The sequence below is a fragment of the Burkholderia sp. JKS000303 genome (assembly GCF_002563755.1).
Classification (GTDB): domain Bacteria; phylum Pseudomonadota; class Gammaproteobacteria; order Burkholderiales; family Burkholderiaceae; genus Burkholderia; species Burkholderia anthina_B.
On record NZ_PDBZ01000004.1, the window covers coordinates 287,528 to 344,637 of the forward strand.

The 57,110-nt window shown below is 62.2% G+C and carries 53 protein-coding genes and 4 pseudogenes (2 of these 57 running past the window's edge); 28 read left to right on the plus strand and 29 right to left on the minus strand.

Annotated features, from left to right (window positions below; all coding sequences use genetic code 11):
* Together BX604_RS34550 and BX604_RS40090 are read left to right on the plus strand one after the other, a co-directional pair.
* Positions 1-384, plus strand: the 3' portion of a protein-coding gene (locus tag BX604_RS34550) for a helix-turn-helix domain-containing protein (RefSeq protein WP_079499827.1). Its footprint begins 33 nt before the window's first position; 384 of the gene's 417 nt are visible here — the last part of the coding sequence; the start codon falls outside the window, past its left edge; it ends in the stop codon at positions 382-384.
* Between the two features lie 7 nt (positions 385-391).
* Positions 392-538 (plus strand): annotated as a pseudogene (locus tag BX604_RS40090) (DNA-binding protein); the annotation flags it as partial.
* Positions 539-557: 19 nt separating this feature from the next.
* Here the strand turns inward: BX604_RS40090 and BX604_RS34560 are convergent.
* Positions 558-944 carry a helix-turn-helix transcriptional regulator gene (locus BX604_RS34560; protein WP_098555833.1) on the minus strand — a complete coding sequence of 129 codons (387 nt, stop codon included), beginning with the start codon at positions 942-944 and terminating at the stop codon, positions 558-560.
* Between the two features lie 174 nt (positions 945-1,118).
* On the opposite strand from BX604_RS34560, the gene BX604_RS34565 reads away from it, so the two are divergent.
* Positions 1,119-2,822: an ATP-dependent nuclease gene (locus tag BX604_RS34565; protein ID WP_098555836.1), complete on the plus strand. Its 1,704-nt coding sequence runs from the start codon at positions 1,119-1,121 to the stop codon at positions 2,820-2,822.
* Positions 2,815-4,245, plus strand: a complete 1,431-nt coding sequence (locus tag BX604_RS34570) for a UvrD-helicase domain-containing protein (protein WP_098555839.1) — start codon at positions 2,815-2,817, stop codon at positions 4,243-4,245. The genes BX604_RS34565 and BX604_RS34570 overlap by 8 nt, the downstream gene beginning before the upstream one ends.
* Before the next feature lie 56 nt (positions 4,246-4,301).
* Here BX604_RS34570 and BX604_RS39250 read toward each other — a convergent pair whose 3' ends face one another.
* The 8 genes from BX604_RS39250 to BX604_RS34615 form a co-directional block, all read right to left on the minus strand.
* Entirely contained in the window at positions 4,302-6,269 is a 1,968-nt protein-coding gene (locus tag BX604_RS39250; RefSeq protein WP_179894942.1) for a hypothetical protein, read from the minus strand.
* 5 nt (positions 6,270-6,274) lie between these two features.
* A complete protein-coding gene (locus tag BX604_RS34585) occupies positions 6,275-8,242 on the minus strand; it encodes a large ATP-binding protein (protein WP_098555842.1) in 1,968 nt (655 codons plus the stop codon).
* Positions 8,243-8,257: 15 nt separating this feature from the next.
* Positions 8,258-8,929 (minus strand): hypothetical protein, encoded by a 672-nt coding sequence (locus tag BX604_RS34590; protein ID WP_218926896.1) that lies wholly within the window; start codon positions 8,927-8,929, stop codon positions 8,258-8,260.
* Positions 8,884-9,972 (minus strand): methyltransferase, encoded by a 1,089-nt coding sequence (locus tag BX604_RS34595; RefSeq protein WP_218926897.1) that lies wholly within the window; start codon positions 9,970-9,972, stop codon positions 8,884-8,886. Before BX604_RS34595 ends, BX604_RS34590 begins: the two co-directional genes overlap by 46 nt.
* 19 nt (positions 9,973-9,991) lie before the next feature.
* Positions 9,992-10,312, minus strand: a complete 321-nt coding sequence (locus BX604_RS34600; protein WP_098555847.1) for a helix-turn-helix domain-containing transcriptional regulator — start codon at positions 10,310-10,312, stop codon at positions 9,992-9,994.
* Positions 10,313-10,592: 280 nt separating this feature from the next.
* The gene (locus BX604_RS34605; RefSeq protein ID WP_098555850.1) at positions 10,593-11,255 is read right to left on the minus strand and encodes a hypothetical protein; all 663 of its coding nucleotides are present in this window, start codon (positions 11,253-11,255) and stop codon (positions 10,593-10,595) included.
* 91 nt (positions 11,256-11,346) lie between these two features.
* Positions 11,347-12,249, minus strand: coding sequence for a bacteriophage abortive infection AbiH family protein (locus tag BX604_RS34610; protein ID WP_098555853.1), 903 nt, complete (start codon positions 12,247-12,249; stop codon positions 11,347-11,349).
* A gap of 7 nt (positions 12,250-12,256) precedes the next feature.
* Complete coding sequence (locus BX604_RS34615; protein ID WP_179894943.1) at positions 12,257-13,177, minus strand: hypothetical protein; 921 nt, start codon at positions 13,175-13,177, stop codon at positions 12,257-12,259.
* A gap of 611 nt (positions 13,178-13,788) precedes the next feature.
* On the opposite strand from BX604_RS34615, the gene BX604_RS34625 reads away from it, so the two are divergent.
* From BX604_RS34625 to BX604_RS34650, 5 genes and pseudogenes are all read left to right on the plus strand, one after another.
* Positions 13,789-14,613 (plus strand): DUF932 domain-containing protein, encoded by an 825-nt coding sequence (locus BX604_RS34625; protein WP_098555859.1) that lies wholly within the window; start codon positions 13,789-13,791, stop codon positions 14,611-14,613.
* 78 nt (positions 14,614-14,691) lie between these two features.
* A pseudogene (locus BX604_RS34630) lies at positions 14,692-15,444 on the plus strand (ParB/RepB/Spo0J family partition protein); the annotation flags it as partial.
* A 226-nt stretch (positions 15,445-15,670) separates the two neighbouring features.
* Positions 15,671-16,378: a conjugal transfer protein TrbF gene (gene trbF, locus BX604_RS34640; protein WP_098555862.1), complete on the plus strand. Its 708-nt coding sequence runs from the start codon at positions 15,671-15,673 to the stop codon at positions 16,376-16,378.
* Positions 16,375-17,382, plus strand: a complete 1,008-nt coding sequence (gene trbG / locus BX604_RS34645; RefSeq protein ID WP_098555864.1) for a P-type conjugative transfer protein TrbG — start codon at positions 16,375-16,377, stop codon at positions 17,380-17,382. Before trbF ends, trbG begins: the two co-directional genes overlap by 4 nt.
* Positions 17,369-18,190, plus strand: a pseudogene (locus BX604_RS34650) (TrbI/VirB10 family protein); the annotation flags it as partial. The gene trbG and the pseudogene BX604_RS34650, both read left to right, overlap by 14 nt.
* Here the strand turns inward: BX604_RS34650 and BX604_RS39380 are convergent.
* The 6 genes from BX604_RS39380 to BX604_RS34675 all read right to left on the minus strand — a co-directional run bounded on the left by BX604_RS39380 (position 18,153) and on the right by BX604_RS34675 (position 23,179).
* Entirely contained in the window at positions 18,153-19,388 is a 1,236-nt protein-coding gene (locus BX604_RS39380; RefSeq protein ID WP_218926899.1) for a VPA1262 family N-terminal domain-containing protein, read from the minus strand. The pseudogene BX604_RS34650 and the gene BX604_RS39380 overlap by 38 nt on opposite strands.
* Positions 19,389-19,867: 479 nt before the next feature.
* On the minus strand, positions 19,868-21,082 hold the full coding sequence (locus BX604_RS34660) for a caspase family protein (protein ID WP_143748167.1): 1,215 nt from the start codon (positions 21,080-21,082) through the stop codon (positions 19,868-19,870).
* Between the two features lie 83 nt (positions 21,083-21,165).
* Entirely contained in the window at positions 21,166-21,597 is a 432-nt protein-coding gene (locus BX604_RS38760) for a hypothetical protein (RefSeq protein ID WP_106351816.1), read from the minus strand.
* Between the two features lie 2 nt (positions 21,598-21,599).
* Positions 21,600-22,076: a hypothetical protein gene (locus BX604_RS34665; RefSeq protein ID WP_143748168.1), complete on the minus strand. Its 477-nt coding sequence runs from the start codon at positions 22,074-22,076 to the stop codon at positions 21,600-21,602.
* Positions 22,077-22,175: 99 nt separating this feature from the next.
* A complete protein-coding gene (locus BX604_RS34670; protein ID WP_098555875.1) occupies positions 22,176-22,418 on the minus strand; it encodes a helix-turn-helix transcriptional regulator in 243 nt (80 codons plus the stop codon).
* Positions 22,419-22,618: 200 nt separating this feature from the next.
* Positions 22,619-23,179 (minus strand): hypothetical protein, encoded by a 561-nt coding sequence (locus tag BX604_RS34675; protein ID WP_106351818.1) that lies wholly within the window; start codon positions 23,177-23,179, stop codon positions 22,619-22,621.
* Positions 23,180-23,380: 201 nt separating this feature from the next.
* Here BX604_RS34675 and BX604_RS34680 point away from each other — a divergent pair, with 201 nt between their 5' ends.
* Positions 23,381-27,151, plus strand: coding sequence for a hypothetical protein (locus BX604_RS34680; protein ID WP_143748169.1), 3,771 nt, complete (start codon positions 23,381-23,383; stop codon positions 27,149-27,151).
* Positions 27,152-27,223: 72 nt separating this feature from the next.
* Here the strand turns inward: BX604_RS34680 and BX604_RS34685 are convergent, their stop codons facing one another.
* Entirely contained in the window at positions 27,224-28,432 is a 1,209-nt protein-coding gene (locus tag BX604_RS34685; protein WP_098555884.1) for a hypothetical protein, read from the minus strand.
* 56 nt (positions 28,433-28,488) lie between these two features.
* Here BX604_RS34685 and BX604_RS39255 point away from each other — a divergent pair, with 56 nt between their 5' ends.
* Positions 28,489-28,641 carry a hypothetical protein gene (locus BX604_RS39255; RefSeq protein WP_179894944.1) on the plus strand — a complete coding sequence of 51 codons (153 nt, stop codon included), beginning with the start codon at positions 28,489-28,491 and terminating at the stop codon, positions 28,639-28,641.
* Between the two features lie 708 nt (positions 28,642-29,349).
* Here BX604_RS39255 and BX604_RS34695 read toward each other — a convergent pair.
* Positions 29,350-30,402: a beta family protein gene (locus tag BX604_RS34695; RefSeq protein WP_098555890.1), complete on the minus strand. Its 1,053-nt coding sequence runs from the start codon at positions 30,400-30,402 to the stop codon at positions 29,350-29,352.
* A 13-nt stretch (positions 30,403-30,415) separates the two neighbouring features.
* Positions 30,416-31,702: a helix-turn-helix domain-containing protein gene (locus BX604_RS34700; protein WP_098555893.1), complete on the minus strand. Its 1,287-nt coding sequence runs from the start codon at positions 31,700-31,702 to the stop codon at positions 30,416-30,418.
* A gap of 372 nt (positions 31,703-32,074) precedes the next feature.
* On the opposite strand from BX604_RS34700, the gene BX604_RS34705 reads away from it, so the two are divergent.
* The 3 genes from BX604_RS34705 (at position 32,075) to BX604_RS34715 (ending at position 34,005) form a co-directional block, all read left to right on the plus strand.
* Positions 32,075-32,341: a hypothetical protein gene (locus BX604_RS34705; RefSeq protein ID WP_098555896.1), complete on the plus strand. Its 267-nt coding sequence runs from the start codon at positions 32,075-32,077 to the stop codon at positions 32,339-32,341.
* 262 nt (positions 32,342-32,603) lie between these two features.
* The gene (gene thpR / locus BX604_RS34710) at positions 32,604-33,191 is read left to right on the plus strand and encodes an RNA 2',3'-cyclic phosphodiesterase (protein WP_098555898.1); all 588 of its coding nucleotides are present in this window, start codon (positions 32,604-32,606) and stop codon (positions 33,189-33,191) included.
* Between the two features lie 76 nt (positions 33,192-33,267).
* Positions 33,268-34,005 carry a hypothetical protein gene (locus BX604_RS34715; protein ID WP_179894945.1) on the plus strand — a complete coding sequence of 246 codons (738 nt, stop codon included), beginning with the start codon at positions 33,268-33,270 and terminating at the stop codon, positions 34,003-34,005.
* A 175-nt stretch (positions 34,006-34,180) separates the two neighbouring features.
* Here BX604_RS34715 and BX604_RS34720 read toward each other — a convergent pair.
* The 8 genes and pseudogenes from BX604_RS34720 to BX604_RS34755 all read right to left on the minus strand — a co-directional run.
* Positions 34,181-34,453 (minus strand): annotated as a pseudogene (locus BX604_RS34720) (gamma-butyrobetaine hydroxylase-like domain-containing protein); the annotation flags it as partial.
* A complete protein-coding gene (locus BX604_RS34725; protein ID WP_098555903.1) occupies positions 34,450-35,445 on the minus strand; it encodes a HEAT repeat domain-containing protein in 996 nt (331 codons plus the stop codon). The gene BX604_RS34725 and the pseudogene BX604_RS34720, both read right to left, overlap by 4 nt.
* Positions 35,446-35,477: 32 nt before the next feature.
* Entirely contained in the window at positions 35,478-36,266 is a 789-nt protein-coding gene (locus tag BX604_RS34730) for an ABC transporter ATP-binding protein (RefSeq protein WP_098555906.1), read from the minus strand.
* The gene (locus tag BX604_RS34735) at positions 36,263-37,126 is read right to left on the minus strand and encodes an ABC transporter permease (RefSeq protein WP_098555909.1); all 864 of its coding nucleotides are present in this window, start codon (positions 37,124-37,126) and stop codon (positions 36,263-36,265) included. The genes BX604_RS34730 and BX604_RS34735 overlap by 4 nt, the downstream gene beginning before the upstream one ends.
* A gap of 37 nt (positions 37,127-37,163) precedes the next feature.
* Positions 37,164-38,588, minus strand: coding sequence for an ABC transporter substrate-binding protein (locus tag BX604_RS34740; protein WP_098555913.1), 1,425 nt, complete (start codon positions 38,586-38,588; stop codon positions 37,164-37,166).
* Between the two features lie 38 nt (positions 38,589-38,626).
* Positions 38,627-38,872 carry a 4Fe-4S dicluster domain-containing protein gene (locus BX604_RS34745; protein WP_006755644.1) on the minus strand — a complete coding sequence of 82 codons (246 nt, stop codon included), beginning with the start codon at positions 38,870-38,872 and terminating at the stop codon, positions 38,627-38,629.
* 17 nt (positions 38,873-38,889) lie between these two features.
* Complete coding sequence (locus tag BX604_RS34750) at positions 38,890-40,629, minus strand: fumarate reductase/succinate dehydrogenase flavoprotein subunit (RefSeq protein ID WP_098555916.1); 1,740 nt, start codon at positions 40,627-40,629, stop codon at positions 38,890-38,892.
* Positions 40,626-41,396, minus strand: a complete 771-nt coding sequence (locus BX604_RS34755; protein ID WP_098555919.1) for a GntR family transcriptional regulator — start codon at positions 41,394-41,396, stop codon at positions 40,626-40,628. Before BX604_RS34755 ends, BX604_RS34750 begins: the two co-directional genes overlap by 4 nt.
* 344 nt (positions 41,397-41,740) lie before the next feature.
* Here BX604_RS34755 and BX604_RS34760 point away from each other — a divergent pair, with 344 nt between their 5' ends.
* From BX604_RS34760 to BX604_RS34810, 11 genes are all read left to right on the plus strand, one after another.
* Positions 41,741-42,952, plus strand: coding sequence for an MFS transporter (locus BX604_RS34760; RefSeq protein WP_098555922.1), 1,212 nt, complete (start codon positions 41,741-41,743; stop codon positions 42,950-42,952).
* Between the two features lie 274 nt (positions 42,953-43,226).
* Complete coding sequence (locus tag BX604_RS34765) at positions 43,227-43,628, plus strand: DnaJ family domain-containing protein (protein WP_096503237.1); 402 nt, start codon at positions 43,227-43,229, stop codon at positions 43,626-43,628.
* A complete protein-coding gene (gene tadA / locus BX604_RS34770; protein WP_098555925.1) occupies positions 43,625-44,200 on the plus strand; it encodes a tRNA adenosine(34) deaminase TadA in 576 nt (191 codons plus the stop codon). The genes BX604_RS34765 and tadA overlap by 4 nt, the downstream gene beginning before the upstream one ends.
* Before the next feature lie 113 nt (positions 44,201-44,313).
* The gene (gene ldcA, locus BX604_RS34775) at positions 44,314-45,252 is read left to right on the plus strand and encodes a muramoyltetrapeptide carboxypeptidase (protein WP_098555929.1); all 939 of its coding nucleotides are present in this window, start codon (positions 44,314-44,316) and stop codon (positions 45,250-45,252) included.
* A gap of 308 nt (positions 45,253-45,560) precedes the next feature.
* Positions 45,561-46,265 carry a GntR family transcriptional regulator gene (locus BX604_RS34780; protein WP_098555930.1) on the plus strand — a complete coding sequence of 235 codons (705 nt, stop codon included), beginning with the start codon at positions 45,561-45,563 and terminating at the stop codon, positions 46,263-46,265.
* A gap of 149 nt (positions 46,266-46,414) precedes the next feature.
* A complete protein-coding gene (locus tag BX604_RS34785) occupies positions 46,415-47,899 on the plus strand; it encodes an NCS1 family nucleobase:cation symporter-1 (protein WP_098555933.1) in 1,485 nt (494 codons plus the stop codon).
* Between the two features lie 10 nt (positions 47,900-47,909).
* Positions 47,910-48,746, plus strand: coding sequence for an aspartate/glutamate racemase family protein (locus BX604_RS34790; RefSeq protein WP_098555936.1), 837 nt, complete (start codon positions 47,910-47,912; stop codon positions 48,744-48,746).
* Between the two features lie 150 nt (positions 48,747-48,896).
* A complete protein-coding gene (puuE, locus tag BX604_RS34795; RefSeq protein WP_098555938.1) occupies positions 48,897-49,850 on the plus strand; it encodes an allantoinase PuuE in 954 nt (317 codons plus the stop codon).
* Positions 49,847-50,368: a 2-oxo-4-hydroxy-4-carboxy-5-ureidoimidazoline decarboxylase gene (uraD, locus tag BX604_RS34800; protein WP_098555941.1), complete on the plus strand. Its 522-nt coding sequence runs from the start codon at positions 49,847-49,849 to the stop codon at positions 50,366-50,368. Before puuE ends, uraD begins: the two co-directional genes overlap by 4 nt.
* Positions 50,369-50,431: 63 nt before the next feature.
* On the plus strand, positions 50,432-51,445 hold the full coding sequence (gene alc / locus BX604_RS34805; RefSeq protein ID WP_098555944.1) for an allantoicase: 1,014 nt from the start codon (positions 50,432-50,434) through the stop codon (positions 51,443-51,445).
* Complete coding sequence (locus BX604_RS34810; RefSeq protein WP_098555947.1) at positions 51,442-51,954, plus strand: ureidoglycolate lyase; 513 nt, start codon at positions 51,442-51,444, stop codon at positions 51,952-51,954. Before alc ends, BX604_RS34810 begins: the two co-directional genes overlap by 4 nt.
* A gap of 75 nt (positions 51,955-52,029) precedes the next feature.
* Here the strand turns inward: BX604_RS34810 and BX604_RS34815 are convergent, their stop codons facing one another.
* On the minus strand, positions 52,030-52,845 hold the full coding sequence (locus BX604_RS34815) for an aminotransferase class IV family protein (protein ID WP_098555949.1): 816 nt from the start codon (positions 52,843-52,845) through the stop codon (positions 52,030-52,032).
* 133 nt (positions 52,846-52,978) lie between these two features.
* Here BX604_RS34815 and BX604_RS34820 point away from each other — a divergent pair, with 133 nt between their 5' ends.
* Both BX604_RS34820 and BX604_RS34825 read left to right on the plus strand, forming a co-directional pair.
* On the plus strand, positions 52,979-53,899 hold the full coding sequence (locus BX604_RS34820; protein WP_098555951.1) for a LysR substrate-binding domain-containing protein: 921 nt from the start codon (positions 52,979-52,981) through the stop codon (positions 53,897-53,899).
* 85 nt (positions 53,900-53,984) lie between these two features.
* Positions 53,985-54,395, plus strand: coding sequence for an ACT domain-containing protein (locus BX604_RS34825; protein WP_098555954.1), 411 nt, complete (start codon positions 53,985-53,987; stop codon positions 54,393-54,395).
* 98 nt (positions 54,396-54,493) lie between these two features.
* Here the strand turns inward: BX604_RS34825 and BX604_RS34830 are convergent, their stop codons facing one another.
* Positions 54,494-55,687: a urate hydroxylase PuuD gene (locus BX604_RS34830; RefSeq protein ID WP_098555957.1), complete on the minus strand. Its 1,194-nt coding sequence runs from the start codon at positions 55,685-55,687 to the stop codon at positions 54,494-54,496.
* A 54-nt stretch (positions 55,688-55,741) separates the two neighbouring features.
* Positions 55,742-56,095 (minus strand): hydroxyisourate hydrolase, encoded by a 354-nt coding sequence (uraH, locus tag BX604_RS34835; RefSeq protein ID WP_098555959.1) that lies wholly within the window; start codon positions 56,093-56,095, stop codon positions 55,742-55,744.
* 510 nt (positions 56,096-56,605) lie between these two features.
* Here uraH and BX604_RS34845 point away from each other — a divergent pair.
* Positions 56,606-57,110, plus strand: partial view of an 8-oxoguanine deaminase gene (locus tag BX604_RS34845; protein ID WP_098555962.1) — the 5' portion only. The gene runs 908 nt beyond the window's last position; only the first 505 of its 1,413 coding nucleotides appear in the window; its start codon is at positions 56,606-56,608; its stop codon lies off the right edge, out of view.

Below are 57,110 nucleotides of genomic sequence, written 5' to 3' on the forward strand. Positions count from 1 at the left end.
GCCTTGTTCGACGAGGCGGGTTTCATTGGCCATATCGCCAATGCGGACGACTACGCCCAGGCGCTGGCGTTGATGGATGAACTGGTCGAGGACTACGAGGCCAACCGCCCGCTGATCGAGATCCTGGCCCGTTCCATTGAGAGCTGGGAAAACGAATCCGACGAGTTTGCGGCATTCAACGCGCGCGTGGCGAAGTTGGGCGGCGTCGACGTGCTCCGGTTGCTGATGGAGCAGCATGGGTTGGGCGTGGCCGACCTACCGGAGATTGGGAGCAAGTCGCTGGTGTCGAAGATTCTCAATGGCCGAGGCCGCAACCTGACTCGCGATCACATCGCGGCATTGAGCAAGCGGTTCTCAGTCAGCCCGGCTGTTTTCTTCGGTTAAGTTGATTCCTGCGCTGGTGCATGAGGGCAGCACGTCGATCTGGCACCTGGCGGACGTGTTGGAGGTGGCGCGAGTGGCTTTACAGGTCAACATGACGATGGAAGGCTGGCGGTTGCCGTGCTCGGCGTCCAAGGAGCTGGAAGCCTTGTTTGGATACGAGTCGCTGCCCAGCATCATTCCTTACTCGAACTCGCCCGAACAGGGCGGGTTTTTCGTAGGTGGACATCCGGCTTCGAGACACCGCCGCGAGGGGCTTGTTTGCGCTGCTCGATCCACGCTTCCACTTCGGCCAAGTCCCACACGACGCAGCGCGGCGTCAAGTTAAAGCGACGTGGAAACTCGCCACGGCGTTCCATTTCGTAAATCGTCGTTTCGGCCAAAGGGACGATCTGCCGCAGTTCATGGCGGCGGATGGTGCGGCGAAAGGGCAAAACACCACTTCTTGGAAACTGTGGGAAATCGTCATAGGCGTCTGAACCGGGCAGGGGGACGGATGTAGGTCGCGGCGGCTTATCAGCACTGTCTTCTCGGCTGACTTGCTGTAACGGGTTATTCTCCATACTGGGCTCCGAGAGTGTTCGGCGCGCAAGGTTTGCTGCCGCACGAAGCAATGGTGGCTTTCATTGGCTATCGTGGAAACTCGCTGAGGCGTAGAAGGGCGTATTGAAGAAAAGGTGCGTGCGTTAGGCTGGAGGGAGCCGACGCGGTAATGGTGCGGCACGCATGGGGATGCGATGAAGATCAGAAAGCTTAAGATCCAGAACTTCAGGGGAATCAAGCAACTCGAATGGGATCTTCCCGACGAGAAGACCTTCTGCCTGATCGGCAGGGGCGATTCTACGAAGACGACGGTGCTGGAAGCGATCCGCTGCGCCTTTAGTCCGCAGTGGAATCACGCGTTCTACGATTCCGACTTCTACCAGTGCAACACCGACGATTCGATCCAGATTGAGGTCGCGATCGGAGATTTGTTACCCGAGTTCTGCGCGGAGCAGAAGTACGGGGCGCATCTGCGCGGCTGGAACAAGGCGGCGTTCAAGTTGAACGATGAGCCTGATGACGATGATGAGCACGTTCTCAGTATCCGGCTCTCTATCGCAAAGGATCTGGAGCCGAAGTGGAAGGTCATTACCGATCGTAATCCCGACGGTGTCGACTTCAAGGCGACCGATCGCGCCAAGGTCGGCGCTGGCTTGATCGGCACATACAGCGAGAAACAGCTGAGTTGGGCTGCAGGAACGGCGCTCGCGAAGATCACCGAATCTGAAAATCTGAACGAATCGCTCGTTGAGGCGACGCGTGCGGCAAGAAGCTCGCTCGACGGCCAACGGGCACTCGTCCTTAAGAAGTTCGATGCCGCGGCGGCCAAGTCGGAGCAGGTGGCGAGGGGGCTCGGTGTTCCGGTCGGACACGAATACAAGGCACAACTCGATCTTAACGCGATCAGCATCCGGATCGGCGGTTTGACTTTGCACGATGGTGACATTCCCCTGCGGCAGTTGGGTCTCGGCTCGAAACGCATGCTGCTGTGTGGTATCCAGCAGGAAGGCTTGGAGGACCAGCACATCACGTTGTTCGATGAAGTCGAGTACGGGCTGGAGCCGCACCGGGTCGCACGCCTGATCAAGCACATCCGCGACGACCGGAAGGGGCAGTATTTCCTCACGACACATTCTCCCACCGTGCTGCGCGAGTTGACGGTGGAACAGTTGTATGTGCTGCGCAAGGAAAACGCTGGCGTGCGCGTGGTTGCGGCCGCAGGCAACGCACTGGAAGGACTGAATATCCAAGGTCATATCCGCTCCAGCGCGGAAGCGTTCCTGTCCCGTAAGGTGGTCGTCTGCGAAGGAGCGACCGAAGTGGGGTTCCTGCGCGGTATGGACGATCTTTGGGCGGCTGCAGGGAAGCTACCGTTCTCGTACCTGGGGGTGGCACCACTCGATGCGCACGGCGCGAGCAAGGTCAAGGGTCTCGCGACGGGGTTCAAGGCCCTGCACTACGACGTCATGGTCCTTGCCGATGGCGACGCTCAGGACCAGTTCTCCGATAAGGATGCCGCCGACCTGAACGGGAAGGAGGTACCGGTCGTGATGTGGGCCGATAGGCTGTCGATCGAGCAGCGGGCAATGGTGGACTTGCCTTGGGAACAGGTGCTGGCGAGCGCGAAGCTTGCGAAGGAGTTTGGGTTTCCGGTCCACGAACAGGTCAGGTCGAAATTGAACATCCAGTTCGACGACGACATTGGTAAATGGCAGGACACGGCCGAGCTGCGCAAAGCGATCGGCGCTGCCGCGAAATCGTCCAATTGGTTCAAGAACGTCGCGTATGGAGAGCAATGGGCGCAGGCCATTTTTCCCGCGTTCGCTGATGCCGCGTTCCTGCAGAAGGAGTTCGCGACGAAGCTGGGGCAGTTCCGCACATGGGTGGACAATGGATGACGATCTGCCCAAAGTCTTGGCGGACTTTAACGGCAAGGGATACGTAATCGCCCCGGCCGGCTACGGAAAAACTCATCTGATCGCGAGGGCCGTGCAGGCGGCTGCCCGTCGCCAGTTGGTACTGACCCATACCTATGCTGGCGTGAACGCGATCAGGCGGAAGATGCAACTGCTGCGGATTCCGCCGGCGCAGTACCAGATCGACACCATCGCGAGCTGGGCGCTGCGTACCTGCCTTTACTTCCCGAAGACGTCGAAGTGGAAAAAGGACCACCCTACGGGAAAGGACTGGGGGAAACTCTACGGGGCCTGCGCCGCGCTGCTGAATAGACCGTTTGTGCAGCACATGATCAAGTGCTCATATGGCGGAGTCTACGTCGACGAATATCAAGATTGCTCAGACCAGCAACATGAACTGGTGGAGTCGCTGGCAAAGTTGCTCCCGTGCCGGCTGCTCGGCGATCCCATGCAGGCTATCTTCGACTTCGGTGAGCAGCCGATCGATTGGAGTATAGCCGTCTATCCCAACTACCAGTTGCTCGGCGAACTAAAGACGCCTTGGCGGTGGAAACTGGCGGGGGCCGATGAACTCGGGCAATGGCTGAACCAGGCCAGGACGCTTCTGGTGGAGGGTAAGAAGATCCCACTCACCGGCCAATTGCCCAATGGGGTTCGTCGTTGCTCTGTGGATTTGAACGACTTTGGCAATAAAAAACGGTTGAGCGTGTTCTACGATCACCTGAAGAACCAGGCGTCTGTCATTGCCATCCACTCAGGTGATCAGAAATCGAAAAACAAGACGCATAAGCTGGCACAAAGCATGGCCGGCAAGTTTTCCAGCCTGGAGGAGGTCGAAGGCAAGGATCTCCACCGTTTCATAAAAAAGATCGATAGCGCCAGGTCCGCGGGCGAGCGGCTCCGGTCTGTGATCGATTTTTGCAAGACCTGTTGCAACGCGGTCGATGGCGTGCTCACCGCGGCAACCAAAAAAGGTCAGGAGGGGAAGGCGACAAAGGCGACGAAATGCCCCGAGATTCTGAAGGTGGCGAATCGTTACTTGGCGACGGGATCGTGCAAGGACATGGCCATCTTGCTTGATCTTGTCCATGCCCGCCCCGAAGTCACTACCTACCGCCGTGATCTCTTTGGCCGGATGATGGGAGTGTTGCGCGTGCACGAGGCCAACCCAGGCCTCTCGCTTATAGAAGCGGCGATGCGATACCAGCGCGAGTTCCGCCATTCAGGCCGGCCGATCCGTCACAACAAGCTCATCGGGACGACGCTGCTAGTCAAAGGGCTTGAGTACGACCATGCCATCATTCTGGAAGCAGAGTCGATGTCATCGAAACATTTGTATGTGGCGTTGACCCGTGGCGCGAAGTCGATCACCGTTGTCACGACGGATAATGCTGTTCCGCGGTAGTGGTCGTTCCTCGATTGTGGCGTCGAACTCGGCTGCCGGGATGCGCCCCTCGCTGTCTAAGGTCGTTTGGCTTTAGCAACCTTCGTGAGGTCGCTCGGCCTCTTTCGCCGGCCTGGAACCTTGACGATCAGGATCAGCCGTGACTGGGATTCGCCACAGCGGTGGACGTGTCGCATCTCAAACAAGCTGGTTAGATGCGGAGTACCTTCGCGGTTAGGTGTCGCCAGGTCGAGCACCAACAGTACGCCCAACCGGATGCTGACGTTCTGGTAGTCCGTCGTTTGTGCCGAATACGATTTGAAGAGCGCATCGAAGGAGCAGTCCGTTTCCTCGCGCTTCACCTCGACAACGAGACGTTCGGGGCCAGATTTCAGGCGTATGTCGGCTCTGCCGCTCGCAATATTTGTCGGTTCAAGGTCGCTCCCCGCGGCATACGTTGCCACCCAGCGAAAAAAATCCTGCTGTAGTTCGTCCTCGTGAGGCAGTGAACTATCATCGCGCTCGAAGAGGTAAGCGCCGGTTGGGTCATCGCCCTTAGTTAATTCCAGGCGATTGAAAATAAAACGGACCAACCAGAGAAGCACGGTGTCGAATAGGCGCCCCCCGTTCGTGTTCACGCTGTAGTCGGCATGTCCCCGCGCCTCCTTGCAACAGCGCTCGATGACATCGGCTTCGGCGCCTGTCAGGTTGGCAAGTTGCAAAGACACGGCGTTCGCGACTACACCGAAGAGGACGGTCCTCTGTTCTTCCGGGATGTTGGACCTCGCGATGATGGCGGCGAGCGAGGTCCATTCGTTCGCCGCCTCAGGAGGGTTTTCCGGGCTGCCTGACTGTTCAATGAAAGCATCAATCTGTGCAATCAGATCACGCGTTTCCGCAGCCCATTCGTGGGTTGCGTTTTGTCGGAGCCACGTGCGAACCTGATGCGCCTGTCCGGCCTGCGTTGCCAGACTCGCGCGTATTCGAGGTCTGACCATTGCTTCGACGCCGCCGTGCTGATCTCGGCGCAGGATTGATCGGCCTGCGCTGTACACAGATAGAAGCCCCACTTCAATGACAGCTGCCGGTTCCCACCAGCTAGGTTCGTCAAGTGAGTTGGCCAGTCCCGCAACGGCACTGGCCAACGCGCTCCAACACGTAGCTTCGGCCTGTCTTGCCCCCAGCCACGGAGGGCCGGAGCCTCCGGACCAGGCGTGCAGTTCGAATGCGTGCTGCTGCACGCGGGTGCTCACGGTACCGAACGATGTGCTTGCGGCACCGCTGTGGAAGCTAAGGAGCAAGTCAAGGCCATCGAGGTACAAGCTGGCTTCCGGACGGTGCTCAGAGGTTCCGGCGGACTCACCAAACCAGTCTCTGGCTTCCCGGAAAGCGGGGGCGGCCGTACTGCTGTCCGCTCTGTCCATAGCTTCAGCAAGAGCCGCCATCCCCAACTCGAACGCTGCTTCCGGTCGGACCGCTTCGAGTTGGGCGAGTTTACGCAGAACCTCGACCAGTTCTTTGTCGCGCCAGTGCGAAAAAGCGACGCCGACAATCTTGGCGGCCCGTCGCAGAAACTCCGTATCGTCACCTGGCGCCAGACCGAGGAAGAAGTCCAGTAAGCGAAGCTGCCAGCGCCTATTGTCGCCGGCCCAGCGAAACGCGCCATCAAGTGCTGCGCTACGCGCCAGGCCAGACAGCGAATGGTCGTCGGTTGCTGCCTTTGCCAGGAAGAGCATGAAGCAAAGCTCATCTCCGTCGTCCGGCAGCGGCCGATGATGTTCGAGGATATCGACCGTCTCAAGGAGTACGAAATCAGTTGTCGCTTCCTCCAATAGATCATGCAGGACGCTCTTGTGTGCGTCTCGATCAACCGTGTTGGCATCGCTCCATCCCAACACAAGCGGGTGGAGCAATTCGGGCATCATGGGTGTGCGGCCGAGCGATCGTGCTGCCGGCGCGAGCTTCGTGATCCCGCCAAGATCTTCCAACCGCCAGTTTCGCCCGCTCTTTACGACCTCTATGAGTTCAGCTTCGATCGGATGCATGACAGTCACCATAGGAAGGCGTTGCCGGCAACCTCACGGCGATTCGCTTCCGGTATGTGATCGGTTATCGCCTTAGATGAGATACCGGCAACAAACACTTGAAAATGCGGTAGCTTGGTGAAAACTGCTTGAAGCCCTGCAACAAGGTGGTCCACGTCGACGGGCGACACCTCTTGGGCAGCAGGCGAATCGATCATGAGCAATCCCGGGTGCCGGCCAATACCCCGCGCTTCGGCAATTTCGATCATCGCGAGCACGGTAGCTACCTTCAAACGCAACTTCTCGCCCTCAGTTACCTTGCCGTAGCTTGTGGGTACTCCGCCTTTGACGATCGACAGCGTTGCGTTTCCCTTCAGCGATGCTTCCGACAAATTCTCCATTCCGAAGGCCTTGGCGTACTCGACCAAGCGTGCAGAAACATCGGTGAGCAATCCGTCACGCACCGCTTTAACCCGAGCCTCCGTTTCTGCTACGACAGCAGACAGAATCTTCAGTTCGCCGGTTCGGTCGTCAGCTTGCGAAGCTGGGCTTACCGAGGCTTCTTCCAGACGGCCTTCCAGGACTGCCACGGCCACTGCGGCCTCCTGCCGCCGTACTGCGGAACCTAGCTCCTTGGAAGCCGACTCAAGGCGGCCTTGTAGGAGATCAATCTTCCCCCTGAGGGCGGTCAATTCATTCTCCGCCTCTTCCTTCTTGGCCGAAGCACGTGTTACCGCAGCTTCGGATGCCGCAACACGTTCCTGCAGCTCAACCTTGATCGTCTCGCCGTCTTCGGAGTTCGTAATCGACTCACCGCAAACAGAGCATGAGTGCGTGGAACTCTCAAGCGCCTTCTTCGCCTTGGAAATCGTGTGGTCGCAGCGAGGGCAGCACTTCGGTTCCAGGCGACGGAACACTGCCGTCGCGGACATGGCGTCCATGTGCGTCTGGAGGTCTCGCCGTTCTTCCTGGTAGACAGCGGTTAGCTCTCGGAGTGCAGCAACGGCGCGTTCCGCATGTTCGGCCATGCCTCGCTCTTGGCGACGAACATCAGCGAGTTCTGTCGCATCGGCATTAATGGCGTTGCGCACAGCCTCATCGCTTGGAATCTTCGCTAGCTCAGCACGCTTTTCTGCCAGTTGGGCGCTAATGTTTGCAATGCGTGCGTTGATTGCCTCTTGTCCCTGTTCATTTTTTCGAGCAGAAACTTGAACAGCTTGCTCAACGAGCTGGTGCGCGGTCTTCGCGGCAGCGAGTGTTGAAACCCATGGGACGCCGAGGTACATCTGCATTAGACGCGATGTGAGGCCAGTGGCGACGGGCATGTCGCCAAGAAGTACGTCGTAGTTGGTGCCGATGAACATGGCGCCCGAGAAGGCCACCCAACTGTGTGTTACCGACTGCCCCCCGTCTTCTTTCCCCTGTCGCCAGCTCGATATTGGGTCCATCGCGAACGTGCGCATGAAGAAATCTGCCATGACTGCTTCGAACTCGCCATCGGTGGCAAAGTCGGCAAGAACGGTTCTCTCGGGCTCGCCTCCGATAGCACCGGGTGCGCGGATACGGCACAGGCTACCGATAGGCTCTCCCTGAGTCTTGGCAACGATCTCGTATTCGTCTGAATCAAGGAGGAAACCCAGCCGCACGGCATGGACCCATCGCCGCACATCGTCTTGCAGGTTGTTTGACGGTCTTCCTCTTATCATCCATCGAACAATCTCGATGATAGTTGATTTGCCCCGCAGGTTGTGCTCGGAGAGCATGGCCCACAGGCCGTGGTCAAGGGCCGTCCATGAAAACGCGAAAGCGCCAGCGTTCGCGACGTTGTCCTTCTCGCCAGAAAACTCGATCTCTTGCAGGACAAGCCTGCGCGGCTGGGCGAGTACGGGCGATGGTTGAATTCGGTGGGCGGAAAGGACTGCCTCAACTGCAGAAATCTCCGCTTCTGACCTCGTGGCTATCGCTTGTAGCCATTCTTCTTTGGGTTGCGCCATCTTTTCTCCCCGTGGCTAGTCGGATTGCAGCTGCGTTAGGCGAACTCGAACATCTTCGGTGATGGCAGGAATGATCCCGCCCAACTTGGTCTCCGCGTAGCTCGCGCGCTGATATTGTTTTTGCTTCAAAGCGGTCCCGCCCATGCTGCCGGCAACCTTCGCTACCAACTCGGCCCTGTCCGCGTACCACTGAAGGATTGGTTCTTGCGATACCGCGGTTGAGCAAGTGTCATAGCCGGTCTTCGTGAGAACGAAGTCTGTCTCCAGGACCTTGTTGTTAGCCCCCTTGATGCCAGTGATGCGGATGAGATCGCGGGACCTCAGAAGCGACAAAGCATCGTCCAGGCGCTCGTAGGCGCCAAAGAAGTACCGCACCATCGGAACGCGGCGAAGGTCAGGTTCCTCGTCGTCCAATATCGCGTGCGCTGCGTCGTAGTAGCTCTTGTCCTTTGTCTCTGCGAACAAATCAAGCAACTCAGCGGCAAGATAGTCTGGATTTCGCATCCAGAAGTCGAACGCTTGTAGGCGTGCTTCTCCTTTGAAGACGAGAGCATGCTCAGCCGTCGGCGGTTCGACAGGACTACCTCCTGCCTTCAAGACAAACAGAATGCGTAGGGCGTCGCGATGGGGTGACCGAACCGTCATGCCGTCTTGCCTTTTCTCGAAATCGGTGTTGTCGCTGGCCAAAGCCCATGAGCCCGCAGCAGGCGCGCTGTCGTGATGCCATCCATGAAAACGATCTGGCAGGGGGCGACAAAACTGCGTGCGAGCGCAAACGCCTCTGCCTGCTTGCGGACGGCAGCGCCAATAGCATGGCAATGCTGCACGACGTAGATATGAGCGGGAATGTTGAACAGGCGATAGAGTTGGTCGCCGTTTTTTCCGAGATCGGTTGGCTTCATGGGATGAAAGCGCGACGGTCCCTTGAGCAAGAATGCCCCTGTGTGACGGCGGCCATCAACAATCAAGTTGGCCGATAGCACATCGCTTTCCTCTCCACCCCAATCACTGGGCACCGAATGCTCGCCAAGCAGGCTGCATATCAGTTCCTTGACAGCCAGTTCTGAGACCGAAGCCATGCGCTTGAATTCGGCTTCGGAGGGAAACCAGGTCTCGTCCATTCCGGCGAACTGCTTGATTTCTTCAGCGCGCAATTCGAGTGTCGGCACGAATGGCGAGGGCATCGCGTGGCTGCTTGCAACCAGATCCCCCACGACGTAAGGCACGGCGCGGATGGTGGTTTCGTCGATCCCCGCGATGTAGCCAAACGCGAACAGGCGTGTTGAGCCGGACATGCGGGTGTACGCAGTGTCATTCACCAGCCCGTTTTTGGAAAACTCGAACACTAGCTTCCTGCCGGCAAGCGGTTCATCGAGCTTTTCTGTGAGACTCAAAGCAGGGGTCTTGTTGGCAGCCGCAAAGCCCTTGCCGGTGACATGACCGTTATAGATGAACGAAACGCCTTCCTTCAGTTTGCCTTCGAAGGCCAACTGCGGCAACGTCGTTACCCTACCTGCAGTGATCGTTTGTAGCAGGTAGGAGCCGACAACATTGGAGAGGATTGCTGCCGACATCTGAATGTCGTGGCCCTGAAGCGCCGCCATTACGTGCGCGGGAAGATGCTGGGGGTTCAGTAGCCCCAGCACGCGGTCACGACTTAGGTAGAACGCCATTAGCTTTGCAGCAGTGGGTATCGTCTCCATGCCTTCTTGCGCCGCAATGTTGTTCATTTCTGGCGGGCCTTTGGTCCTATTGCGTGCGGGCAGTTACATGAAGGATGAGCCCCGCATGGCGCTGCAAATGGCTGATGACGGTGAACAGGTTGCGCGCCTGCGGGTTACCGGTCGGGCCGAACATGCGGATCAAGCTCTTGGGCGACGCCCCGGTCTCCGCGCCAAGCCGTTCGAAGCCGACCGTCGCCTTGATGTAGTCGCGCAAAATCGCCTTGCCGCTATCTACGTCGCCGGCCAGCATCGTCTCGATGCCTTCCTTGAGCAGTGCATCCCTGAACTTCGGATCGGCCTGAACACGCGCCAGAATCGTTTCCTTAAAATATCGCGTCAGTGCCATAGTGCTCCCGACCAGATTTGCATCAGAAATGTATTGCTATAGTAGGTAGCGTTTATGTTACCACCATGCAGATGAGGAATGGCTCAAGTTGGCGACCCAGTGCAACTTTTGATTCCCATCGCTGCCGTCAGCGCTGCGACGGCGCTTGGAATTTCTGAACTTTCCGGGGGCTGTCACCCAGTTGGTCCTTATTCTGGCGTTTGACACAATAGATGGTGGAGGCACAAGCCAAGGCGCTCTCAGAGAGGGGAAATGAGCGCAGCATCCGGTGTATCAAGATTCATCCATGCTCAATTTCTAGCAGATATGACCGGTACGCATACTCGATCAAATCACGTATCAGTTCGAGCAGGCCACTCCATGGCAGTCCATCGAAGGGATCGCCATGCGCAATTGAATTGCGAATTCCAGCCAGTGTGATGGCTTTGGGCATGCCGTTCTTCTTTGCCGCGTTGCGCGAGGCTTCGCTTTCATAAAGCAGAGAAACAACGGAACCGCCATATAACTTCGTGAAGGCAAGCGACTCGTCCGTGAGTCCATCCTTTTCGACCATATGTTCGAGCAATCGAGCAAGCGATGGGGCACGTTCGGTGTGGTTTCGCCTAGTTGGTTTCCGCACGTCTTGCTGGATGAAGAACCCTCCATAGCGATCCTTTAGCGCCAACTCCAGCGCCGTCAGGGCAACCAGTTCCCCCGCTTTTACGAGGCCGAAGTCGATCCATGCGAGGAGATAAAGTTTTTGGGCACGACGAAATTTACTCTCTACGATTTCCGGTATCGCGGGATGTAGTCGACACGCTTCGAGAAATGTCTGCCATTCGTCAAAATGGCAGAAAGGGAGGAGGGCACCGGGGTTGCCCGGTACCGGCCATGGCATGAGAAAAGTGTTATCTCGCTGTTCGGTGTCGAACAGTGAGATGTTGAGCGCGTCTGATCTATTCATCGAAGTGGTGCAGCCTGACGGTTTTGGTTAGCACGTCGTTTCCTCGAAGATCTATCCTTGAGAATGTCCAACGGGTGTATCGCTGGCCTCGTTAGAGATCGCTCCATAAAACCGTCAAAGCTCGCGGAGCATCCACGCCTAACGCGATGAGTCGATCATGTTTCGTGAGCCGCTCTCTCTCTGAAAGGCATGCGACATGCCAACGGGCGGCAGTAATGCTGGGAACATTAAGTAGTGTCTGGATGTAGGGGCGATCCACGTCGGACAAGGAGTGCCCCAGCACATGCACGGTTTCGATCGCATTGAGCTGATCGAAAAAAGCTTGATGCTCGCAGATCAATTTCTCGGAAGGCTTGAACGTTCGCGAGAAATACTCGTCCAGGGTGTCATGCGCCTCCATCAGCCGTGTGTCGATGTCCTCGATGTCGGGCCGATCATTAAGGGATCGGCGTTGCGCAGGATTCCACGCGTGCCCGAGGATCAACTCACTGTCCGACAGCTTGGCTTGGCCATGAATGTGCAAGACATGAACGTCAGGCACAGCGTAGAGATCTTGAAGCGTTGATGTGTAGTTGAAGTTCAGGAAAGCCGCATTTACGTCGATGCCTTTCAGGCGTTTTGACGCTGTGCCGGGAGTTGGAATCATCAAGGTGCGTATCCACTCGCCGAACCGCGTTCTAAGCTCGGTCGAAAGACGTTGCACGACCTGATCGACCTCGTACTGGAAATCGTGGTGGCCGGAGTCACTCCAGTCCTCGTCGCCATAGGACGACATGAAATGGCCGAGATCGGCGATGATGCTGTCAACATCGACGTCGGCCAATGCGGACTCAAGATCGCTCCAGTCCTCATCGGCCGGAAGATAGTTGTCGACGGCATCGAAAATATCTCGGTCGCGGCACCTCACGTACTCCTTGAAATGCGAGTAGCTTGAAGGAATCCCGTGCCATAGGTCGAAGCCGTTACCAATGATGTAGAGCTTAGTCGGGCGCATAAGTGGCTCACTTTTTTTTCTTCTTGGCGAGTCGCTGGAACTGGATGGTGGCATACGCCGCGGAAACCCTCAGCGAATCGTCGTATTCCGGGTAGGTGGAAACCATGTCGCAGAAATAGTTGTGGTACGCGGTGAGCCACGAGAACTTGGAAAAAACCACGGGGACTGCGACATAGGATTTCAGTGCTGACTCAATCTGCTGTTTGTGCAGGCGAAGGGAATCGGCATTGAGATACTCCCGATCATCACCCTCAATAATGCACTCCGTCAGATAGTTCAGGAAATAGCGGCCGTCGGGGCCTTTCAACACATCCCGGACTTGCGGCGCAACCTCCCCGGCGTAGTAGCCGATGTGCATATCCACCAGCTTCATGGTGTTGTCGCACAGTACGACAATGGGATTGACGGCAACTTTGCTTTCCAGCCGATATGCCTCCAGCAACGCCGCGCCATACACGCTGTTTTCATCCATGAACAACTGGTCAACTGCCAATCCACCTCGGATGAAGAAGCCTTTCAGCGCCATCTGGAACTGGTATTCGTTGATGGACCAAAGGATGAATCCGAACTCGGATTCCATATCGTCGCTGAACCGAGGATGGGCCAGCACCACGTTGTCGGTGAACGACTTGAAATAGAGCATCGACTCGTCGGTGCTTTCCCTGATCTGCGCAATGCTCTTGGCGAGGATTTGGTGAAAGGTCTCCAATAGCGTGTCCGCGCCGCCGTCCGTGTAGCTGTCTCGAATCCGCTCTGAGAATCCCAGGACATCCAGAAAAGCACAGTAGGACAATCGGTGTACCGGTTTGCCCGCCGAGAAGTAGTCGGACTTCTTTGTCTGCTTATAAGCGGCTTTCGTCATCGCGAGAAAGAGTCCCTGTGAAGTTTGCGGATCGCTGCGAATAACCGATTTTCCGAAGGTCGCCACGGGCGTCCTCGGGTAACACCCATAGCAGCCCGTATTTTACAAATATCGCGCGCGAGATATGGGCGAAATCCCGGGTCACGACCAGTTGCCCGTGGAGTGCGCCCTGCGCCTTTCGTCTACTCAACGTCAAAATTTTGGCGTCCCCGGCTAGATAGTCGGTCGCGCTCTCGTGCTTCGCATCGAACCTCGCTACGCGAGTTTCGCCCCATTCGGGCTTCCATTGCTGACGCCTACGGCCCGGATTCCTCGATCCGGGCCTGCGCGCTTCGCTTGCGTGCGGTCGGCACACAGAGATGGCCGTTGCCTGTCCAGCCGTCTCCCCTGACTTCATCCCCTTGTCCGCGACTGTAGCCCGCGTTCGTGTGCCGTCAAGGCGCGCAGGGCCGTGTCCTCGGCTGCGCCTGCGGGCCGCACCAACCCTGCGCTTTTCTCCTTGACGGCCCCCGTCCGCGCGCTCCTGACCGTCGCGGGCGATGAACTCAGGAAAGACGGTGGCAACGAGGCTAACCGGGTTCTTCGTGCCGACCGCACCGAACAGCCGAAAGGCGGGCTCCGAATCTTGGAATCCGGTTGCGGTGAACAGCAAACCCTTTCTTGTCAGGAGAAATGCCATGCAACTCGCTTCCCGTTTCGCTTCCCGTTCGCCGGTGCTGCGTTCCGACTATCCGCTGTCGGATGACCAGATTCGCGCCGTCGCGCCTTCCATCTTCGCGGACGCCCCGCACGAAAGCCGTTCCGAGCGGTACAGCTACATCCCCACCGGGACCGTGCTGCAAGAACTGCGCGGCGAAGGCTTCGAGCCTTTCATGGTGTGCCAAACCCGCGTGCGTGCCGACGACCGCCGCGACTACACCAAGCACATGATCCGGTTGCGCCATGCCAGCCAAATCAATGGCCGCGAGGCCAACGAAATCATCCTGCTGAACTCGCATGACGGCACGAGCAGCTATCAGATGCTGGCCGGCATGTTCCGCTTCGTGTGCCAGAACGGCCTCGTTTGCGGCGACACCGTGGCGGACGTGCGCGTACCCCACAAGGGCGACGTGGCCGGGCACGTCATCGAAGGCGCTTACGAAGTCCTGCAAGGTTTCGACCGGGCGCAGGCATCCCGCGATGCCATGCAGGCAATCACGCTGGACGCCGGGGAATCGGAAGTGTTCGCCCGCGCCGCGCTGGCGTTGAAGTACGACGAAGCCACGCCCGCACCCATCACGGAATCGCAAATCCTGATGCCGCGCCGTCACGACGACAGCCGCCGCGACCTGTGGAGCGTGTTCAACCGCACGCAGGAAAACCTCATCAAAGGCGGCCTGTCCGCCCGCGCCGCGAACGGTCGCCGCCAGACCACACGCCCGGTACAGGGCATCGACAACGGCATTCGCCTCAATCGCGCGCTGTGGCTGCTGGCCGATGGCCTGCGCCAGTTGAAAGCCTGAACCCCACAGCGGCAGGGGCAGGCAGCAACCCTTGCCGCGTCTCTCGCTGCTGCATCCCAACCGCTAGGAGTTATCACCATGAACGCCGTTCTGAAAACCGAAATCCATGCCATCGAAACCGCCGTGCCGCTGGAAGTGGCCGATCCGACCAAGAACCTGATTCTGGTTCCGCTGTCGCAACTGTTGCCGCGCCGCTCGAAGCGCAACGTCCGCACGACCCCGCGCCAGTCCATCCCCGAACTGGCCGCAAGCATCGCCCGCGTCGGCCTGCTGCAAAACCTCATCGTTATTCTATCCGTCGATGGTGAACAGTACGAAGTCGTTGCCGGCGACCGCCGCCTGACCGCGTTGAAGTTGTTGGCGAAGAAGAAGCGCATTGCCGCTGACTATGAAGTGCCGTGCCTGCTGGTGGCCGATGCGTCCGCGCGTACCGTGAGCCTTGCCGAGAACGTGCAGCGCGAGGCCATGCACCCCGCCGACCAGTTCGCGGCCTTCGCCGCGCTGGTCAAGGAAGGCCGTCCCATCGAGGACATTGCCGCCGATTTCGGCGTGTCCCCGCTGGTGGTGCAGCGCCGCTTGAAACTCGCCAACGTATCGCCGCGCCTGATGGCGGATTACCGCGCCGGTGGCGTGACGCTGGAACAGTTGATGGCCTTGACCATCACCGACGACCACGCCGCGCAGGAGGCCGCGTTTTACGGTGCGCCGGAATGGCAGCGCAGCGCGTCCGCGTTGCGCGAACGCCTGACCGAGCGCGAAACCACCGCCACGCACCCGCTGGTGCGCTTCGTCGGGCTGGACACCTACACGAAGGCAGGCGGCGGCATCCGCCTCGCGCGAAGCCGCGAGCGAAGCATCCACGTCGTCGGCGAGCGCCGATAACGCATCGCCGGCATCCGCCGACAAACCACCCGATTGGGCGCAACGCCTGCAACGCCGCCAACGCGCCGCGCATGGCGCAACGACCGCCGCGCATGTCGTGCGCTCGGCCGACCACGGCGGCGGCGGAGCCGCGCCGGACCTCAACGATTCCTCGAACGAGTAAGGGAGGCGAGCCATGCGCTTCATACGACCCGGCGTGCGCTACAGCGAATCACCTGCGCCCGCCACGCCTTATCAGGCCGCCGCACAGGTATGGGATGAACGCCTCGGCAGCGCGCGCGTGCAAGCGAAGAACTGGCGGTTGATGGCCTTCGGCTGCCTGGGCCTTGCGCTGCTGATGGCCGCGGGCCTCGTCTGGCAATCCGGCCAGTCGCGCGTCACGCCCTATGTGGTCGAGGTTGATCACGCCGGGCAGGTTCGCGCGATCGGCGCGGCGGCTACGCCATACCGGCCGACCGATGCGCAGATCGCGTACTACCTGGCGCGCTTCATTACAGACGTGCGTTCGCTGTCGATCGACCCGGTAGTGGTGCGCCAGAACTGGCTCGAAGCCTATGGCTATACCACTGACCGGGGCGCGGCGACGCTGAACGACTACGCGCGTGCCCACGATCCGTTCGCCCATGTCGGGCAGGACTCAACTTCGGTTGACGTTACGAGCGTGGTGCGCGTCAGCGATACCTCGTTCCAGGTGCGCTGGACCGAACAGCACTTCAACGACGGCACGCCGACCGGCACCGAGCAATGGACGGCAATGCTCACCCTCGTCATGCAGACGCCGCGCACCGAGCAGCAGGTGCGCCGTAATCCCCTCGGTATCTATATCAACGGGCTGTCCTGGAGTCGTGACCTGGACGCGCCGGAAGGAGCGAAGAAGCCATGAAACCGTCGATCACCGCCATTGCCTTCCTCGTCTTGCTGGGCGGCCTTGCTGGCTGCGCCACGCAAGGCAAACCGCCGCCGGCGATCTCGCTGGACGAATCGGTCAAGGCGCAGCCATTGCCTGAGCCGCCCAAGCCGGTTGCGGTCGTGGAAGTGCCGAAGCTTTTGCCATTGCCGGACCAGATGAAGCCGCTGCCCAGCAATACAGATGCGAAGCCCGCACCGGAGCCGACGGACGCGAAGGCGCGTGTCGAGCAGGCCAATGCCGACGCGAGCGTGGTCCCAACGCGCGACGGCTACATCAACGCGATCCAGGTCTGGCCGTTCTCCGATGGTGCGTTGTATCAGGTCTATACCAGCCCCGGCCGCGTGACCGTCATCAGCTTGCAGCCTGGCGAGGAGCTGCTGACCGTCGCTGCCGGCGATACCGTGCAATGGATCGTAGGCGATACCGCGAGCGGCAGCGGCACGGGCCGGCGCGTGGCCGTGATGGTCAAGCCGGTGCGTGCGGGAATCATGACGAACCTCGTCATCACCACGAACCGGCGCACCTATCTGCTCGAACTTACGTCCACCGCGAAGGCGTGGATGGCGTCAGTGTCGTGGGAATACCCGAAGGACCAGATGCTGGCCTTGCAGGCCCAGGCGCAGGCCGCCGATGCAGTGGCGCCTGCTGCCGATGGCCTGTCGCTCGACCAGTTGCATTTCCGCTATGCGATCACGGGCGACAGCCCGCCGTGGAAGCCGATACGTGCCTTCGATGACGGACAGCATGTCTATATCCAGTTTCCCGTCGGCATCGCGCAGGGCGAATTGCCACCGCTGTTTGTGGTCGGGCCGGATGGCAAGGGCGAACTGGTGAACTACCGTTTCCATGCCCCTTACGACATCGTGGATCGCCTGTTCGGGGCGGCCGAGCTGCGCCTGGGTGGTGACAAGGCCGCCGTGGTACGCATCGAGCGCACCGACGGCGTGGCCGCAGGAGCCAGTCATGGGCACGACTGACCGCGAAGCCCAGCCCGCGCCGAAGGTCGCCCCGGAGGGCGTTGCGTTGCGTGCGGCACCGCGTGCGGTAACGCGGCTCAACCGTCGCACGCTGACCGTCTCCGCCACGCTGCTCGCGGTAGCCGTGGCCGGCGCGTCGATGTGGGCGCTGCAATCGAAGGGCCGGCGCGGCTCGGGCGATCAGACCAACCTCTACAACGTCGATCGGGTCGCTAAAGCCGACGACCTCGACCAGTTGCCATCCGACTACTCGAAGCTGCCGGAGAAACCCGCCCCGGCGGCGCCGGCTAGCGTGCCGCAGCTCGGGCCACCGCTTCCCGGCGACTGGGGCGCGGCGTCGGCGATGCCGCCGCTGCCGGGTGGCAATGTCAATCCGGGGCCATCGGCCGAGAACATCGACCGGCAGCGCCAGGCCGATGAGATTGCCCGCTCTGCGGTGTTCTTCCACACTGGCAGCGATACCGGCAAGCCCGATACGGTTTCCGCGTCTGCGAGCACCACGCCGACGGCCAATGCGGCAGCAGGCGCGTTCAATCCGATGGGGGCCGGCCCGGCGTCTACGGCCGCGCAGCCCAACGACCCGACAGCGATCCAGAACCGGCAGGACCAGAAGGAAGCATTCATGGCCAAGGGTGGCGATGCTGCGACCAGTAACACGGGAAGCTTGCAGGCACCGGCTTCGCCGTACACGGTGATGGCCGGCACGATCATTCCGGCCGCGCTGGTGACAGGCATCAATTCCGATCTGCCGGGAGAGATCATCGCCGAGGTCACGCAGCCCGTGTACGACACCGCAACCGGCCACTACCAACCGCTCTTTGTCCAACGAGGACCGATGCAATGAGTACGACGCGCAAGTTGCGGCTGGGGCCGCTAGTGAACTGCCCATACTGCACAAAATCCTTGCGTTCCTGTAGCTGCCGCGAGGACAGCTTGAAGATGCGCTCTGAACGCCATGGCTCGCGTGGCCGCTCAGGGGCACTGCCAACATAGTGCGGCTTGTCAACGCGCTTGAGCGCTATCTCTTTCGATTGCGCCGCTGCGTCTTTGATCGGAATTGAGAACTTTCTTTGTGGCTCCCCTGGGTCGTCGATGCTTTTCGCGTGCATCGAGATGCCGGCCATGAGGAGAAACGTCTGAATCGGGCTGGCACTAAGCAGGACTTGGTTCGCGTCGTCCCATACGTAGGTTCGAGCGCCCCCCCCGGGAGAGCGAAGTTTAAAGATGGAATCTTCCGCTTTAACAGGAGGCACTCCGACCGTTTTGGAGTCGAAGGCATCGACCGTGGAGTCGCTATATATTTCGCAAGAGACGCGCAGTGGCCGCGGCGTCGCTTTCTCGTGCCAAGCTATGCGGATGCTCTGGTCGCCGATAGGCGAGCCACGCACCCCTGTAGAGATGACGGTGACGGGTAGCTGGAAAACAATATTACCAAGCCGATCAGAGAGTCCGTCGATGTCCATGGGCACAAAGGCGTGGACCTTTTGCGAGAGCTCGGCCAGCAGGCGCGAGTCCCGCAACAGGAACCGCTCCGCGTCCTTGGATGTATCGAACAATTCCAGGACGTGCGAACCCTCGTAGAAGTTGTTCTTCAGTACACTGTTCCAGGGGTGAGGGTCGTTAAAGTCAGGGTGCACGAATTGCGGGACTACTGGCACCAGGTTGCCAACCTTCAGTGGCTTCGGCCCGGTCTGCCAGATGCCAGTCTTGGCGAATTGTTCCAGGACTCCCACAAGAAACTGAATGGAGACGCGGAACCGAAAGACCCCGAACTTGTAGTCACTGCCCTTGATCTCGATTCGATCCGGGTTCAGGCACGCTGGCTTGACTGAACCTTCTGGCGGCAAACCAGGCTCAGCCACGATTAGGCTGAAGAAGGTGGTGGGAGTGCCGTCTTCCTGAAAACCTAGAATCTCCGTGATTTCGAAGCTCTCGTAAAAGCCGATGACGCCGGGCTTCAGTAAGCGTTTCAGCTCTTCTAAGAACTGTTCTGTTGTCCATTTCACTTTCTATTCCCTCAGATCAGCTTGGAGCAGCCGCCGCGCTGCCGTAGGTTGTCATAGTTGGTGCAAAACGCCACATGAGCTGCAGCAGTTCCACGCGAGCAGCGTTCGCACTCTGCATCGCATGCCCGGGAAAAGCTGCGCAACCTGGCGCAGTTGAAGAAGACCAACACGAAGAAATTTTCCGAGCAAGCCGACTTGCTCGCTACGCGGCTCGCTGCGTTATCCTACGCTCTGATTGATGATAAGCCGGTGCCTCGCAAACCCGCGCCAGAAAAGGGCTTGCGTTTCTGACGGTAAAAGCGACGGTAAAGGCCTATTTCGATCACAGCCAAACTCTTTAACCATGCGGGTTTGGGCGATCCGTTGATGATCGAGTGGGAGTGATCCAGCATAGCCTCACACTGGCTCACGCGATATCAAAATTCTCATAAAAACAAAGATATACCGAGATTTTTGTAGTCGCTCGGTCTCACTCGATATCACTGAATCTCAAGAGATTTGCTGGCACGTGTGATGGCATGTTTTGAGGGTATGTACTCCGTTCGGCGCGGTACCATTGAGGTACCATGATGGTATCTAGCCGCGAATCGAACGGAGGATACTGTGCTGACAGATATATCTTCCTTGACCTGATCGTACAGATCCTGCGTTTGCTCGTGAATCGTGTCTGCAAGAAGCTGTCTGATAAAAGATGTCGTGGCGTCGTTATCGGGTCGCTCGGGTATGAAGTGTATGCGCTTGATAAAGCCGGGGAGATCCTTGATCTTGCCTTCCTCAATGCCCTCGAAGAATTCTTTCGACGGGGTGATGCGCACATCGCGAAGATCGCCGGCTTCTCTCACCGGAACCACCGGTAGTGGAACCTCCCGAATAGCAAAGCTGCCGCTCGCCGTAATGACTGCCTGCGGTGTCTGGACGCCTTTGTGCGTCGTCTCCTTTGTCATGTACTGCCGCACAGCACTACGCAGGTAATCCTTCAGGCCTTGATCGGACAGGTAACGCTCCGGCCCAAGTGATTCCTCAGCTTCGCCACGAAGCGCTTTCAACAGGAAGTGAGTCCAGATGCCATGCTGCAGTTTATCGCTCGGATAGGATTTCTCGCCCGGTGAGCACGAAAGGTACATGGCAAAGTACTGCGTTGCTGTCAGATATTCCTTGAGTTCCGTGGGGTTGAAATCCGAAATCACGTCTCGCGACTTTATGAAAGGCGTAAAGTTGGCTGCGCAGGCATCGACAAAAACCAGCGCTCTGCGGCACGCGGAAGCATGGAGCGGGTCGAGCAGGATTTCCCGAAGAAGGAGGGTGGTGTCTTCGATGTGCTCGGGGTGTGTCTCCCATGCGGTAATCCGGTTGCCGCCATTCCCATAAAACCCATGTCCGGCATAGTAAAAAACGAACAGATCGTCCGCTTCCAATGATCGAATGAACCCTTGGAGCCGATATTGGATGGTCCCGAGTGTGGCGTTATTGTCGACAACCATCTCTCCGTCCAGCCTGTCGCCGTACATCGCCTGAAGAGCGTCCATGAAGCCCTCGGCATCTTGGCGAGCATAGTCCACCTTGGGCAAGGAATGAGCTGCTCTGTGCTGATAATCCTCGATGCCGATCACGAAGGCTTTCACCGTCGCATTGGCGGGAAGCATTGATAACCCAGGAGCCTGGGTTGCCAGGCTCGCCTGCACTTTTTTGGGCAAAATCGTGCTCCTTTGAGGCTACTGGGTAGAGATGATTCGCCGGTGGATGAGGGCATCGGCGGAGACGTGGCATCGCTAAACACCTACACCGCAGCGGCCAGGTTCGCTTTGGCAGGACGGCCGCCTTTGGCACCATTGCGGCGTGCGGCTTCTGCCTTGCTCGCGGTACGGACGCTTCCACGCGCAGCGGCGACGGCCCGTCTGGCAATATCCACGGGAATGAGGCGCGCGACCAGGCCAGGGATGCTGACCGCAGCGATTTCGCTTTCACCGAACACGAGCCCATCACCACCTGGGGTCACGTAAGCCTGAGCCAGGGCGCTACGCGGCAAATCTTTCAGGGCAGACACCTCTTTCGGATGGATACGCAGTGTCAATCCGTTGCTGTACACCAGCTCCAAGACCCGAGCGCTGGCAATGTACCGGGCGGATACCGCATGAGGTTCCGCCAGCGCCTGACGTCCACGTGCTAGCGCTTGCGTGTAGTCATCCCGCGAAATTTTCTTGGATGCCATGATCAGACCTCCTTCAGCCATTCAGTGGTGACGGTTGTTCCCCAGTTCACGCGTGCCTGCACGCCTTGTCCAGGGACATAGATGCCGCTGCTTTTGACCACGGTGCCAGTTCCCACGCTGCCGGCAGGTAGTAGCAACACCTTCTTCGTGCTGCGTTGCTTCTGCACGGGAGCGTGATCCAGACAGACTGTTTGTTGAATCTGCCACCAGGATGCTCGGCACGTCAGGCGATTGCTGTGAATCTGCTTCGCCAGGCGGTTCAGTATGGTCAGTGTCGGCGCGTTGCGCAGGGGTTTGACGTCCCACAGTGAGACATCATCCGTCACCATGGAGAACTCAAAGCGTGCCGTCCATGCATCAGCCCGGCACACCGCCGTCACATGTGGCGGGCAGTGATCCAGCGGCCAGATACGCAGTTCGATATTACCGCTTTTCCATAGCATAAAGAAACCTATGTTGTTGGGTTTATTGTAGCGCAATCAGGCTTTGGCCGCAGAGCCTGTCGCAAACGGCTGGGATTGTGCGACGCCAGGCGCCTGGCGCCACAGTCAGATCATGGCGTCACGGCGCTTACGGGTTCAGCGTTGCATGTGTAAATTCGCCGACAGGATTGCTCGAAGTTCCGCAACGTTCCACCGGGTGGATGCCCCGATCTTCCTGGGGGCGGGCAACTTGCCCGATCGGGCGTGCCGCCACACCGTCGGGACGGAGATCCCGAACAGGCCGGCAACGGTACGCACGTCCACATGAGCTGCATCGGGCAACTGGTCGAACTGCTGGAGTGCGCGGGGAAGGGATGCGTGCTGGGAAGAGAAGGTCATGGGCCGCTCCTGGAAGATCAGGGCGCGTCAGACGGCAGGATGCCGTTGCATCGCGATGCAACCAGATTCGGCGAAATCGGGCGGTACCAGGTGCTATAGCAGGTGAAATAGCGAAAAATCCCCTATTTCATCAGGAGCGCCCGCGTGTCGCGCTGCCTGGGGAGGTGCGGCGACGTGATGAACCAGCTCTTTGAGATATCTTAGCGGCTGATGTCTTTCCGCCGCTCGATGGCATCGTCGATGCGGGCGAGATGCTTGTTGATGGTTCGGCGAGATAGGGTAACTCCGAGCGCGTTAGACGCGCGTTCGATGGCGACGGGATCGAGTTTTCCTGCACGAGCTGCAGCGGCGACGAGGACGAGCAGCGTTGTCTGTTCGCGGGGGTCCAGCGTATCGGGATCCCCCTCGCTATCTTTCTGGTCAGGAATGGGCACGGGAGGCGGATCATCTGCACCGTCCGGCGACGCGTCGCCTTCGCCAGGGTGGTGGGGTACTTTCCACGGTGTACCAGCTGCTTCGCACCAGCGCCGTAAGTCGGCCTGACGTACATACCGCATACCGTGGTGTTCCGTCGTGGAAATGACGCCACGCGCGATGGCATCCGTGACGAGCGAGAGCCAATGGTCCTGATCGGCCCGGAAATGCATGCTGCGCGGCGCACCTGATCTCGGAGAGCCTCCGGCCAGGATGGTGCCGGCATCGTCCAGCCGTATCCAGGGTTTGCCGACTAAAGCCTTGTTCCATGAACTGAAAATACTCATGTGCGCTCCTGTCAGACCTCTCGAGTGCGCGGGTGGTACACCTCATGAAAATATAGTGCAGTACAGCGTGCAGGTCGATAAAGTTTCTGCCGGACAAGGCGCAGCGAGATGCGAGCACGCAACGACCCGGAACTATGCAGAGGTTAATGGCTGACGGCATCACGGTCTAAAATGAGCAACCTCATACGCGCGTACCCCTCCATGTTTGACGTCGAACCCGATGATATCCAGAAGCTTAACGACACGGATCTTCGTGAGTTAATCGGACGTCTATGCGAAGCTGAGCTTGCATCGCGAGGGCTGTCTCCTGCTGCGGTAACGTGGGGTGGAAGCCAGACAGCGAAAGACGGTGGTCTGGATGTGCGAGTCAATCTCCCGCCTGACATCGAAATTGCGGGATTTATCCCACGGGCGGCGACGGGGTTTCAGGTCAAAAAGCCGGACATGGCCCGGACCGCCATTACAAGCGAAATGCGGCCGGGCGGGAGCATACGTCCCGTCATTTCTGAATTGGCTAGTTCGTCCGGTGCGTATGTGATCGTTAGCGCCAATGGCTCGACCGCGGAGACGGGCTTGCGTAGCCGTCGGTCTGCGATGCGCGACGCATTGGCTGAGGTGACAGGTGCGGACCAGCTGCATACGGATTTTTATGACCGGACCCGAATCGCAACCTGGATACGGTCGCATCCCGGTGTTGCGACATGGATGAGAGAGCGTATCGGTAGGCCGCTGGTCGGATGGCGAGCGTACGGCGCATGGAGTTCGCCGACCGAAGACGTCCAGTCCGAATATCTGCTGGACGACGCGCTGCGTCTGCATCTCGGGCAATCCACGCTTGCGGTTCATGAAGGTATCGACGCACTGCGAGATGCGCTGGCCCAGCCTGGAAAGGTCGTTCGCCTGGTCGGTCTATCTGGAGTGGGGAAAACGCGCTTTGTCCAGACACTCTTCGATGCGCGTATCGGAACGCGGGCGTTGCCCCCTTCGCTCGCCATCTATACAAGCCTTCCAGATTCGATCAATCCGGCGGCGATCGGACTCGCTTCCCAACTGGTCGCGACGCGAACGCGGGCGATCATGGTGATAGATAACTGCCCACCGAGCCTGCATCAGCAGCTTGCTGAGCTGTGTCGGGTACCCGGGAGCCAGCTTGGCGTGATCACAGTCGAGTATGACGTCCGCGAAGATCAGCCAGAAGGTACGCAGGTTGTCGCCCTCGAGACATCATCGATTGGGTTGATCGAAAAATTACTGCTCCGGCGGTATAAGACGTTGTCTCAGGTTAACGCCCGCACGATTGCTGAAGCATCGAGTGGCAATGCCCGCATTGCGATCGCGCTGGCTGAGACTGTCGAAGTGACGGAATCGATCTCTGGCCTGACCAACGAAGAGCTGTTTCTCCGGCTGTTCCGTCAACGCCATGACCCGGACGAGGGCTTGCTGGCCGCGGCAAAAGCCTGCTCCCTCATCTATTCGTTCTGGGGCGAGGGGATCAGCCAGGATGAGTCTGAATTGCCGCACCTGGCGAACCTGGCTGACCAGACGCCCCGCACCGTATTCCGGCATGTAAGCGAGTTACGTCGACGTGATCTCGTGCAGGCGCGCGGACCGTGGCGGGCAGTACTGCCTCACGCTATCGCGAATCGCCTCGCTCGCCATGCTTTGGATGATATGCCATTCGAGATCATCGATCAGCATCTGCTGGCGGGTGGTAACGCGCGACTTGCCCGTTCGTTTTCCCGGCGCCTGTCGTTTTTGCATGATCATCCGGTCGCAGTGGAGATTGCACAGAACTGGCTGATGCCGGGCGGTTTGTTGAGCGATTTCCGTACGTTGGACGATGACAGGCAGGCTATGTTCACGAACATAGCGCCTGTTGTGCCGGACGCTGTTCTTTCCGTTCTCGAACGGGAGTGTGGCGGTACGGTGGCATGGTCAACTGCTGTCCGACGCCTTGCGATTTCCCTGTCGCGTTCGCTGGCATACGACGCGCAGTTTTTTGAACGCTGCATTCGGGTGCTGGTTCGATTGAGACTTGAGCCAGAGAAAAAAGGGGATCTTTCCTCTGCGTCAGAAACCTTGCTTTCGCTATTTCCGATATGTCTTTCGGGCACCCATGCGACGATTGAACAACGGCTGGAGGCGATCGAATGGCTTGTTCAAGCTGACCGGCCGTTGGGTATCGAGGCGCTAAAGAGGGTGGTGCAGACGGGCTTTTTCAGTTCGCACCATTCGTTCGGGTTTGGCTCACAATCGCGGGATTATGGGTACGAAGCACGGACCCGTAACGATGTCCGTCACTGGTACGTGAGCGGATTACAACTGATCGAGCGCTTGGCGCAGTGCGACGCCAGTCTGGAATCCAGCCTGATGTCGCTAGTGGCGGACAACTTGCGCGCACTGTGGTCTGTTTCGGGGGCACACGAGGAGTTGGCGAGGTTGATTCGCCTGTTCTCCAGGGGCAGATTCTGGCGCGAGGCGTGGGCGGCTTGCCGGGAGGCACTCCTCTATGATGGCGGCTCGATGCCGTCTGATATTAAGGCGCAGCTTTCCGCGATCGAGATCGAGTTGAGGCCGTCGAGTCTGGCCGATCAGGTTCGCGCATCCGCATTGGGTAGAACATGGGGCGACCCGGCCGAACTTGAAGGCCTGGATCCTGTGCGGGATATCGGCGTCATTCTGCAGCGCTTGGATCAGCTCGCGTATGACCTGGGCCAGGCCGTTGCCGTCGCTCCTCTGGTTCTCGATGAACTGTTGCCCGACTTGATGGAAGGTGGCCTACGTGCCTGGCGATTTGGGCAGGGGCTTGCGAGCGGAGCAACTGATCCGTTTGCGCTGTGGACGACGCTGGCTACTTCGATCCCCGTAGAAGCTCAAACCATCGATATCTCGGTTCATCGTGGTTTTGTACACTGGCTATGGGAGCACAATCGGGACATGGCGCATTGGGTTCTGGATTCTGCGCTTGAAAATGCATCGTTTACCCGGCTGTTCCCGATGTTGCAATCAGCGGTCGATCTGGATGATCGGGCAGTGAGCCGACTGAGGCGCGCGCTTCATCAGGGACGAAGTCCGATTCATACGTACCGTGCGTTGTGTTCCGCGTCAGGCGCCGATCCATTGGCCGGCGAGGATTTTCGGGAGCTGGTCGAGCTGGTCGCCGGTCAGGAACACGGGCTTGATGTCGCGCTCGAAATTCTCGAAATGCGGCTTTACTCAGACAGCTCGGCCAAACGAAGTCTTGATCCACAGGTATTAGAGGTGGGACGAGAGCTGCTTGAGCGAGTGGAGTTTGAGCGGCACGCCGCTGGGCAGGATCATCGTCTCGCAGAAATCGTCAAGTTGTGCTGTGTATCTTTGGACGGGGAGGCGGTGGCGACGGGTGTTGCGGAACGCCTCGGTGCGGCGGTTGCGGAATACCGGACCCACTGGACCAATCACGATGAGTTGACGTGTGCACTGCTGCAACTGCATCCCGTTCCGGTTCTGAACGCATTATTTCCAGTGGGTTTGGAAGAATTGGACCGACGGGTGTTTGCGTTTCGAGAGGCGCGCTCACACTTTAGACGTACGGCCGATGTGATTTCGAATGACGCATTGCTGACATGGTGTGCGCAGCACCCGGCGTCGCGCTATGCGCTGGCTGCAGGACTGGTACAGTTTGCCGTTCGCGCTGCGGACGGCGAAGGACTGGCATGGTCGGAGCAGGCCCGCTTGCTGCTTAAGCATGCACCTGACTGCAAACCGGTGTTGGCAGCGTTCATCGACCGATTTTCGCCTACATCGTGGAGTGGGTCACGTGCAGTCTTGATTGAGGGCAATGCCAGGTTATTAGATGCACTGGATGGTCTTGTTCCATCCAGTGTGATGTCTTTTGTAGAGCAGAACCGGCGTCGACTAGGTAATGTTATTGAAGAGGAGCGCAAACAGGAACTAAGCCATGCGCGCATCTCGGATGAGCGCTTCGAGTAAGGGGCGCGCTTCAGGATGAATGCTTCGCAATTGCCAGGCAAGTGCATGACGACCGATGTTATGCGGTGGTCGTCATGCCGGTTGAACGGGCAACTGTTCGAGGACGTGGGGAATATGGGAAAAGATTGCTTGCCAGCTTTCCTGCAGCAAGGGCCGATAGGCGATGGTCTCGTTGGGAAACTCCGTCGATGCAAAATCGCTGAGCTTGAAATGACGATGCGCACTCAAGGAACATGCCTCGCAGAAGCGCCTGATACCGAGATATGCGATAGCTTGGCCCGCCTTTTCGAGCTCCGCGATGGATGTCACGAAAAAGGGCATTGTTTCGATCAGGTTCGGCGCCAACCCCGCTTCAACGAGGCGTCGGCGAACGGGTATGATCAGCAGATCGACGACGTGCGGCGCGAAGAGGTACCAGTCCTCGTAGGTCACCACAAAGGGATAAACCGGCAATCCATTCGGCGACCACTTCGTCAGGCCGCTAACAGCGTCGTCGATGTTCCGGTAGTGTTGAACCACGACGCGCGCAAGCTCATCGATCGAAGCTTCGAGAGCCGCACCGGCCATGGCTTCCTTAGCCTGTTGCCCTATCCGGCGAGCCTTGCATTCCAGGAATAGATTGCCGGTTGCATCACTCACGATCCAGTCTACACCGTGTTTCTGGTTCTTTTTGACCATGTAGACCTGCTCTGGCACGACGGTAAACGTACTCTCATCGAAGAGTTCGGAGAGCACGAGACCGACGTATCGTTCGAAGGCTCGGCCGTATCGATCACCGAAGTGTTTGTCCGTGTTGAGTAGGTCGTAGAACAGCCCTTCGGTTACCCGACGCAGCAGAAGGTCAGGCAGCGGACAGCACAAACCCGGGGTTCCGCTGACGTTGAGGCGAATCAACGGGTATTTTTCAAGTGCATTCCAGGTGTATGCCCATGTCTCATCGTAACGCTGAAGCGCTCGGAGTTCTTCGCGGATCTGCTCCGAAGTTGCGGCTATACGCTGGAAAAAGGCGTCGCGCATCGTGGCGGACACACCGAAGGCTGAGTAGTCCTGTGTTGGACTTGTGTAGGCGTGGCGCTTGGCCGCCCCTCCGAGGATCATCGCGAGCGTGTATACCACCTGAACCGTGGCACCGGTCGCCTGCTCGAAGATTGGAGTGATCTCTGGGGTTCCATAGATGTGGAAGGCCCGGAAAATGGCGGCACCGTAATCCGCGTTCTGCCAGCGGGCCTGTTGATGTAGGAGCGCGAAAACTCCTGCTGAAGATATCTGAATATTGCCCATCTCAGGTTGTTCAGAAATTCCGCGATTGTGCTCGAGTGGTAGACGAAAAAATTTCGATGGAACCATTCGTAAAAGGACGGGAGTGCGAGAAAAGCTTGCTGTTCGTCGATTGGCGCGCCACTGCTTGCGAGAATTCGCGCAATTTCACCGACATTGGCTTCAAGTCTCGAAAAATTGTGCTTGCCGATGTTGCCGCATATTTTCAGTAGCGAAAGTCTGGAAGCGCGCACATTGACCGATACCGAGATTTCGGCGAGCCAGACCTTCTCGACGAGACACTCAGTGTCGAGCCAATCGCAAAAGGATTTGACGGCGCTGAAGAGCTGTCCTGTGTCCCCGCCGAATCTTGGGCTTTTACAGATCTCGCGTAGGTAGTACAGGTAGGTGTTATCGGAGGGTCTGCCGCTTTTCGGTGTGGGTGGCAATCCGAAAGGTAGTGCCCCACGTGATCTATCTTTCTGCGGCGACGAGAGGAAATCCACGAGTAGCACGTTGAAGAGGCGGGTGTGCGTTGAGGTTGAGAACATGAGGTTGGTATTCTCGAGGCTCGCAAGCTTTTCGAACATATCGAAGTTGGCCATCTCGCCAATCATGTCCCAAACGGCATACAGGATGATGATCTCGTGCTCGATGCTGGTGAAAATCGGGTGGTCCGTGGATGCGGATGATTTCGGCATGGCGAATTCGCTCGGTGTCTGACCGGTACAGCAAATCTTATCGGAACATGCTGGACGGCCACACCAACAAAACGCTTTGGAGAGTAAGCGAAGCCGTCGCTCGTCGTCGGTACCGGTAGGAGGATCCGCAACTTTCCGCTTTGGCCGACCACTCGACCAAAGATTAATGCGGCAAACCTCTGCAGCTAGTAGCATTTCTTCTAGGATGCGGTTAAACCGGGGGCAGCTCTCAGTTGAGCGTCATGTCTTGGACGCCTTGACCTGACGCCAGATCTGCGGATTGCCCGGGTTGGTTCCATCAGTGGCGTTATCGCGGATGTACCGATCCGCCAGCGAAAAGTCGGCCCCTGCGAACTGGCCGCTGTCGACGATCCTTTGGCAGATGTCGGTCATGATGCGCGAATCGCCGCCACCATTGTCGCCGCGCACGATTAGCCAGTCCGTCGGCGTCGCGTAGCGATAGTGGCGAATCGCTTGAGCACGAGCTTTCTTGAAATTCATCTTTGCGCAGTCCGCGGCGTAATCGCCGAAGATCAGGTGCTCAGCTGTATTGGCGTCGAACTTTACGGCGTTGTGCCAGGCATGCCATTCGTTGCGGGGCCACGCTACCGTCTGGCCTGCTTGGGTGGCGGGGTTTTTTTCGGGATAGTGAGTACCCTGAAAGACGATAAGCTGCCAGGGGCCGAGATCCTGCAACGCCTCCAGAGCAAAACCGATAATCGGACTCACCAGTTGGAACTCTGAAAAGTCCGCGTCTGTGAAGTCGGCGAAGACGGCACAGTCGCGGAACTCCAGAGACAGTTCACTCAGGATCGTGCGGAACGTTTCCCCGAGCTGAGGATCTTCCAGGTCGCCCGATCGCACGCTTATCCCGAGCTTGAGCGTCTCGTCGGCGGGCAAAATCTTCTTTACGGCGGCAATCAGTCCGGGCCCCAGCTTATCTGCCGGTACGAAGGGAATCGCTCGGACGCGGAGCGACCTGGTGCGAGCGAAGATCGGAGGCAACCATGCTTCGCTCTGTGCAGCCCCGCATTCGGGAATGAGATAAGAGAAGTCGACGAATGCCCGCCGGCCTAGCCAGTGACCGCTCAGAAGACCGCCCACGTCCGGCACGCAACACTTGGAGTCGAAGAGCCGCTGCTGGGGCGTATCGCCACGATCGGCCGCTGGCGGGACGATAAAGCGGGGCAGGACGTGCCGCGCGACCCCATCGTCAAGCTCCCTTACGCCAGCCAGCTCGCCAGCTTTTAGACGCAATGCGGGGCAATACAGGACCTTCGAACCCTCATGCATTCAGAACCTCCGACTACTGTTGAAAAAACAGCTTACGAACCTGACCTGAACCAATCTTGTCTGAAAATATTGCGTAATTCTGCCGCTCCATCCGGATACGGCCAAAGATCACAGCGGGAGAGATGCCGAGGCGTTGTGCGAAGCGCTCGATGGTGTCGGCCGTCTTCGCAATACGCGCGGGCGAGCGCAACCAGAGCTCCTGCGGGATGAGCAGGTTACCGGCGAACTGATCAGCTTCCGCCTCCATCTCGTCGACTTCCCGCGTTTCGATATTGTCGAAAAAGCCAGCAGCTAGGCCTGTCCGATAGTGGAGGATCACGTGCGCTACCTCGTGCAGCAGCGTGAACCAGAAATTGTCCAGTGCGTCTCGGCGAAGCGTCAGGCCGATCACCGGAATTTCATCGACCAGGAACGCTGCCCCATCGACCTTCATGCCTGGAATGTGGCGCTCGACGACGACCACGATGCCGTGGGCCAGTAGTAGGTCTCGGGCAAGAAGCGGACCGTCCTTGACTGCGCTCAGGCCGGGAAGGTTTTTCAGCCATGCCATGTCGAGGGGGCGGTATTTGATCTTCCGTGAGTCGATGGTCGCCTTGGCGCGACGCGTGACCTGCGCCTTCCAGCAAAGCAGCGACCAGTCATCGGCGTGGTGCTCGACGACCAGGCCGGTTCGGAACAATGAGGGCTTTCCGTGGCTTCCCACGTGCTCTGCGACATAGCGCACCAATTGGCTCAGGGCATTCTCATCGGAGTCGGTGTTTTCCAGCCAGCCATGCTCCCGCGCATGTTTCAACACCTTCTGGGCCTGTTCGGCGGAAACATCCAGCGAAGGCGGTGACATCCAGGGGGCGGTAGCATTGGGACAGATATCGGCGGAAAGATTCAGTCCTAGCGCCTTGGCCAGCCGAACGAAGCCGGCCAGGCTGATGGAGCGGTAGCGATCCGCTTCGTAGCGCTGGACAGCCTGCTCACGTAGGCCAATCTGCCGCGCGAGATCCTTTTGGGACCAGCCCTTGGCAATCCGGGCCACGATAAGCATCTCGCCCAAATCGTTTTGCGCCCGCGCCTTAAGCAGCGCGAGATTGCCACGCTTGGCTTCCAGGTAAGCATCCAGCATCGCCGTGAGTTCTGAGCGCTCTGCGGTCAAGGCGCGCTGGACACCCGCCATGACCTCAGGGGGGAGGCCGCTGACCACCGACTTGAGCACTTGTTCGGACGAGGTCGCGCGCGACATCTCCTCGATGAGCCCCGTGACTTCCCGGGCCTGGCGGTCGTTGGTGATAAGAGCTTGCGAAGACATGGGGGGATTTTACCCAACAAATTTGTTGTGTTCAACTGCGCCGCACTCGTTGCATCCGGCGGATGACGACGAACATCACGCTAGCCGAGCGCAAGCGGTCGAATTCTTGCCGCGCCGGAATCAGGGCCAAATCCGCCTGTGGGTTCCAAACGCCGTTGCGCGTTAACGGTATACGGACGAGGCGCGTAGCTTTCTCAACCTCTATCCTGCCGATTGGTGCACGCCGAGCCCGGGCCAAAACCGGCCAAGGGGACGGCCGCGTAGTCTGCGGCGCGGTCGCCGCGCAAGCGCTCATCGAAGACGCTGCGAATACGTTCAATTCATGTTATTGTCGCCGCCCCTAATATTTCAAAGTAGTAGGAGCGAGCCACAATGAGCGTGTCCGTTGCATTCGACGAAAAAAATCTGCTGATCGAAACCGATGTGTGGAGCGACCTTCAGAACAGCAAGAACACTATCGCCTTCGCGAGCGTCATTGCGGCGGCGGATAGCGCGATCCAACGCGGGGGCGCCTTCGTGATTCACCGCCAAGGCGGAGATATCCTGCGCAATATTCACAGGCCTTCGGAACTTGCTGAACTCATAGACGATGTCAACGTGCGTCGCGCGGAAAACGGCCTGGAGCCTGTTAAACGCTGATCCTGGCTCGAAATGGTATTTTTCGTGGTATCGATGCGATCGAATTACCATGAGGCCCCGTCAGATAAGGCGAAGCAGGTACTGTTGATGATTGAGTGGGAATGATCCGGCGCCCGGGCATGCCCCGGTAACGGATCACGGCACCGAATGATGCGAAACGCCCGGCAGGGGAACCTGCCGGGCGTTTTTTCATGTCGCAGGCACAGGGTCGTCCGATTGACCATAATGGAAGCGTCATCCTCGGCGTATTTTCCTTGCTGCCATGACCCAACTGACACTACCCGGAATCGAAGCGGGCCGGCTGGAGCATCACCTGTTTTTCGCGGTGAAGCCTGATCCGGATACCGCTGCGCGTATCGCGGACCAGGCCGGCCGATTGCAGGCCCAGTTGCTCGTCGGAGGCCGGTTGCAGGACACCGACCGTTTTCACATCACGTTGCAGTCGCTCGGGCCGTTCATGCGGGTGCCGTCGGGCATCGCCGCACGTGCGTGCATGGCAGCGCAACGCATTCACGTGGCGCCGTTCGACGTGACGTTCGATCGGATCCTCAGCTTCACAGGCCGGCCGGGGAATTTCCCGTGGGTGCTGACCCCGGATATCGCGCCGAGTGCATTGACCGCGTTCCATCAGAAACTGGTCGACGCGCTCAACTGGGCCGGGTTTCGTGCATCAGGCAAGCACTTCACACCCCATGTCACGTTGCTGTACAGCGAAAACCGATTCCGGCCGCGCGCGATTGCGCCGATTACGTGGAGCGTGCGTGAATTCGTTCTGGTCGACAGCTGGCTCGGCAAGACACATCACGAAATAAAAGGGTGCTGGCCGCTGAGTGACGACGGCTTGCACTAACGGGCGCGGCTCACGGGCGGTTCGATCGGTCGATGTCCGCGGCTCGCGCGAGCGCCTGCTGGGCAACCGGCTGCCAGTGAGTGCGATCGCGCTGCTGGTGCTGTCGGTGCTTGCAATCTCGGCGGGCGGGTTGTCGCATGGCGTGCCGATCAATGTGCTCGGGATCGTCGTCGGGCTGCTGTTGCCGTCCGGCGCGTATCCGCTGGCGACGCCGCTTGGCGCGATCTACGCGGTGATGAGCCTGCTGATGGCGGCGATGACGACGGAGATCTTCGTGCCGTACTTCCTGCAGATCATCCATGGCATGACGCCGCTCGTGGCCGGCTGGACGCTCGCGTCGCTGTACAGTGCAGGGCACGGCGACGACGGCGCAGACCGGCTGATCCGGCTCAGCCCGGTGGTCGTGCTGGCCGCGCTGCTCGTGCTGGTTGCAACGATACCGCTCGACGCGTGGCGCGGCGCGGTGCAGGGTGCCGTCGTGTACGGCATCGCGCTTGCGGCGGTCGGCTTCGGTATCGAGCTGAGCTGGCCGCATTTGCTGGCGCGCGTGTTTTCCGCGGCTCGGCCGGGTGAGGAAACGCTCGCGTCGTCGTCGATCACGACCGTTCAGCTGTATGCGACCGCGCTGGCCGGCGTGATCGCGAATGCGGCCGGGCTGACGAACCCGGGCGCGGTCGACGGCGTGCGCTCGGCTGCACTGGCGGCGTTCGGTACGTTTGCGATTGCACCGGCGTGTGCGGTGCTGTTGTCGATGTGGACCGGGCGCGGTCGATCTCGCCACCGAGGCGCGGGCGACGGACGGCAACGGGCGTAGCGACGCACGAAGCCGTTCCGCGCCGCGCGTGTTCGGGCGGATGCCGCGTGGCTGGCGATTAGACGGACGCGTACGCGGATTCGGGCAGGCGATCCAGGTTCGAGGCGTGCTCGGAGCGCGTGCCGTCGGTACGTGTCGTCGCTGCGTGTGCGGTGGCGAAATCCACCAAATTCACCAAATCCGCCAGATATGGCCACGGATAGATGCCCCGAACATGACCGTCGCCGAACAGCAGCCGGATGCCGTAGCCGGCCGCGTCGATGCCATCCAGCGTCAGGTCCGCTTGCGCGCGAACGTTGCCGCCGTCGAACCGGATTTTCCTGCACGCGGCACACGGACAATCGTTGCGCAACTGCGCATAGCCGATGCGTTGCGTATTGCCATCCGGCCAGCGCAGCGTCAACGTGCGGGCTGCATGGTCGAGCAGGATCTCGGTCGGCGCGATCATCGTACGTCTTCTTCGATCTGCGCGATGGCGATCCGCGCGGCCTTGCGGACTTCGGGATCACGATCCTCCAGCGCGTCATGCAATGCGGGCAACGTCGCGGGATCGCGCAGTTCGCCGAGCGCGAGCGCGGCCTCCTTGCGCAGGTTGCTGATCGCATGCGCGAGCAGCGTGACGACGGCCGGTGCTGCTGCAGCGTCGCGCAACTGTCCGAGCGCACGCACCGCACGCAATCGCACCTGCCAGTAATCGTCGTCGAGCGCGGCAACGAGCGACGCGCGTGCGGCTACGATGCGCAGCTTGCCGAGCGTCGTGGCCGCTTCCTCGCGAACTGGCCATTCGGCGTCGCGCAGCGCCGCAAGCAACGCGGCCACGACGACCGTGTCGCTCGATGCCGCGAATCCGACCGCGCCGACCGCGATGCGTCGCACGTCGGCATGGGCGTCGGCAGTCGCCGCGCGTGCGAGCGGCGCTAGCCCACGAGGGTCCTTGAGCCACCCGAGCACGGCGACGGCTTCCGCTCGTACGGCCGCCGCCGCCGCGTCGAGCGCGTGCAGGGCGGGCGCGAACGCGTCGGGGTCGCGCAGTTCGCGCAACCCGCGCAGTACGGCGCCGAGCACGAACGGCTCCGGCCGTTCGGCCCAGCCGCACAGCACGGCACCGGAGGCGACGTCCTTCAGCTCGGACAGGCTTTGAGCAGCGGTCGCGCGTACACCGTCGTCCGGGTCGAGCAGCGCGTGACACAGCGCGTCGACGACGTCGGGCTGTTCCCACGCGCCGAGTACGCGTGCGGCCTCGCCGCGCACGTCGGCCGCCGGGTCGTCGCGCAGTGCCGCAACGAATACCGGCACGAGATCGGGATCCTCGAGATCGGCGAGTTCAAGGAGTGCAATGCGGCGCACCGGTGAGTCGGGCGAAGCGATGCGCGCGACGAGGTCGGCAAGGTCGGGATCGAGCGCGCCGGGCAGCGGGAAAGCAGGAGAAGAAGCGGTCATGGGCAAGATTCGGAGCGGTGAGGGGCGCGCGATCAAACAGCGTCGCGCAACAGCGCAAGGCAGCGGCGCTTGATGTCGACGAACGCGGGTTCGGTGGTGCTGTCGTCGGTGCGCGGTCGTGCGAGCGGCACCGGTATGTCGGCGACGATGCGCGCGGGCCGCGGCGACAGCATCAGGATGCGGTCGCCGAGAAACAGCGCTTCCTCGATGTCGTGCGTGACGAACAGCACGGTCGTCCCGATGCGCGACCAGATGTCGAGCAGCAGCGTCTGCATCCTGCGGCGCGTCTGCGCGTCGAGCGCGCCGAACGGTTCGTCCATCAGCAGGATGCGCGGCCGGTTGATCAGCACACGGGCAATCTCGACGCGCTGCTGCATGCCGCCGGACAACTGCGCGGGGTAGTGCGCGCCGTAGTCGCCGAGCCCGACGAGTTCGAGCAGCGCGGCGGCTTCGCGGCGACGCTCTCGCGCAGGCACGCCTTTCATCTTCAGGCCGAATGCGACGTTGTCGATCACGCGCTTCCATGGAAACAGCGTGTGCTGCTGGAACACGAGCCCGCGATCGGGATGCGGGCGGTCGACTGGTTCGCCGTCGACGACGATCTCGCCGTGCGTCGCCGCGACGTGTCCGGCGAGTGCGCCGAGCAGTGTCGACTTTCCACACCCGGACGGGCCGAGTACGCAGACGAATTCGCCGGGTGCGATGTCGACGTCGAGTGCATCGAGCGCCGCGAAGCGCGCATGCGGCGGCCCGAGTTCGATCGTCAACGCACGTACGCCGACGCGGCCCAGTGCGGCGGTGTCAAGCGCGGTCGCGGTCATTGCCGGCCTCCGCGCGGTGCGTACCACGGCGTGAGCGCCGTGCCGATACGCTTGACGAGCAGGCTGCTGCCCATCCCGAGCAGGCCGATCAGCGCCATCCCGACGACGATGTCCGGATAGTTCTGCAACGTATAGGACTCCCACGTGAAATAGCCGATTCCGTACTGACCCGCGATCATCTCGGCCGTGACGAGGCAGAACCACGCCGTGCCCATCCCGATCGACAGCCCCGTGAAGATCGCCGGCGCGGCGCCCGGCAGGATCACTTCCGCGTAGAGTGCGATGCCGCGCGTGCCGAGACTGCGTGCGGTCGCGACGAGCCGCGGGTCGACGGCCTCGGCGCCGTGTACGGTGTTCAGCAGGATCGGGAACAACGCGCCGATGAACGTGATGAACATCATGCTCAGCTCCGACGACGGAAACATCAGGATCGCGAGCGGAATCCACGCGACGGCCGGAATCGGCCGCAGTACTTCGAGCGGTGGCAGCAGCGTGTCTTCGAGCGCGCGATAGCGGCCGATCGCGAGCCCGAGACCGACGCCGGCAAATGCCGCCGCGACGAAGCCGGCGAGCACGCGCGTGATACTCGCGAACAGGTGCATCGGCAGCTTCGGCGAATGCAGCAGCGACCACAGCGCAGGCCCGGCGTCGGCCGGCGCCGGCACGTTCGCGAACGTGATGATGCCGAGCGACAGCCGCCACTGGACGGCCGCCTGCCACAGCGCGACGCACGCGACGAGCGATGCGATTCGCCATGCGCGGCTGCGCAACGAGGTCGGGCGCCCATGCGCGGTGCGGGGAGCGCCGGCACGCGGTGATTCGGAGAGACGGCGTTTGGCAAGCTCGAAGGTGGCGGCCATGCGGATATTCGGTGTCGGTGAAGAGGGAGGGGAAGGTTCAGCGCGATGCGAGCGCTTGCGCGGCGCCGGTCTTCGCGGCCGCGTAGTCGACGACCGAACCGGACACCCGCTGTGCGTACGCATCGGCGCTCGTTTTCAGCAGGAATGCGCTCAACGCGCCGTGCGCGTCCTTCACGTACCACGCCTGGTCTGCGAACAGCTTCAGCCCGCTCGCATGGTCGTGCACGAAGACCGCACGCACCTTCGCGGCCGGGCCGAGCTTGCCGAGCGCAGTGAACGCGGCTGCGGGGCTCGCGTAGTGACGCACGGGTTCGTCGTCGACCAGCCAGACCTGTGCGACGTCGTTGAAGTCGCGGATCGGCTTGCCCGTCGTCGCGTCGTTCGCGACGAGCGACTGCTTGCCGTAGTGCTTCAGCGCGGCGTCGTAGTCGAGCCCCGACGCCTTGAAGGCGGCGCGGATATAGCGGTCGTCGATGAAGGTCGCCGGATCGGGCGCGGTGTCGGTCTTCTTCAGCAGCTTGAGTGTGTCGATGGCGGTCGCGACGGCCTGCCGGTATTCGGGCTTCCACGTGAGGTCGCGGGTCTGGATGCCGAGCGGCCCGTGATACAGGTAGTCGACCGGCGCCTCGATGCCGGTGACCTTCTCGATCAGCAGGCTGTATTTCTCGGGACGCTCGGCAAGCAGGCGGTTCGCCTCGAGCGCGGCGCGCAGGTATGCGACGACCACCTCCGGATAGCGCTGTGCGTAGTCCGCGTCGACGAGCGCGCCGTGGAAAGTCGGTGAATGGGTTTGCGCGCCGTCGTAGATCTTGCGCGCGATGCCGCGATACGGGAACAGGTCGGCGAACGGCACGAAGTCGGCATGCGCGTCGATCTTGCCGGCCTTCAATGCGCTGCCGGCCACTTCGGGCGCCTGCGTGACGATGTTCACGTCGGTCTCGGGGTTCCAGCCCTGCGCCTTGATCGCGCGCAGCAGCATCCCGTGCGAAGTCGACGCGAACGGCACCGAAATCGTCTTGCCCTTGAGGTCCGCGAGCGAGCGCACCGGCGAACCTGTCGGCACGACGATCCCGTTGCCGCTGCCTTCGATGCTGCCGTCGAGCACGGTGATGAATACGCTCCTGCGGCCGGCCTTTCGGAACGCCGCGCCGTTCAGTGCGCCGGGGAAATCGGCCATTGCGCCGAAGTCGAGCTTGCCGGCGACCATCTCGTTGGTCAGCGGCGCGCCGGACGTGAAGTCCTTCCACTGCACGTCGTACTTCACGTCCTGGTACTTGCCGGTGCGCGGCAGATATTTGTCGAGCAGATGCAGCTCGCGAATCAGCAGGCCGCCGGTCGCGCAGTTGATGGTGGTGTCCTGCGTGCCGATCGCGACGCGGATCGTTTCGGCGTGTGCGAGGCCGGCGGCCGACAGCGCGAGCGATGCGGCGAGCAGGCGGAACATCCGTAGCGTAGGGTTCATGAGTCGTAGGTCCGATGGTGGAGAAGCGGCGCGCCGGGTCAGCGCAGCAGGTACGGGATGTCGACCTTGACCGCGCCGGTCGGGCAATCGCGTTCGCACGGCATGCAGTACCAGCATTCGTCGAACTGCATGTAGGCCTTGCCCTTGGTCACGTCGATCGCGAGCAGGTCGAGCGGGCACACGTCGACGCAGACGGTGCAGCCCTTGTCGGCGATGCAGCGATCCTCGTCGATCGTCACGGGTGCGCTGCTGCGCAGGAAGATGTCGTGCGGGGTATGGGGCACGGTAAGGCTCCTCGGAGTCACAGGGCGGCCGCGCGTGCGGCCGGTTCGCGGATGCGCAGGTGCGCGTAGGCTCTGCGTTCGTCGTCGGCGAGCGGCACGATGTACGGTTCGACCGGTCGCTTCTCGCTGCGCATCGCGCCGTCGGCGCCTTTGCGCAGCCACGTGTGGCAAAACCATTCCGCGTCGTTGCGATGCGGGAAATCGACGCGATGGTGGTACAGCCCCCATCGGCTCTCGGTGCGGAACAGCGATGCACGCGCAGCCATTTCGGCGCAGTCACGGATCGCCCGCACTTCGGCAGCGCGCATCAGTTCGTGCGGATGGTCAGCCTTGATTTCTTCGATATCCTCAATAATTCCGTCAAAGCGTTGCAGACCGATTTCCATCTTGCGCGTCACCTTCGGCGGTTGCAGGTAATCGTTCACCATGCGGCGCAGCTTGTATTCGACCTGCGCGGGCGCGAGGCCGCGTTCACGCGTGAGCGGCGCGAGCACGCGGGTGCGTTCGGCCGCGACCTGCGCGTCGTCCACCGGCGCGTGTTCGCGGCCAGCCACGTAGTCGGCCGCGTTCTGCCCGGCGAACCAGCCGTACGTGAATGCGCCGAGCATGTAGTTGTGCGGCACGGCCGCCATGTCGCCGGCCGCATAGAGCCCCGGCACGGTCGTTTCCGCGCGGGCGTTCACGTACACGCCGGATGCGCTGTGGCCGCTGCAGAAGCCGATCTCGGAGATGTGCATCTCGACCATCTGGTGCCGGTAATCGGTGCCGCGCCCCGCATGGAAGCGGCCGCGGCTCGGCCGCTCGTTGGTGTGCAGGATCTGCTCGATGGTCTGGATCGTTTCTTCCGCGAGGTGGTCGAGCTTCAGGAACACCGGGCCGTTGCCGCTTTGCAGTTCCTGGTAGAACTCCCACATCATCTGACCGCTCCAGTAGTCGCACTCGATGAAGCGTTCGCCCTTGCCGTTCGCGGTGAAGCCACCGAGCGGGCCAGTCACGTAGGCGCAGGCGGGGCCGTTGTAGTCCTTGATCAGCGGATTGATCTGGAAGCACTCGAGGTTCGCGAGTGCGGCGCCCGCGTGGTAGGCCATCGCGTAGCCGTCGCCCGCATTGGTCGGGTTCTCGTACGTGCCCATCAGGTAGCCGGACGCCGGCAGCCCGAGGCGGCCGGCCGCGCCGCAGCACAGAATCACGGCCTTCGCGCGGATCACGTGAAAATCCGCCGTGCGGCAGTCGAAGCCCAGCACGCCGCTCGCGCGGCCTTGCGCGTCGGTCAGGACACGCGTCGCGACGATCCGGTTCGTGATCGCGATGCGCGCGCGCTTCAACTGCCGGTACAGCACCTTCTTGATGTCGTGCCCTTCCGGCATCGGCAGCACGTACGAGCCCATATGGTGGACCTTCTTCACCGCGTAGTCGCCGGTGCCGTCCTTCTCGAACTTCACGCCCCAGCGGTCGAGCTGTTCGATCGTCGCGAAGCTGTGCGTCGCGTATGCATGCACGGCCTCCTGGTCGACGATCCCGTCGTTGGCGATCGTGATCTCGCGGGTGTACTGCTCGGGCGTCGCATGGCCGGGGATCACCGCGTTGTTCAGACCGTCCATCCCCATCGAGATCGCGCCGCTGCGCTTCACGTTCGCCTTCTCCAGCAACAGCACGCGCAGCGACGGGTCGCGCTCCTTCGCCTTGAGCGCCGCCATCGGGCCGGCCGTGCCGCCGCCGACGACGACGATGTCGTATTCGAGTACATGGGTATTCATCGCGGGTTCCTTGCAGGTTGGCGATTCTTCTGCCGGTCGATGCGCAACCGGTACTGGAAGGCGTCGCCGCGGAAGTAGAGGTATTCGTAGTCGATCGGCGTACCCGACGCGTCGTGCGTGAGCCGCTCGATGCGCAGCACCGGGCTGCTTTCCTCGACGCGCAGCGCATCGACGATGTCGTCGTCGGCGAGGATCGCGTCGATCGACACGTCGGCGTGGCCGAGTGGCACGCCGCAGTCGTTTTCCAGGATCAGGAAGATGTCGCGGGTCGCGAGATCGGCGCCCGCGAGCCGCTTGCCGAGCGTTTCGGGCACCCACGTCTGTTCGAGCGACACGGGCTCGCGGTTCAGCAGCCGTACGCGGTGGATCTCGACGAGCGGCGCCCCTTCCGGCACGTTCAGCTTCGTCGCGAGATGGCGGTCGGCCTTGACGGTGCGAAAGCTGCGCAGCTGGTTGACGATCTCGTAGCCCATCGACGACATCGCTTCGGCAAAGCCCTGCAGCGACGTTACGTTCTGGAAGGCCTTCGGCTTCGACACGAACGTGCCCTTGCCGTGCAGCTTGAACAGCAGGCCTTCCTTCTGCAGATCGCCGAGCGCCTGGCGCACCGTGATGCGGCTCACGTCGAACATCGCGCAGAGTTCGTGTTCGGACGGCATCCGGCTGTGCGGCGCATAGGTGCCGTCGAGGATGCGCGCGCGCAGCGTGTCCTTGATCTGCACGTAGAGCGGGGCCGTCGACAGCGGCACGACGTTGGGTGAGGTCATCGGTCAACTTGTTATGACAAGGTGACTCGAGTGTAGTGAGCGGGCCCGCATGCCCAAACCAACTATTTCTGATTTTGACTTTCCGATTCCGGAAAAGCGGGGGGACTCCGTGAACCGAATCGGGGAGCGTGCGCCCCGGCGGTGCGTCGATCGGTCCCCGTGGCCCCTTGCCACGCGCGCGAATCGGCCGACAATTGGAGATTCGCTCTTCGCGTGCCACGCGTGTCGATTTCCCGGTGTGTCGTTCGTCGTATGGGTGTCGACCGGATTGCGTCGCCGCGCTCGCGCGCGAGCGCTGCCCGGTTCCCCGTCGATGCCAGCCAGACAGAGCAAGGAGCTACCAGATGCCGGATTCCCGATACCGTTGGATGATCGTCGCCGCGGGCGGCCTGCTGAGCTGCATCGCGATCGGCGCGATGTTCTCGCTGCCGGTGTTCCTGCGGGCCATCGCGCGCGACACGGGGTGGTCGATGACCGGCATTTCGGCCGCGATGACACTCGGCTTCATCGCGATGGCGTTCGCGAGCATCGCGTGGGGCAGCCTGTCGGACCGGATCGGCACGCGCGCGGTGGTCGTGACGGGCGCGGTGCTGCTGGGGGCAAGTCTCGCGCTCGCGAGCCGCGCGCCGTCGCTGCTCGCGTTCCAGCTGGTTTTCGGGCTGGGCGTCGGCAGCGCTGCCGCCGCGGTGTTCGCGCCGATGATGGCGTGCGTGACAGGCTGGTTCGACACGCATCGCAGCCTCGCGGTGTCGCTGGTGTCGGCCGGTATGGGGATGGCGCCGATGACGATGTCGCCACTCGCCGCGTGGCTCGTGTCACGCCACGACTGGCGCGCGTCGATGCTGATGATCGCCGCGCTGGCGGCCGTCGTGATGATCCCGGCGTCGCTGCTCGTACGGCGTCCGCCGGCCCTCGACCGCCCGCACGCCGAACCGATGGCGGCCGGTGCGCCTGCGCCGCTGTCGGTCGGCGACGCGCTGCGCTCGCCGCAGTTCGTCGTGCTGCTGCTGACCAACTTCTTCTGCTGCGCGACGCATTCCGGGCCGATCTTCCATACGGTCAGCTATGCGGTGACCTGCGGGATTCCGCTGATCGCCGCGGTGTCGATCTACAGCGTCGAAGGGCTCGCGGGGATGGGCGGGCGGATCGCATTCGGTCTGCTCGGTGATCGTTTCGGCGCGAAGCGCATGCTGGTGGCCGGGTTGCTCGCGCAGGCGCTGGGCGCGCTCGGCTACTACTTCGTTCGCACGCTCGACGGCTTCTACGCGGTCGCGATGCTGTTCGGCTTCATCTATGCGGGCGTGATGCCGCTGTATTCGGTGCTCGCCCGCGAGAATTTTCCGCTGCGGATGATGGGTACCGTGATCGGCGGCAGCGCGATGGCCGGCAGCCTCGGGATGGCGGCGGGGCCGGTTGCGGGCGGCTTGATCGTCGATGCGCTCGGCAGCTACGGCTGGCTGTACATCGGATCGTTCGTGATCGGCCTCGCCGCGTTCGCCGTCGCGATGCTGTTCAGGCCGTTTCCGAAGGAGCAGTCGCAAACGGTCGCCGCGTGATCGGGACACAGCGCAAGGGTGGTTTCGGCAGCGAAACGAGCGGCGGTCCGCCCGGATGCAAAATAAAAAAACGGGGGCGGACGGCGCTCGGGCCAAACGGCGTAAAACCGCGCGGAGCCTGCTGCGGCGCAGCAGAGCGGCAAATCGCGCCGATCGGCATGCATGCGCAGCGATTCGGCCCCTAAAAAACACAATATCGAGCATACCTTCGAAGAGCCTGTCATCCGCGCGTCACCCTGCTAGAATTCGGCTGCCGCATTGTTCCGATTGACTGATGAGATTGCTTGACGCACTGGTCGAACAACGTATCGCCGCCGCCGCCGCGCGGGGCGAGTTCGACGACTTGCCGGGTGCCGGCGCGCCGCAGGCGCTGGATGACGACCTGCTCGTACCCGAGGAGGTGCGGGTGGCCAACCGTATCCTGAAGAATGCGGGTTTCGTGCCGCCGGCCGTCGAGCAACTGCGCGCGCTGCGCAATCTGCAGGATGAACTGCAGGCGGTCAGCGACCGGGCCGCGCGCTGCCGGCTGCAGGCGAAGATCCTCGCGCTCGACATGGCGCTCGAATCGCTGCGCGGCGGCCCGATGGTGATGCCGCGCGACTATTGCCGGCGCATCGCGGAACGCCTGTGCGAGCGCGGGCTCGACGAAGTGTCCGCCGAAGCGGGGCCGATGTGAGCGCCGACGCGTTGCACCCCGCAGCCACCGAATCCGCCGCGCCTTCTCCTGTTCCCGAAGCCACGCCCGTGTCGGCGCGCGACCTGCATTTCATGCGTCTCGCGCAGGCTGCCGCCGAAGAGGCGCGCGCGGCCGGCGAAGTGCCGGTCGGCGCGGTGCTCGTGCGCGGTGACGAAGTGATCGCGCGCGGCTTCAACCATCCGATCGGCGGGCACGACCCGTCTGCCCACGCGGAGATGGCCGCGCTGCGCATGGCCGCGCAGCACCTGCAGAACTACCGGATGCCCGGCTGCGAGCTGTACGTGACGCTCGAGCCGTGCCTGATGTGCGCGGGCGCGATCATGCATGCGCGCATCGCGCGCGTGGTCTACGGCGCCGCTGATCCGAAGACGGGGGCATGCGGCAGCGTGATCGACGCGTTCGCCAATCCGCAGCTCAACCACCATACCGACGTGACCGGCGGCGTGCTCGCCGACGAGTGCGGCGCCGCGCTGAAGTCGTTCTTCGCCGAGCGCCGCCGCGCGCTGCGCGAAGCGCGGCTGGCCCGCGACGCGGCGTCCGGCGCGTCATAAGCGCATCGCCTCGCGCAGCGGCCGGCTCCCGTGAGCGTCGCTGCGATCCCGGCCCGTGAACCGGAGACGGTTCGGACCCTCTAAGCAGGTTTGACGACCCGATACCTTTCGCCATGTCCTTCCAGCCCGCCGCGTCCTACACCATCCGCCTGCTGGCGCCGTCCGGTTATCCGCACGACCCCGATGCGATCAATCGCGCGCTCGAACGCCTGAGCGGTGCGCAGCATCGCATCGAGAACATCGAAGCGACGCAGCGCCGCTTTCAGCGCTTCGGCGGCACCGACGGCGAGCGGGCGGGGGACCTGAACCGCCTGGCGGATCCCGAGCGGCCGCTGCCGGACATCGCGCTCGCGGTGCGCGGCGGCTACGGCGCGGCGCGCATCCTGCACGGGCTCGACTATCTCGGGCTCGAGCGGCGCCTGCGCGACCAGCCGATCGCGCTCGTCGGGCACAGCGACTTCACCGCGATCCAGCTCGCGCTGTACGCGAAGGCGCGCATCAAGACCTTCGGCGGCCCGATGCTGTCGGCCGACTTCGGCGCCGAAACGCCGAGCGACTTCACGATGCAGCACTTCTGGCAGACGCTGTCGCAGCCGACCACGACGATCGTCGTCGAAGCGCCGCAGGTGCAGACCGTGAACGTGACGGGCACGCTGTGGGGCGGCAACCTCGCGATCCTCACGTCGCTCGTCGGCACGCCGTACATGCCCGATATTGAAGGCGGCATCCTGTTCATCGAGGACGTCAACGAACAGCCGTTCCGGATCGAGCGGATGATCTATCAGTTGCACCTGTCGGGGCTGCTCGCGCGCCAGCAGGCGCTCGTGCTCGGCCAGTTCACCGGCGCGCGGCCGTTCGAATACGACAACGGCTACGACATGCAGGCGATGATCGACCAGGTACGCTCGGTGGTCGGCATTCCGGTCGTCACGGGGCTGCAGTTCGGTCACGTGCCCGACCTGCTGACGCTGCCGTTCGGCGCGAAGGCGCAGCTCGTCGCAAATGCGCACGGCTTCCGGCTGACGCTGTCGGACTATCCGCATCTCGGCTGAGCCGGTCGGGGACGATCGAAAGGTGGGGTTTCCCGCCTTTTTCTTTAAGTAAATGCGCAACTAACGGTCGAAACTTTTCATCGACGCCGATCGAGTCGGGATCGGAAATCGCACCATTTTTGTCAACAAAATAACCGAGAGGGTATACGCCGGGAACCGCTATGGAAAAGCTTGAGAGGCTTGATGTGCATGGATTCAGGGCGGCGCGCACCGGGCAGGTGCATCACGGTGCACGCTGATTGTGCGCATTTCGAGAAAAGAATTGTTGACAATCTTTATGTCCGTCCTAGGATGAGGATCATTACGCGATGCAGATCATGAACGAGCCCGATTCCCACCCGTCCGGCACCGCCGGTCCCGAAGCGATCGCCGAGCGGATCCGTACCGCGATCCTCGAGCATCGGCTCGCGCCCGGCGCGAAGCTGACGGAAGCGCAGCTGTGCGACGTGTTCGGCGTGAAGCGCGGGGCGATCCGGCAGGCGCTCGCGCAGCTCGCGACCGACAAGCTGGTCGAGCTCGAGCCGAACCGCGGCGCGTTCGTCGCGAGCCCGACGCTGCAGGACGTGCACGAGGTGTTCGAAATGCGCCGGATCATCGAGCTGGCCGTCGTCGAGCGGCTCGCGACGGGCCCGGGCGCGAAGCGGCTGAAAGGCGTCGCCGCGCTGATCGACAAGGAGCGCCGTGCGTTCGAGCGGCACGACTTCGCGGCGTGGATCCGCCTGTCGGGCGAATTCCATACGGCGCTCGCGGCGCTGACGGGCAATGCGACGCTCTGCGAGTGCCTCGACGGGCTCGTCGCACGCTCGACGCTGATGTCGGCGCTGTACGAATCGCACGGGCGCAGCCCGTGCTCGTGCGACGACCACGACGAGATCCTGACCGCGCTGGAAGCGGGGGATCCGAAGCGGGCGGTGACGCTGATGGCGCACCACCTGCAGCATGTCGAACTGAAGATGCTGGACCGGCCCGCGCAAGGGCAGGTCGATTTGCGCGAAGTGTTCGGCGGCGCCTGAGCGGCGACGCGAACCCGGCCGCGCGCCACAGAACGAGCGCAATGCAGGCCGGCGGTATATGCCGTCGGCTGCCAGTCCGACTCCGGGCGACGACCCGGAGCGATATCGATGACGGTGGAGCGGCTGTCCGGCCGCGTCAAGGAGAAGTCATGGCTCAGTTCAGTGTCGCGCACGACAGCGCATATCCGGCGGAAGAAGGCGGCGAGGGCAGCGATCCCGCGTTGCCGGACGGTTACAGTCGACGTTTGTACAACGAAGATTTGGCACCCCTGAAGAATCAGACATGGGGTTCGTACAACATCTTCGCGTTCTGGATGTCGGACGTGCACAGCGTCGGCGGCTACGTGTTCGCGGGCAGCTTGTTCGCGCTCGGGCTGACGAGCTGGCAGGTGCTGATCGCGCTGATCGTCGGCATCACGATCGTGAACCGGCTGTGCAACCTGATCGCGCGGCCGAGCCAGCAGATCGGCGTGCCGTATCCGGTCGCCTGCCGCGCGACCTTCGGCGTGCTCGGCGCGAACGTGCCGGCCGTGCTCCGCGGGCTGATCGCGATCGCGTGGTACGGCATCCAGACCTATCTCGCGTCCAGCGCGCTCGTGATCGTCGTGCTGAAGTTCTTTCCGCAATGGATGCCGTACGCCGACGTTCATCGCTACGGCTTTCTCGGGCTGTCGGCGATCGGCTGGGCCGGCTTCATGCTGCTGTGGGTGCTGCAGGCGTTCGTGTTCTGGAACGGGATGGAGACGATCAAGAAGTTCATCGACTTCGCCGGCCCGGCCGTCTACGTCGTGATGTTCATCCTGGCCGGCTACATGGTGTGGCGCGCGGGCTGGCGCAACATCGGCATCAACCTCGGCGGCGTCAAGTATCACGGCGCGGAAGTGATTCCGGTGATGATCACGGCCGTGTCGCTCGTCGTGTCGTACTTCTCCGGCCCGATGCTGAATTTCGGCGACTTCTCGCGCTACTGCCGCTCGTTCGGCGAAGTGAAGCGCGGCAACTTCTGGGGGCTGCCGGTCAACTTCCTCGCGTTCTCGCTCGTCACCGTGATCACGACGGCCGCGACGCTGCCGGTGTTCGGTGAACTGATCACCGACCCGGTCGAGACGGTCGGCCGCATCGATCATCCGACCGCCGTGATCCTCGGTGCGCTGACCTTCACGATCGCGACGATCGGCATCAACATCGTCGCGAACTTCGTGTCGCCGGCGTTCGACTTTTCGAACGTCGCGCCGCGGTTGATCAGCTGGCGTGCGGGCGGGATGCTCGCGGCCGTCGCGTCGATCTTCATCACGCCGTGGAACCTGTTCAACAACCCGGCGGTGATCCACTACACGCTCGACGTGCTCGGCGCGTTCATCGGTCCGCTGTATGGCGTGCTGGTCGCCGACTTCTACCTCGTCAAGCGCGGCCGGCTCGTGCGCGACGATCTCTACACGATGTCGGAGAGCGGCGCGTACTGGTACACCGGCGGCGTGAACCGTCGCGCGCTCGCCGCGCTGCTGCCCGCCGCGGGAATCGCGATCGTCTGCGTGATGGTGCCGGGCTGGCAGGCCGCCGCGAACTTCTCGTGGTTCATCGGCGCGGGGCTCGGCTTCCTGTTCTACCGGCTGCTCGTGAGCACGAAGGCCTGAGGAGCGTGCGATGAAGATCAAGCTGATCAATCCGAATACGACGCAGCGAATGACCGACGCGATGGGGCGCTGCGCGCGCGAAGTCGCGGCCGCGGGCACGGAAGTCGTCGCGGTGAGCCCGCCGATGGGGCCGCCGTCGATCGAAGGGTATTACGACGAGGCGCTCGCGACGCCGGGGCTCCTGGCCGAGATCGTGCACGGCGAACGCGACGGATTCGACGCCTACGTGATCGCGTGTTTCGGCGACCCGGGCCTGTATGCGGCGCGCGAGGTCGCGCGCGGGCCGGTGATCGGGATCGCCGAGGCGGCGATGCACGCGGCCAGCGTGCTTGCGCCGGGCTTCTCGGTCGTCACGACGCTGGCGCGCACGTGCGGGATGGCGTGGCATCTTGCCGAGCGCTACGGGATGAAGCGGTTCTGCCGCAACGTGCGCGCGACCGACGTGGCAGTGCTCGAGCTCGACCGGCCCGGCTCGGCCGCGCGGCGCATCATCGTGGACGAATGCCGGCGCGCGCTCGACGAGGATGGCGCCGACGCGATCGTGCTCGGCTGCGCCGGGATGGCCGAGTTCGCGCACGAGATCGAGCAGCAGATCGGCGCGCCGGTGGTCGAGGGCGTCACGGCGGCCGTCAAGTGGGCCGAAGCGCTCGTGTCGCTGCGGCTCGCGACCGCGAAACGCGGCGACTACGCGCGGCCGCTGCCAAAGCGCTACGACGGCGAATTCGCGCGTTTCAGCCCGCCGGACGACCCGCCGGCGGCGGCGCCGGCTGCCGCCACGACCCGAAGCGGGATTGCCGCACCGGAACCGGTCCCGAATTTGCCGCAACCGCACATACACTCCGTCTGACATGCACTATCTGCGCCGCTGTATGGGCGCGTATGAACCTTTTCGCTACACTGGGCCGTCATCGCATCGGCCCCGCATGGTGACCCTCCGGCACCCGCTCGGGTCGATGCGAACCCATTATTTCAGCGAGCTTTCGCCGCACTTCGAACCATGTCACTCGATTCCAACTATCCTCGCGACCTGATCGGCTACGGCCGCCATCCCGTGCAGGCGAACTGGCCGGGGCGCGCCCGCGTCGCCGTGCAATTCGTCCTCAACTACGAGGAGGGCGGCGAGAACTGCGTGCTGCACGGTGATCCGGGCTCCGAGCAGTTCCTGTCCGAGATCGTCGGCGCGGCCTCGTATCCGGACCGCCACATGAGCATGGAGTCGATCTACGAATACGGTTCGCGGGCCGGCGTGTGGCGCATCCTGCGCGAATTCGAGAAGCGCGGGCTGCCGCTGACGGTATTCGGGGTCGGCATGGCGATCGAACGCCATCCGGAACTCGCGCGCGCATTCGTCGAGCTCGGCCATGAAATCGCCTGTCACGGCTGGCGCTGGATCCACTATCAAAGCATGACGCCCGAGCTCGAAGCCGAGCACATGCGCCTCGGGATGGAAGCGATCGAACGCGTGACGGGCGAGCGTCCGCTCGGCTGGTACACCGGCCGCGACAGCCCCAACACGCACCGTCTCGTCGCGGAACACGGCGGCTTCCTGTACGACTCCGACAACTACGGCGACGACCTGCCGTTCTGGATGAACGTCGAGGTATCAGGCGGCAGCACGTCGCCGCAGCTGATCGTGCCGTACACGCTCGACACGAACGACATGCGCTTCGCGACGCCGCAGGGCTTCAACACCGGCGACCACTTCTTCGACTACCTGCGCGACGCATTCGACGTGCTGTACGCAGAGGGCGACGAAGCGTCGAAGATGCTGTCGATCGGCATGCACTGCCGACTGCTGGGCCGGCCGGGCCGTTTCCGCGGGCTGCAGCGTTTCCTCGATCACATCGAGAAGCACGATCGCGTATGGGTGACGCGTCGTGTCGATATCGCGCGTCATTGGCGTGAACATCATCCGTATCAGCCCAATCATCGAAACGAAGGGAAAGCATGAAGGCGATGCGTTACACGTTGGATCAACTGAACACGATGGCGCCGAGCGCATTCGTCGCGGCGCTGTCGGGGATCTTCGAACATTCGCCGTGGGTGGCCGAGATCGCCGCGGGCGAGCGGCCGTTCGCGAACATCGACGCGCTGCACGAGACGATGTCGGGTGCGGTGGAGACGAGCGGCGAAGTGCGCCAGCTCGCGCTGATCAACGCTCACCCGGAGCTGGCCGGCAAGGCCGCCGTGCGCGGCGAGCTGACGGCCGAGTCGACGCGCGAGCAGAGCGGCGCGGGCCTCGCGCAGTGCACGCAGGAAGAGTTCGACAAGCTGCTGACGCTGAACCGCACGTACCGCGAGAAGTTCGGCTTCCCGTTCATCCTCGCGGTGCGCGGCTATGACCGGCACGGCATCATCGCGAACTTCGAGGCGCGCGTGAATCATTCGCGCACCGAGGAACTGCGTACGAGCCTCGACCAGATCTACCGGATCGCGCGCTTCCGCCTCGACGACCTGATCGACGCCTGACACCGCAATACGGCCTGCTGCGTGGCAGCGGCCTGATCGCATCACTGAAACCAAGGAAACATCATGGCTGTTCCGCTTCTCGATCCCGACGCCCCCGATTTCACGCGGCGCTACGTGAACCTCGCCGACCCGCGCCTCGGTGCGCAGGCGCTCGAGGCCAGCGACGACTTCTTCGCGCCGAAGGACCGGATGCTGAACCCCGAGCCGGCCGTGTTCATTCCCGGCAAGTACGACGACCACGGCAAGTGGATGGACGGCTGGGAGACGCGCCGCAAGCGCACGACGGGCTACGACTGGTGCATCGTCAAGCTCGCGCGCCCGGGCGTGATCAAGGGTTTCGACATCGACACGAGCCACTTCACCGGCAATTTCCCGCCGGCCGCGTCGATCGAGGCTGCGTACGTGGCCGACGGCGCACCGACGCACGCGACCGAATGGGTCGAGGTCGTGCCGTCGACGACGCTGCAGGGCAATAGCCACCACTACGTCGCGGCGAGCGATGCGCGTGCGTTCACGCACCTGCGCGTGAACATCTATCCGGACGGCGGCATTGCGCGCCTGCGCGTGTACGGCCAGCCGCAGCTCGACTGGGCCGGCGCGAGCGCGACCGAGCAGTTCGATCTCGCGGCGATGGAAAACGGCGGCTACGTGGTGGCGGCGAACAACCAGCATTTCGGCGTTGCGTCGAACCTGCTGCTGCCGGGCCGCGGCGTGAACATGGGCGACGGCTGGGAAACCCGCCGCCGCCGCGAACCGGGCAACGACTGGGCGATCATCGCGCTCGCGCAGCCGGGCGTGATCCGCAAGATCGAAGTCGATACGGCGTTCTTCAAGGGCAACTACCCGGACCGCTGCTCGATCCAGGGCGCGTACGTGTCGGGCGGCACCGACAGCTCGCTGATCACGCAGTCGATGTTCTGGCCGGTGCTGCTCGGTGAACAGAAGCTGCAGATGGACAAGCAGCACTACTTCGAACAGGAAATCGCATCGCTGGGTCCGGTGACCCACGTGCGCCTGAACATCATTCCGGACGGTGGCGTATCGCGCCTGCGTCTGTGGGGGACGCTCGACAAATGAAGACGCTTGCAATCGAACCGCTGACCAAGGAAGCATTTGCGCCGTTCGGCGACGTGATCGAAACGGAAGGGGCGAAGCAGATTCCGATCAACCTCGGTACGACGATCCGCTTTCACGATCTCGCGAAAGTCGACGTGACCGACGAAGACGGCCGCACGCTGGTGAACCTGTTCCGCGGCCAGCCGCGTACGCTGCCGTTCGAGGTGAAGATGCTCGAACGTCATCCGCTCGGCAGCCAGGCATTCGTGCCGCTGAACGACCAGCCGTATCTCGTCGTCGTCGCGCCGGCGGGCGATCTCGATCCGTCGAAGATCCGCGCATTCGTGACGAGCGGGTGGCAGGGCGTGAACTACGCGAAGGGCGTGTGGCATCACCCGCTGATCGCGCTGGGCGGCGTCAGCGACTTCATCGTCGTCGATCGCGGCGGTGACGGGCTGAACCTGAACGAGCTGGACCTGCAGGAATCGCTGTGGCTCACTGAGGATGCGCTGGATGCGGTGACGGCCTGAGTTATCCGTCCGTAGCAGCCTGACGAAGAAACCCGCGCGATTCGCGCGGGTTTTTTTATGCTCGCCGCGCGCGCATCACGGCGCGACGAGCGGTTCCTGTTCATACGCGCGATGCAGCAGCGCGACGAACGACGATGCATCGGGCAGCGTCGTCGTACCGAACCGGCGCACGGCGATGCCGGGCGTCCACGAGTTCATCACGACGGCTCCGGCCAGCGACGGCAGATCGGCCGGCGTCAGTTCGCGCTCGTGCTGAGTCACGCCGAGACGCTCGAGCTGCCGGCGCACGATGCGCATCGTCACGCCGCCGAGCATGCCGGCCACCGGCCATACGACCGCGTCGCCGTTCCGGAACGCAAGATTCCAGATCGAGCCCTCGCTGATGCGTCCGCGACGATCGGTGAACGCGGCGTCATCGAAACCTTGCGCGACTGCGCGGCGCAGGAAATGCGTCTTCGCGACTTCGCCGACGTGCTTGATGTCGGGCAGCACGCGCTCGTGTTCGAACAGCGCAAGATCGAGCGGACCGTTCGGCCCGGCCGATGGCGCGGCCGTGCGGATCAGCACGTCGAGCGTTTCGTCATTGCGCGGCGCGGCGAATTCCCCGCTCGTCGCATGGACGGTCGCGGTAAGCGACAGCGCGCCCGGTGCGTGTTCAAGCGCGGTGCGCAGCAGCATGCGGATCCGTTCGTCGGGCAACGCGTGCCCGAACAGTGCGTTCGATGCGTCGCGCAGCCGTGCGAGATGCAGGTCGAGGCCGCGTACCCGGCCGTCGCGTACCTGCATCGCGGTGAAATGCGCATGGCCGGCGAACGCGAGCGCGGCGAGTGCATCGGGTGGGGCGGCTACGCCGTTGAGCTGGGCGATGGACGGAAACGGGGGAGCGGTCATCGGTGGGCCTCCGGTTGGGCCACGTGCACGGGGCAGCGCGCGGCGGATTCGGGAAAGCCTATTGTTTGTGGATTGATGGCGTTCTGAAAAACGAGTAGTTTTGGAACGGTCGTCAAATTCCCTTTGAAGATCGATGGAACGCATGTGGCCCGGTACGCGCGCGCTGAGAACGTTCGATGCGGCGGCGCGGCACCTGAATTTCTCGCGGGCGGCCGACGAGGTCGGGCTGACGCCCGCGGCGGTCAGTCACCAGATCAAGGACATCGAGGCACAGCTCGGCATCGCGCTGTTCGTACGCACGAGCCGCAGCATCCGGTTGACGCCGGCCGGCAGCGTGCTGGCCGATGCGGCCGCCGAGGCGTTGGCGGGCCTGCAGCGTGCGACGGCACGGGCACGACGCATCGCGCGCGAGCAGACCGAGCTGCGCGTGTCGGTCGGCGCGCGCTTCGCGACGCACTGGCTGCTGCCGCGCCTGCCGCGTTTCAAGGCCGCGCATCCGGCGCTCGATCTGACCTTCGACATTTCCGACCGGTTGCGCGATTTCGACGATGACGATGTGGACGTCGCGATCCGCTTCGGCAGCGGACGCCATCGCGACGCGTGTGCGCAGCGCCTGTTCGACACGTCGGTGATCGCGGTCGGCAGCCCGGCGCTGGTGTCGGCGGGGCCGCCGCTGCGCGCGCCGCGCGACCTGCTGCGCCATACGCTGTGCCATGTGGATTGCGAAGTCGAGGGCGTGACGTGGCCGCGCTGGTCGGCGTGGATGGCGGCGGCCGGCGTCGACGGCTTCGACGACAGCCGGTGTGTCGCGCTTCCGGATTCGAGCCACGTCGTGCAGGCCGTGACGGACGGCGCGGCGATCGGTCTCGCGGAGCCCGACATGATCGCGCGCGATCTCGCCGACGGGCGTCTCGTGCGTCTCTTCGACGTGAGCGTCGCGCTGGCACCCGAGGTCGCGTATCACATCGTGTATCCCGCACGCACGCAGGACGATCCGCGCATCGTCGCGTTTCGCGACTGGCTCGCGGAAGAAGTTGCGCTGACACGGGCGTGACGTCGCGGGTGCGGCGGCACGTCGGCCGCGTGCTATCGTGCCCGCATCGTCACCGCTCGACGTCCGGTTCCGGACGCATTCCCCGATGAGCCAACCTGAAAACAACCTGGCGATCCTGCTGCGTACGATGCAGCCCGAACTGCATCACGGCGCGTTCGCATTCGTCGCGCTGCCGGCCGATGCAGACATATCGTTATCCGAAGCGATTGCGACGTTCCGCGAAGCGGAGGGCATGACGGTCGTGGTCGATGAGGAGACGGCCGCGCGGCGGGGCTGGCCGGTGCTGTTTCGCGCCGCGTGGATCACGTTGACCGTGCACTCGGACCTGGCAGCGGTCGGCCTGACGGCGGCATTCGCGCGAGCGCTCGGCGAAGCCGGCATCAGCTGCAACGTGATGGCCGCCGCGTATCACGATCACATCTTCGTGCCGTTCGACGACGGCCCGCGCGCGCTCGATGCGCTCGTCGCGCTGCAGCGCGATGCGTTGCGCGGTTAGCGCGCGACGCATTCGCCGCACGCAAAAAAAACGGGCCCGTTTCCGGGCCCGCGAACGGAGAGGATAGCGCCGGCAAACGACATCCGGCACACGGCGACTTACTTGTTCGCGCCACCCTCGAACCAGGCGGCGAGCTTCATGCGCTCGTCGTCGGTCATGTGCGTGACGTTGCCGATCGGCATCGCCTTCAGGCGCACGGCCTGTTCATAGATGCGCTGCGCGTTCTTCGACACTTCGTCCGGCGTATCGAACATCACGCCGGCAGGCGCGCTGCCCATCAGCGTCGGCTTGGCCGAGTGACACTCGACGCAGCGCTGCTGCAGGACCGGCATGATGTCGGCGATCACGACCTTCGGTGCGTTGGCAGCTTGCGCTTCCGGTGCGACCGGCTTCGGCATCGTCCACACCAGTGCGCCGGACAGCAGTGCGACGCCGCCGATCGGCAGGTACCACAGCTGCTTGCCGCGGTGACGCATCACGAAGAACTGACGGATCAGCGCGCCGGCCAGCATGATCAGCACGAGCACGACCCAGTTGAACTTGTTCGTGTACGTCATCGCATAGTGGTTCGACAGCATCGCGAACACGACCGGCAGCGTGAAATACGTGTTGTGCACCGAGCGTTGCTTGCCGCGCTTGCCGTAGATCGGGTTCGGCTCTTCGCCCTTGAGCATCTTCTCGACCATCTTGCGCTGGCCGGGGATGATCACGAAGAACACGTTCGCCGACATGATCGTCGCGAGCATCGCACCGACGATCAGGTACGCCGCACGGCCCGAGAAGATGTGGCAGGCGAGGTACGCAGCGACGACGACGTAGATGCCGACGCAGATACCGAGCACGCGATCGTTGGTGCCGAGGATGCGGCACAGCGAGTCGTAGACGATCCAGCCGGCCGCGAGGAAGCCGAGCGCGGCTGCGACGGCGACGACCGGGCCCATGTCGAGCACGCTCTTGTCGATCAGGTACGTGTTCGGCGCGAGCAGGTACAGCACGAAGAACAGCGAGAAGCCCGACAGCCAGGTCGTGTACGACGGCCACTTCGACCAGTGCAGGTCATCCGGCATTTCCGGCGGAGCGACCGTGTACTTCTGCATGTTGTAGAAACCGCCGCCGTGGACGTGCCACAGTTCGCCGAACACGCCGCGCTTGCGCTGGTTCGGGTCGGTAGGCGGTTTCAGGCTGTTGTCGAGCGCGACGAAATAGAAAGACTCGCCGATCCACGCAATGGCGACGATGACGTGCAGCCATCGCAGCGCGAGGTTCAGCCAGTCGGTGATGAAGCCTTCCATGAAACTCCTCCAGACTCAGATCGTTGTCTTTGATGTGGGCAGCCGATACGTATGTCAGCTGCCGCGATAGGTGCTGTACGACCACGGCGACACGAGCAGCGGCACGTGATAGTGCGATGCGGTGTCGGCGATGCCGAAGCGCAGCGCGACGCGATCGACGAAACGAGGTTCGGGAACCTTCACGCCGAGCGACGCGAAGTAGTCGCCGGCGTGGAATACGAGTTCGTATTCGCCGGCGGCGAGTGCCGCGCCTTCGAGCAGGGGTTCGTCGCAGCGGCCGTCGCTATTGGTCAGCACGGTCTTGATCGCGCGGCGCGATTCGCCGTCCAGCGCGTAGAGGTCCACCTTGATGGCGGCGCCGGGACGACCGTGCGCCGTATCGAGTACGTGGGTAGTGAGCTTTCCCATTCGCAATTGTCCTTGTGTGAATGCGAGGTTCGGCGGCGACTCGATCCATGACTGTGCGGCGGATCGAGGCTCCACGTCACGTGGCTACATACCCGTCGGCGAAATTGAAGCGAGCGCCGTGCAGGCATTGTAAAAAGGTTCCCCGCGCAAATACGGGCGCGATATCAAAGATAATGCGCCGCGCATGAACCGCTGTCGACGGCCCACGGGAAGCGGCCGGCGACCCGTGCTTCGGGCGGCCGACGGCCCGTCGCGCGGCGTACCATATCGAAACCGTGAAGCGCGGTATTGCGGATCGCGCATTGTGTGCGGCGCGCGCTTGGGCGATCCTGCCGCCGTGCGCGTCGGGCAGTGCCCGGCGCGTACCCCGAAGACGGCGAGCACGCCGGGTAACCGGGCCAGCGCGTTCGAACGGACGCAGGCACCGGGGCGTGCCGCGAATCAGCGTTCGAACGGCTTTGTGATGGTCTCCGGGAGCGGCTCCCGGGGGCAGAACGACGCGGAGAACGCATGAACCTCGAGCAGCACGCCGGCGCACGCGCGCCGCACCCATCCTCATCCCGCCCGAAAACCCTGCTGGTCAAGCACGCCGACGTGCTCGTGACCATGGACGACACGCGTCGCGAACTGCACGACGCGGGGCTCTACATCGAAGACAACCGGATCGTCGCGGTCGGCCCGAGCGCCGAGCTGCCCGACACTGCCGACGAAGTGCTCGATTTGCGCGGCCACCTCGTGATCCCGGGGCTCGTGAACACGCACCATCACATGTACCAGAGCCTCACGCGCGCGGTGCCGGCCGCGCAGAACGCCGAACTGTTCGGCTGGCTCACGAACCTGTACCGGATCTGGGCGCACCTGACGCCCGAGATGATCGAGGTGTCGACACTCACCGCGATGGCCGAGCTGCTGCAGTCGGGCTGCACGACGTCGAGCGATCATCTGTACATCTATCCGAACGGCAGCCGGCTCGACGACAGCATCGGCGCCGCGCAGCGGATCGGCATGCGCTTTC

Coding starts and splice junctions, on each gene's coding strand:
- BX604_RS34560 (WP_098555833.1), bottom strand. CDS start 944: ATGGAGAATAACCCGTTACAGCAAGTCAGCCGAGAAGACAGTGCTGAT.
- BX604_RS34565 (WP_098555836.1), top strand. CDS start 1,119: ATGAAGATCAGAAAGCTTAAGATCCAGAACTTCAGGGGAATCAAGCAA.
- BX604_RS34570 (WP_098555839.1), top strand. CDS start 2,815: ATGGATGACGATCTGCCCAAAGTCTTGGCGGACTTTAACGGCAAGGGA.
- BX604_RS39250 (WP_179894942.1), bottom strand. CDS start 6,269: ATGCATCCGATCGAAGCTGAACTCATAGAGGTCGTAAAGAGCGGGCGA.
- BX604_RS34585 (WP_098555842.1), bottom strand. CDS start 8,242: ATGGCGCAACCCAAAGAAGAATGGCTACAAGCGATAGCCACGAGGTCA.
- BX604_RS34595 (WP_218926897.1), bottom strand. CDS start 9,972: ATGAACAACATTGCGGCGCAAGAAGGCATGGAGACGATACCCACTGCT.
- BX604_RS34600 (WP_098555847.1), bottom strand. CDS start 10,312: ATGGCACTGACGCGATATTTTAAGGAAACGATTCTGGCGCGTGTTCAG.
- BX604_RS34605 (WP_098555850.1), bottom strand. CDS start 11,255: ATGAATAGATCAGACGCGCTCAACATCTCACTGTTCGACACCGAACAG.
- BX604_RS34610 (WP_098555853.1), bottom strand. CDS start 12,249: ATGCGCCCGACTAAGCTCTACATCATTGGTAACGGCTTCGACCTATGG.
- BX604_RS34625 (WP_098555859.1), top strand. CDS start 13,789: ATGCAACTCGCTTCCCGTTTCGCTTCCCGTTCGCCGGTGCTGCGTTCC.
- trbF (WP_098555862.1), top strand. CDS start 15,671: ATGCGCTTCATACGACCCGGCGTGCGCTACAGCGAATCACCTGCGCCC.
- trbG (WP_098555864.1), top strand. CDS start 16,375: ATGAAACCGTCGATCACCGCCATTGCCTTCCTCGTCTTGCTGGGCGGC.
- BX604_RS38760 (WP_106351816.1), bottom strand. CDS start 21,597: ATGGCATCCAAGAAAATTTCGCGGGATGACTACACGCAAGCGCTAGCA.
- BX604_RS34670 (WP_098555875.1), bottom strand. CDS start 22,418: ATGACCTTCTCTTCCCAGCACGCATCCCTTCCCCGCGCACTCCAGCAG.
- BX604_RS34675 (WP_106351818.1), bottom strand. CDS start 23,179: ATGAGTATTTTCAGTTCATGGAACAAGGCTTTAGTCGGCAAACCCTGG.
- BX604_RS34680 (WP_143748169.1), top strand. CDS start 23,381: ATGTTTGACGTCGAACCCGATGATATCCAGAAGCTTAACGACACGGAT.
- BX604_RS34685 (WP_098555884.1), bottom strand. CDS start 28,432: ATGGGCAATATTCAGATATCTTCAGCAGGAGTTTTCGCGCTCCTACAT.
- BX604_RS39255 (WP_179894944.1), top strand. CDS start 28,489: ATGGAACCATTCGTAAAAGGACGGGAGTGCGAGAAAAGCTTGCTGTTC.
- BX604_RS34695 (WP_098555890.1), bottom strand. CDS start 30,402: ATGCATGAGGGTTCGAAGGTCCTGTATTGCCCCGCATTGCGTCTAAAA.
- BX604_RS34700 (WP_098555893.1), bottom strand. CDS start 31,702: ATGTCTTCGCAAGCTCTTATCACCAACGACCGCCAGGCCCGGGAAGTC.
- BX604_RS34705 (WP_098555896.1), top strand. CDS start 32,075: ATGAGCGTGTCCGTTGCATTCGACGAAAAAAATCTGCTGATCGAAACC.
- thpR (WP_098555898.1), top strand. CDS start 32,604: ATGACCCAACTGACACTACCCGGAATCGAAGCGGGCCGGCTGGAGCAT.
- BX604_RS34725 (WP_098555903.1), bottom strand. CDS start 35,445: ATGACCGCTTCTTCTCCTGCTTTCCCGCTGCCCGGCGCGCTCGATCCC.
- BX604_RS34730 (WP_098555906.1), bottom strand. CDS start 36,266: ATGACCGCGACCGCGCTTGACACCGCCGCACTGGGCCGCGTCGGCGTA.
- BX604_RS34735 (WP_098555909.1), bottom strand. CDS start 37,126: ATGGCCGCCACCTTCGAGCTTGCCAAACGCCGTCTCTCCGAATCACCG.
- BX604_RS34740 (WP_098555913.1), bottom strand. CDS start 38,588: ATGAACCCTACGCTACGGATGTTCCGCCTGCTCGCCGCATCGCTCGCG.
- BX604_RS34750 (WP_098555916.1), bottom strand. CDS start 40,629: ATGAATACCCATGTACTCGAATACGACATCGTCGTCGTCGGCGGCGGC.
- BX604_RS34755 (WP_098555919.1), bottom strand. CDS start 41,396: ATGACCTCACCCAACGTCGTGCCGCTGTCGACGGCCCCGCTCTACGTG.
- BX604_RS34760 (WP_098555922.1), top strand. CDS start 41,741: ATGCCGGATTCCCGATACCGTTGGATGATCGTCGCCGCGGGCGGCCTG.
- BX604_RS34765 (WP_096503237.1), top strand. CDS start 43,227: ATGAGATTGCTTGACGCACTGGTCGAACAACGTATCGCCGCCGCCGCC.
- ldcA (WP_098555929.1), top strand. CDS start 44,314: ATGTCCTTCCAGCCCGCCGCGTCCTACACCATCCGCCTGCTGGCGCCG.
- BX604_RS34780 (WP_098555930.1), top strand. CDS start 45,561: ATGCAGATCATGAACGAGCCCGATTCCCACCCGTCCGGCACCGCCGGT.
- BX604_RS34785 (WP_098555933.1), top strand. CDS start 46,415: ATGGCTCAGTTCAGTGTCGCGCACGACAGCGCATATCCGGCGGAAGAA.
- BX604_RS34790 (WP_098555936.1), top strand. CDS start 47,910: ATGAAGATCAAGCTGATCAATCCGAATACGACGCAGCGAATGACCGAC.
- puuE (WP_098555938.1), top strand. CDS start 48,897: ATGTCACTCGATTCCAACTATCCTCGCGACCTGATCGGCTACGGCCGC.
- uraD (WP_098555941.1), top strand. CDS start 49,847: ATGAAGGCGATGCGTTACACGTTGGATCAACTGAACACGATGGCGCCG.
- alc (WP_098555944.1), top strand. CDS start 50,432: ATGGCTGTTCCGCTTCTCGATCCCGACGCCCCCGATTTCACGCGGCGC.
- BX604_RS34810 (WP_098555947.1), top strand. CDS start 51,442: ATGAAGACGCTTGCAATCGAACCGCTGACCAAGGAAGCATTTGCGCCG.
- BX604_RS34815 (WP_098555949.1), bottom strand. CDS start 52,845: ATGACCGCTCCCCCGTTTCCGTCCATCGCCCAGCTCAACGGCGTAGCC.
- BX604_RS34820 (WP_098555951.1), top strand. CDS start 52,979: ATGGAACGCATGTGGCCCGGTACGCGCGCGCTGAGAACGTTCGATGCG.
- BX604_RS34825 (WP_098555954.1), top strand. CDS start 53,985: ATGAGCCAACCTGAAAACAACCTGGCGATCCTGCTGCGTACGATGCAG.
- BX604_RS34830 (WP_098555957.1), bottom strand. CDS start 55,687: ATGGAAGGCTTCATCACCGACTGGCTGAACCTCGCGCTGCGATGGCTG.
- uraH (WP_098555959.1), bottom strand. CDS start 56,095: ATGGGAAAGCTCACTACCCACGTACTCGATACGGCGCACGGTCGTCCC.